At 38.6% G+C, this 57,671-nt stretch carries 40 protein-coding genes (1 of these 40 running past the window's edge); 16 read left to right on the plus strand and 24 right to left on the minus strand.

The features are described 5' to 3' along the window. Nucleotides 1-736: 736 nt before the first annotated feature. From C7H19_RS18075 to C7H19_RS18090, 4 genes are all read left to right on the plus strand, one after another. A complete protein-coding gene (locus tag C7H19_RS18075; protein WP_106458327.1) occupies nt 737-964 on the plus strand; it encodes a type II toxin-antitoxin system Phd/YefM family antitoxin in 228 nt (75 codons plus the stop codon). Then, the gene (locus C7H19_RS18080; RefSeq protein WP_106458328.1) at nt 964-1,362 is read left to right on the plus strand and encodes a type II toxin-antitoxin system VapC family toxin; all 399 of its coding nucleotides are present in this window, start codon (nt 964-966) and stop codon (nt 1,360-1,362) included. Before C7H19_RS18075 ends, C7H19_RS18080 begins: the two co-directional genes overlap by 1 nt. A gap of 179 nt (nt 1,363-1,541) precedes the next feature. Beyond that, nucleotides 1,542-4,280: a protelomerase family protein gene (locus C7H19_RS18085; RefSeq protein ID WP_106458329.1), complete on the plus strand. Its 2,739-nt coding sequence runs from the start codon at nt 1,542-1,544 to the stop codon at nt 4,278-4,280. Nucleotides 4,281-4,653: 373 nt separating this feature from the next. Continuing rightward, nucleotides 4,654-4,875, plus strand: coding sequence for a hypothetical protein (locus C7H19_RS18090; protein ID WP_106458330.1), 222 nt, complete (start codon nt 4,654-4,656; stop codon nt 4,873-4,875). Nucleotides 4,876-4,986: 111 nt separating this feature from the next. Here the strand turns inward: C7H19_RS18090 and C7H19_RS26540 are convergent, their stop codons facing one another. From C7H19_RS26540 to C7H19_RS18125, 7 genes are all read right to left on the minus strand, one after another. Continuing rightward, nucleotides 4,987-6,177, minus strand: coding sequence for a hypothetical protein (locus tag C7H19_RS26540; RefSeq protein ID WP_219907683.1), 1,191 nt, complete (start codon nt 6,175-6,177; stop codon nt 4,987-4,989). A gap of 75 nt (nt 6,178-6,252) precedes the next feature. Further along, nucleotides 6,253-9,237 (minus strand): DUF3854 domain-containing protein, encoded by a 2,985-nt coding sequence (locus tag C7H19_RS18100; protein WP_106458331.1) that lies wholly within the window; start codon nt 9,235-9,237, stop codon nt 6,253-6,255. A gap of 168 nt (nt 9,238-9,405) precedes the next feature. Beyond that, entirely contained in the window at nt 9,406-9,687 is a 282-nt protein-coding gene (locus C7H19_RS18105) for a helix-turn-helix domain-containing protein (RefSeq protein WP_106458332.1), read from the minus strand. A gap of 204 nt (nt 9,688-9,891) precedes the next feature. After that, complete coding sequence (locus C7H19_RS18110) at nt 9,892-13,872, minus strand: tetratricopeptide repeat protein (protein ID WP_106458333.1); 3,981 nt, start codon at nt 13,870-13,872, stop codon at nt 9,892-9,894. Nucleotides 13,873-14,093: 221 nt separating this feature from the next. Beyond that, complete coding sequence (locus C7H19_RS18115) at nt 14,094-15,950, minus strand: GTPase family protein (protein ID WP_106458334.1); 1,857 nt, start codon at nt 15,948-15,950, stop codon at nt 14,094-14,096. 17 nt (nt 15,951-15,967) lie between these two features. Next, complete coding sequence (locus tag C7H19_RS18120; RefSeq protein ID WP_106458335.1) at nt 15,968-18,454, minus strand: hypothetical protein; 2,487 nt, start codon at nt 18,452-18,454, stop codon at nt 15,968-15,970. 77 nt (nt 18,455-18,531) lie between these two features. Further along, nucleotides 18,532-19,179 carry a hypothetical protein gene (locus C7H19_RS18125; RefSeq protein WP_106458336.1) on the minus strand — a complete coding sequence of 216 codons (648 nt, stop codon included), beginning with the start codon at nt 19,177-19,179 and terminating at the stop codon, nt 18,532-18,534. 880 nt (nt 19,180-20,059) lie between these two features. On the opposite strand from C7H19_RS18125, the gene C7H19_RS18130 reads away from it, so the two are divergent. Then, nucleotides 20,060-29,242, plus strand: a complete 9,183-nt coding sequence (locus C7H19_RS18130; protein WP_106458337.1) for a pre-peptidase C-terminal domain-containing protein — start codon at nt 20,060-20,062, stop codon at nt 29,240-29,242. Nucleotides 29,243-29,328: 86 nt separating this feature from the next. Here C7H19_RS18130 and C7H19_RS18135 read toward each other — a convergent pair whose 3' ends face one another. The 4 genes from C7H19_RS18135 to C7H19_RS18150 all read right to left on the minus strand — a co-directional run bounded on the left by C7H19_RS18135 (nt 29,329) and on the right by C7H19_RS18150 (nt 34,145). Further along, nucleotides 29,329-30,171 (minus strand): Rpn family recombination-promoting nuclease/putative transposase, encoded by an 843-nt coding sequence (locus C7H19_RS18135; RefSeq protein WP_106458338.1) that lies wholly within the window; start codon nt 30,169-30,171, stop codon nt 29,329-29,331. 159 nt (nt 30,172-30,330) lie between these two features. Beyond that, complete coding sequence (locus tag C7H19_RS18140) at nt 30,331-32,925, minus strand: AAA family ATPase (protein WP_245927618.1); 2,595 nt, start codon at nt 32,923-32,925, stop codon at nt 30,331-30,333. A gap of 139 nt (nt 32,926-33,064) precedes the next feature. After that, the gene (locus tag C7H19_RS26855) at nt 33,065-33,835 is read right to left on the minus strand and encodes a Rha family transcriptional regulator (protein WP_106458339.1); all 771 of its coding nucleotides are present in this window, start codon (nt 33,833-33,835) and stop codon (nt 33,065-33,067) included. A gap of 79 nt (nt 33,836-33,914) precedes the next feature. Next, entirely contained in the window at nt 33,915-34,145 is a 231-nt protein-coding gene (locus C7H19_RS18150; protein ID WP_106458340.1) for a helix-turn-helix domain-containing protein, read from the minus strand. Nucleotides 34,146-34,484: 339 nt separating this feature from the next. Between C7H19_RS18150 and C7H19_RS18155 the strand changes: the two genes are divergently transcribed. The 7 genes from C7H19_RS18155 to C7H19_RS18185 all read left to right on the plus strand — a co-directional run bounded on the left by C7H19_RS18155 (nt 34,485) and on the right by C7H19_RS18185 (nt 37,985). Beyond that, a complete protein-coding gene (locus C7H19_RS18155; RefSeq protein ID WP_106458341.1) occupies nt 34,485-34,892 on the plus strand; it encodes a hypothetical protein in 408 nt (135 codons plus the stop codon). 64 nt (nt 34,893-34,956) lie between these two features. After that, the gene (locus C7H19_RS18160) at nt 34,957-35,676 is read left to right on the plus strand and encodes a hypothetical protein (RefSeq protein WP_106458342.1); all 720 of its coding nucleotides are present in this window, start codon (nt 34,957-34,959) and stop codon (nt 35,674-35,676) included. A gap of 59 nt (nt 35,677-35,735) precedes the next feature. Continuing rightward, entirely contained in the window at nt 35,736-36,008 is a 273-nt protein-coding gene (locus C7H19_RS18165; protein ID WP_106458343.1) for a BrnT family toxin, read from the plus strand. Nucleotide 36,009: 1 nt separating this feature from the next. Then, on the plus strand, nt 36,010-36,285 hold the full coding sequence (locus tag C7H19_RS18170; protein ID WP_106458344.1) for a hypothetical protein: 276 nt from the start codon (nt 36,010-36,012) through the stop codon (nt 36,283-36,285). 142 nt (nt 36,286-36,427) lie between these two features. Continuing rightward, on the plus strand, nt 36,428-36,619 hold the full coding sequence (locus tag C7H19_RS18175; RefSeq protein ID WP_106458345.1) for a hypothetical protein: 192 nt from the start codon (nt 36,428-36,430) through the stop codon (nt 36,617-36,619). 52 nt (nt 36,620-36,671) lie between these two features. Further along, on the plus strand, nt 36,672-36,875 hold the full coding sequence (locus tag C7H19_RS18180) for a hypothetical protein (protein ID WP_106458346.1): 204 nt from the start codon (nt 36,672-36,674) through the stop codon (nt 36,873-36,875). Between the two features lie 150 nt (nt 36,876-37,025). Further along, nucleotides 37,026-37,985, plus strand: a complete 960-nt coding sequence (locus C7H19_RS18185; protein WP_219907684.1) for a DUF5895 domain-containing protein — start codon at nt 37,026-37,028, stop codon at nt 37,983-37,985. A 203-nt stretch (nt 37,986-38,188) separates the two neighbouring features. On the opposite strand, the gene C7H19_RS18190 is transcribed toward C7H19_RS18185, so the two are convergent. From C7H19_RS18190 to C7H19_RS18235, 10 genes are all read right to left on the minus strand, one after another. Then, a complete protein-coding gene (locus C7H19_RS18190) occupies nt 38,189-41,224 on the minus strand; it encodes a tetratricopeptide repeat protein (RefSeq protein WP_106458347.1) in 3,036 nt (1,011 codons plus the stop codon). A 41-nt stretch (nt 41,225-41,265) separates the two neighbouring features. Beyond that, nucleotides 41,266-41,682 (minus strand): hypothetical protein, encoded by a 417-nt coding sequence (locus C7H19_RS18195; RefSeq protein ID WP_106458348.1) that lies wholly within the window; start codon nt 41,680-41,682, stop codon nt 41,266-41,268. 134 nt (nt 41,683-41,816) lie between these two features. After that, on the minus strand, nt 41,817-45,704 hold the full coding sequence (locus C7H19_RS18200; RefSeq protein WP_106458349.1) for an NACHT domain-containing protein: 3,888 nt from the start codon (nt 45,702-45,704) through the stop codon (nt 41,817-41,819). Nucleotides 45,705-45,961: 257 nt separating this feature from the next. Beyond that, complete coding sequence (locus C7H19_RS18205) at nt 45,962-48,790, minus strand: SUMF1/EgtB/PvdO family nonheme iron enzyme (protein WP_106458350.1); 2,829 nt, start codon at nt 48,788-48,790, stop codon at nt 45,962-45,964. A 7-nt stretch (nt 48,791-48,797) separates the two neighbouring features. After that, the gene (locus C7H19_RS18210; protein ID WP_106458351.1) at nt 48,798-49,106 is read right to left on the minus strand and encodes a CU044_2847 family protein; all 309 of its coding nucleotides are present in this window, start codon (nt 49,104-49,106) and stop codon (nt 48,798-48,800) included. A gap of 288 nt (nt 49,107-49,394) precedes the next feature. Then, entirely contained in the window at nt 49,395-49,559 is a 165-nt protein-coding gene (locus tag C7H19_RS18215; RefSeq protein ID WP_106458352.1) for a CopG family transcriptional regulator, read from the minus strand. Nucleotides 49,560-49,820: 261 nt separating this feature from the next. Further along, complete coding sequence (locus C7H19_RS25820; RefSeq protein ID WP_181280661.1) at nt 49,821-49,985, minus strand: hypothetical protein; 165 nt, start codon at nt 49,983-49,985, stop codon at nt 49,821-49,823. A 41-nt stretch (nt 49,986-50,026) separates the two neighbouring features. Beyond that, complete coding sequence (gene arfB, locus C7H19_RS18225) at nt 50,027-50,443, minus strand: alternative ribosome rescue aminoacyl-tRNA hydrolase ArfB (protein ID WP_106458354.1); 417 nt, start codon at nt 50,441-50,443, stop codon at nt 50,027-50,029. Nucleotides 50,444-50,579: 136 nt separating this feature from the next. Further along, nucleotides 50,580-51,722 (minus strand): IS4 family transposase, encoded by a 1,143-nt coding sequence (locus C7H19_RS18230; protein WP_106458355.1) that lies wholly within the window; start codon nt 51,720-51,722, stop codon nt 50,580-50,582. A 165-nt stretch (nt 51,723-51,887) separates the two neighbouring features. Further along, on the minus strand, nt 51,888-52,097 hold the full coding sequence (locus tag C7H19_RS18235) for a hypothetical protein (protein ID WP_106458356.1): 210 nt from the start codon (nt 52,095-52,097) through the stop codon (nt 51,888-51,890). Nucleotides 52,098-52,199: 102 nt separating this feature from the next. Here C7H19_RS18235 and C7H19_RS18240 point away from each other — a divergent pair, with 102 nt between their 5' ends. Beyond that, nucleotides 52,200-52,361 (plus strand): hypothetical protein, encoded by a 162-nt coding sequence (locus C7H19_RS18240; RefSeq protein WP_219907685.1) that lies wholly within the window; start codon nt 52,200-52,202, stop codon nt 52,359-52,361. Nucleotides 52,362-52,432: 71 nt separating this feature from the next. Further along, nucleotides 52,433-52,627, plus strand: a complete 195-nt coding sequence (locus tag C7H19_RS18245) for a hypothetical protein (RefSeq protein WP_106458358.1) — start codon at nt 52,433-52,435, stop codon at nt 52,625-52,627. Here C7H19_RS18245 and C7H19_RS18250 read toward each other — a convergent pair. After that, nucleotides 52,620-52,826: a hypothetical protein gene (locus C7H19_RS18250; protein ID WP_106458359.1), complete on the minus strand. Its 207-nt coding sequence runs from the start codon at nt 52,824-52,826 to the stop codon at nt 52,620-52,622. The genes C7H19_RS18245 and C7H19_RS18250 overlap by 8 nt on opposite strands. A 93-nt stretch (nt 52,827-52,919) precedes the next feature. Here C7H19_RS18250 and C7H19_RS18255 point away from each other — a divergent pair, with 93 nt between their 5' ends. Then, nucleotides 52,920-53,615: a nuclease-related domain-containing protein gene (locus C7H19_RS18255; protein ID WP_106458360.1), complete on the plus strand. Its 696-nt coding sequence runs from the start codon at nt 52,920-52,922 to the stop codon at nt 53,613-53,615. Nucleotides 53,616-53,644: 29 nt separating this feature from the next. On the opposite strand, the gene C7H19_RS27120 is transcribed toward C7H19_RS18255, so the two are convergent. Then, complete coding sequence (locus C7H19_RS27120) at nt 53,645-53,836, minus strand: excalibur calcium-binding domain-containing protein (protein ID WP_146136547.1); 192 nt, start codon at nt 53,834-53,836, stop codon at nt 53,645-53,647. A 363-nt stretch (nt 53,837-54,199) separates the two neighbouring features. Here C7H19_RS27120 and C7H19_RS18265 point away from each other — a divergent pair, with 363 nt between their 5' ends. Beyond that, nucleotides 54,200-54,715: a hypothetical protein gene (locus C7H19_RS18265; RefSeq protein WP_106458361.1), complete on the plus strand. Its 516-nt coding sequence runs from the start codon at nt 54,200-54,202 to the stop codon at nt 54,713-54,715. A gap of 233 nt (nt 54,716-54,948) precedes the next feature. Here C7H19_RS18265 and C7H19_RS18270 read toward each other — a convergent pair whose 3' ends face one another. Further along, nucleotides 54,949-57,671: the 3' portion of a helicase-related protein gene (locus tag C7H19_RS18270; protein WP_181280663.1), read on the minus strand. It continues 571 nt past the right edge of the window; 2,723 of the gene's 3,294 nt are visible here — the last part of the coding sequence; the start codon falls outside the window, past its right edge; its stop codon occupies nt 54,949-54,951.

The following is a 57,671-nucleotide window of genomic DNA, read 5'->3' on the forward strand; positions in this document are numbered from 1 at the left end:
ACAAAGAAAACATCCGAAGTTCCTAATCTGCTTGTATAACTAAATTTTATACATTCAATTTTTTATACACTTGCATGAAATCGATGATCCCGCTTATATATACATTTTATATTGTCTGTACATACATTTGTATTGAATTTTGAAAAGCTTACAGGACAAGCATTTGAGGTAATTACATTTGCTAGACTCGGTACGGCATCTTCTCTAATCCATTCGCTTGTATAAGAAAACTTCAAGTTTTGTTGTACATTTATTAAATACTTGTATATAACACTTTCAGGATAACGGACAGATAAGGATTTCTGATTGGTTATCTCAATTGCCTTTTTGACTCGGAGCATAGCCTGTCCATCCATCGTACTTGCTCTCTCCTAACCGATTTTCATTTGCTTTCATCCGTTGGCTGCTGCCTTACCGCCTATTATAGCTCTAAATAGAAAAGCCAAGAAAGTTTTTTGAAGAGATTCTTTAAATATTGACATCGCTAACAAGATCGCTCGGCTTAATCTCCGTTATCGCTCTCCATTGCTTTTACTTGACCCTTTTCGATTATACTTGTATAATAGTTGGATAAAGATAATTCTATTTCTTCATGATCGTTCTCAGTAAAGAGATCCCAATGCTTGATGACACTTTTGCACGATCGCTCGTTGACCTTCGTATGGCAAATGAGGCAAGCAAGCTTGATCGCTTATCTGTATCACCACGCCCGAATTTGTAGTAACGGAGAGAACTAATGGAAACGATCGATATCAATCAAGCTTTACCTCAAATCCGTCAATTACTCGAACTGGCTTCTCAAGGGACAGAAATTGTAATTACCGAGCATGAACAACCGATAGTTAAGCTTGTTTCTCTTAAAACTTCCTCTCAACGCCCACCCCTGTTCGGTAGCGATCAAAATATAATCTCCATTTCCGACGACTTTGATGAACCTTTAGAAGATTTTAAGGATTATACTTGATGCGTTTTCTTCTTGATACACACAGCTTACTTTGGTTCTTTTCGGGAAATCAGCAACTTAGTTCTCCTGTCCGAAAAATTATGGAAGATACTACTCATCAAAAGCTCATCAGTTTAGCTACTATCTGGGAAATGGCGATTAAAATGAGTAAAAATAAATTAACCTTAGCAATTCCTTTAGCTGATTATATAGAACAGAAAATTCAATTAAATGATTTTGATTTATTAGACATACAATTAAAGCATCTTAATACTATCTCTACTCTACCTTTTTATCATAATGACCCCTTTGATCGCTTAATTATTGCACAGAGTATCACTGATAATTTGCCAATCCTCAGTAGGGATTCAGCTTTTGACGCTTATGCCGTCGTACGGATTTGGGATAGCGACCCATAGCTTCTAGCTTGACCCTTTCAGGGCCAAAAATGTCTGATTAACAATAACGAACGTGCCAGACTATTCTACTTGGTCAGGTATTTTTGGTTTTTCTAGATTGTACAAAATGCTGATTGACAATAAATGTACAAGCTTATTTAATTAATGTATAATACAAGTAGCTTTTTCGCTCTACGTGTATGCCAACAACTCCTTTAAGTTATTCCTATGACTTGACCAGAGATGAAATCGTCGCCCGTTACCGTGAGCGCATCTCACTCGACAAACGTAGCAAATTGGGCAAATCCGACTTAGAGCAGTTGATCTTACATTTAATTGACCGCCTGAAGATAATAGACGATCATTCCTCAATTAAAGCTTTATGTGAGGCTGAGATCGCCTTACTTGAAGAAGGTTACAAAACGAATACCATTGCTTTTGATTATCTTCCCAAATATCGCAAAGCTGTTGAGGAAGCGATCGCACAAGGAATCATCCCAACAACTCAGCAAAACAGTCATCGTTACATTCATACGCAACGAGCCACAGGAGTAGAAGAAGAACGATTTGAACACTACGCTTTGACTTATCTCAAATATGATACGGTCACCTATGAAAACTTGGACACCCGTAACAAAGAAACTAACCGAACTAAACAGCTTAATCTTAAGGGAGTTAATCCTGATCTATACTTGTATAAGTTAATCGAACTTCTGCACAGTCATGACAAATTTGCCTCTCGTCATCAAGCTATTGCGATCGCTGGTCTAACAGGCAGACGATTGAATGAGGTATTGGCCAGAGGTCAGTTTAGTCTCACCGAGCATCCCTATCTATTACGCTTTGAGGGTCATTCTAAGGTGGAACGCTCTGCTTACGATATTGTGACCCTCACCTGTGCGGCGACTCTGCTGCCCGTCATCAAACAGTTTCGTTCGTGTGATGAAATTCAACCTCTGCTAACTTTGACGAGTTCTGAATTAGCCGAAGCCATCAATAAATTTGATGTGCAAGTTAACCGTGAGTGTAACAAGCATTTAGGTGAGATTGTTCCACCTCTAGAGGGCAGAGAAAACGTTAGTATTCATAATCTCAGAAGTTTATGGGGTGCGATCGCCGCTTATTTCTTTTGCCCCCCTACTTCCCATGAGTACCCTTTCTTACAGCATTATCTGGGCCATGCCATTGACAGTGCAGCGACGGGTCATTATTTCCGTTACCGCTTGGTTGATAATCATGACAATTATTTGGAAAACAGAGGGATTAAAATTGCACAGTTTGGTGAGTTACCTTTAAATGATGCTCAATCAATTACAAAGGAAGAGTCGTCAAACGCGGTGACAAATCTTTCTCCTGATGATGAATCCGTCATCAGTGAGTCTTTAATTGAGCCTTCTTTAAATGAATCTGTAACCGACAGTGAATGCTTAACGGAAACTGAGGCTGATTATTTTTTCTTAGCTGAACCATTAACTGTATTAGTTAATCAAACAGTTAGTGAGCCAGAAATTTTAATGGGAGAACTACAGTCATCAAAGGAGCAGATGTCGAATACGCCATTGCTCTCTTTACATCCTCTTCTAATTAACAACCCAAAAGCACAGGCTTTACAAGCTCCTTTGACTCAGTTGTTAACCAGCAATAACATGGGTGAAATCTTGACGGGCTTAATTTCCGTTACAGGTTTGACGGCGGGTGAATTGCTCAAAAGCAAGAAGTTTTACCCATGTCCTGATGATCCTTTTGCCCTTCTGTTTTCTTCAACCCTTGCCACGACAAAAGATAAGCTCGTTACTCTTGTTGAAGCTGCTCAAGTGATCGACGCGATCGCACGTCTCAAAGCTTATCCTGATGTGCAGCCGCTTCTCTATCTTTCACCAACAGAAATCGACAAGCGTTGTCTGTCTGATATAAGTAAGCAACTTCTCTCCCATCTGCCCTTTAAAAACCTTGATGAAATGGTTGATACTTATTCGACTTTAGTTAGTACAAATGATTCTCACATTAAAACTGAAAAACTAAAACGTCCGACCACTACGATTTATAATCTTTATGCTGATGATCGCACCAGACTTGAGACGATTGCACATTCTTTAGGTTTTGACGGCACTCAAGCAAATGTGTTTCATTCTCTGCTTAATTGGGTTGAACAACAAATCAACAAAGAGGCAGCCCCTCCACAATCTTATGAATCTTTACAAGCGATCGCTGATCAAGCGAAAACTCTTTCTTGGTTAACGGGTGAAATTACTTCCCTCAGAGAACAGGTTACTATTTTAGAAACAGAACGTGATGATCTTACTTTTCAATTAGAGCGAGCCAGAAAACCTAATCCACAAGTAGAAATGTTGAAGACTGAAAACGATCGCCTCTCCTCTGAACTGGACAAGGCTAACTCGACTTTATCGGTTTTTCGTCAACTGCTCAATGGTGATAATTCTTCTATTACAGAACCACCGATTGTCGAAAAACCACCTCAAGAGTCTCAAGTGAAAAATGAGAAAAAAGAGACTCTTGTTCCTGAATCAATTAAACGATCGCCAGTCAACCCTCCTCAACCAACTGCTAATAAAGAGACTCTTGTTCCTGAATCAATTAAACGATCGCCAGTTAACCCTACTCAACCGATGACTAATAATGAACTGACACCAAAAATTCGTCGCACTAGAAGTGATGGTGGGGCAATGGCTAGGGCGATCGCTATCTTCAATGCCCTTCAGCAATGGAACCATCAGCATCCCGACAACACTTTTGCCCTAACTCCTGCACTCCTTGAGGTGACTTTTCATATTCACAGGGCGGCGGCTCATCAGTTTATTGATGAGTACAAAGAACATATTGCTCAACATCATCATGCGATTGGTGTTGGCACTGTCCGTACTCACAACAGGGGTAAAGATATCGAACCGTTCAAATCTTTTGTTGAGCAACATTGTTAGGGAGACTTCACAGGAGGCTTGTAGTTCATGACTCAGGAAAGCTTTTAACCCTTACTCTGAAAGACTTAGGGAGAGCAGGGAGGCTTAGGAAACTTTAGGCTTTTTTTGTTCTAATACTGTATTTTTGGTTTTCAGATAATTCGCTTGTCAAAATACTTTATCACTGTTTTTATAGAATTAATTTTTTTGTTAGTAAAAGCCTCCCTGCCCTCCCTATTGCCTACTAGATGAAGGTTTTAGGTCTCCCTGACCCTCTCCCTAAAGTGTTTCCAATGGGCCTCCTTAACTTTTAGATCATCAATGATTATTAAAAAGCAAAACTGTCTTACGGCAAAATGTCCTACAATTTATACAGCACAAAAAAACTGTACAAATGAATTGGTATTTACTCAGCACTCAACCTTACAAGCGTGACCTTTTTCTCAAATATTTGGAACAATCAATCTCTGAAAAACAATTACAGAAATTGATTCCGACAACAATTGCTCCAGTTGATGCCGTTTATCAGGACATGATTTTAGTTCAACTTAAGGATTTTAAAGAAGTCCGTTCTTACCTACAACAAGTTGAGTATTTTCAACGCAAGCAAGCCTAAACCGATTTCTCTTGAACAAGTTCGTCGAATGTCAGGTGATAACAGTTTAGTCTAAAAAACCTTTCGTTAATCTTTCTAATAAACCGAACGTTCGGTACAGGCAAGAATCATCTATTCTGCTGTTTGTTCCACTTCTTTAGTTTTCTTCTCAAACACATTAATTCCTGCACCCTCTAACTCAACCACTCCATCAGAAGTGATCGTCACCATCTTCCCTGACAATACCGCTACCCAATTCTCAAAGCTATCCATTTTCTCAACCTGCTTGGCTAGGGTCTTACGAGCGATCGCAGCCTTGACCACAATGCCGTTTTCACCTGTAATTTGAAGATTAACCGTTTTCCCTTCACTGGGTAATTCGGGATTTTGGCTGAATTTAATCGTTAATTCGGGTGTTTTACCGTTTAACATAATATTGATCTCTTCTGTTTCTGGAAAACATGATAATTTCTGACTTTCTACTAGCTGTTGAGGTTCTGGTAAGGCTTTTTTAATGGGACTTAGCTGTTTTGAGTCTTCGGTTGCGACTTTTTCGGTCTTAAGAGCGGACTTCTCCACCAGAATCTTACAAGGCTTACGGTAATGGGGAATTTGAGTTGTCGGGGCGGCTAGGTCTTTTTTCCAAACCAAACAGTTTTTTATTGAGTCAAACTCGAATAATCCTTGGATAAAATATCTTTTGGCTTGTTTCGTGGCGTTCGGGTCAAACTCAAATGCTTGGCAATCCGTCCTAACCATTTCTATCGGTAGATGAGTCGCTTGATACTTCCCTGTTGGGTCATAAGCTTGCTCATTCCGATAAATCGTCATCACTGGGGTTTCGGACTGAGTAATATATTGCCACACTCCCTTGAGAACAAATTCGTTCTCCTTTTCATTTGACGGAACAGTCTTTAAGCAAGCCAAGATGTGCCATCCTTGTATGACTAGCTTTTCCTTCGATTCGCTTACAGTCTTCGGATACACCCTCAGATAGGCTGTCCCCTCATGCTTTTCTAAGAACTGGCATAGTTCTTTATACTGTCTCGGTTCTACCCATCCGAAATATTCTTTTTCAGCGATCATTATTAAGATTTTTTTCTCCACTATTTGCACGGCATCGACTTTGAGCAGACCGAGTGCTTGGAAGAAAACATCTTCTACTTCAACCTGTGTTTCATTAGGTAATTCAATCAAAGACTCAGTTTCGACAATTGGTTCAACCATCGGTTCGACTTGAATGGCGATTTCATTCAAAGCTTCGTTTTTGACTTTGGCTTCAACAAGTTTTTGTTTTTTGACGCTGACAATTTTTAAGCTCATTTAGCGATTTAGTCATCAAATAAAGTCACTTTTTCCTTAGTTACTCCGATTTTAACGAATTTTGACACGAGGCGATCAGCTTAAGTTTTTTAAAGTCTGCCAAAACTCAATAATCTCTTCATTATCTAACAATTGACGCGATCGCTTGTTGTATTTGGCAATTAGATATTCTTTAGCTTGAGCCGTTGTCCATCCTAATCGGGATAACTCAGCATCAATCGCAGCGATCGCTTTCTGCCAGTTATAGTCAACTTGCTCGAACAAACTTAGCTGACTTAAATTAGCGGCTTCTCTTACTTGATCCTGTTCGGCTGGTGTGAGAAGACGATGATACACCCATTGAATCTCAGTCTCACTAAAACCACCATCACTCTTAAATTGAGCCAATCGTTCAGAGGTATGGCAAGATAGCATTTTCTCTTTACATTGATGAGCCTTATTCTGTTTGGCTCTGATGTCAGAAGATGTTCGATGGGGATAGGTTGAATAATCAATTTCTGATAGGGAGGCTTCGAGGGAGGGGCTGGCTATTGGAGTAAAGGAGACTTGTATCTCTTGTTGTGTCTGTCTTAGGGAGGCTAGGGAGGGGTTGACTACATCGTTATTTTCCTGTTCTAATACTGTTTTTTCGGATTCTAATAATCGCAGTTTCTCTAACAAGATTTGCTTCTCTTTTTCTAATTGATTAATCTGCTCAAATAAGTCTCCCTGGCCTCCCTGAGCCATATCAGATAAGGTTTTTATGTCTCCCTGTGGGTTTCCCTGATGTATCCCTACTAGGCCTCCCTGTAATAATTGTTCTTCAACAGTTAAGCGATCGCTATCCGAGGAAGTTCTTAATCTTACTCCTGAAATTACCATCATCCCATTACTCTTTTTCTTCTCCACTTGCCACCCCAAAGTAGCTGTTAGCAGTTCAAGTAAGTTAGCTGAGAAATTTTCTTTCGTTAAAGGCGATCGCAACGTATTCTTACATGACCAACAATATGACCCGAACAAAGTCGATGAAACAGGATTATATTGATCATCGTTCCATTCCCGCGCATTAGCACCAATTTGTGTTTTGGCCAATGGGTCAAAGATCAGATGTTCGTTTATCCACTCGGCTAATCCATCGGATCTGACTTGTGATTCCCACAGGGTCGGTGAAAGTTTCTGTCCTCCTGCTATTCCCCGTAAAACCGTTTCTATCTCCTGTTCTGGAATCGATAGCAGATGATGAGTAAATGCCGATAACTCAGATTCAAATTCTTTCTCTAAATCCCTTACTTTATGGTCTGAGATGATCTGTTTAAACGGAACCATCAAGGCCCGTCTAGTTAACCATCGACCCGAACCTGCATGAAAGATTGGCTGATTCGAGGTAATCGCCACCATGCCATCGAAGCGAAAATGGAAAGCATCTTTATACAGCTTCCGTCCTCTTAACAAATCTTGACCTGTGATTTTTTTGAAATTTGATACTTGCTTACCGCAGGAGTCTTGATCTGGAAAAACTAACAAAACTTTACCGAATAAGTCAGCGATCGCATCTTTTTCGTTAAGAGCATCCAAGTCTAATGAAGCTGTATTCTGTTGACCCACGATCGCAATCAACAAATTCATCAATGTGCTTTTACCTGAACCTCCCAATCCAATGACGTGAAGGAATTTCTGTAAGTCTGATCGTCGTCTTAAAACAGCAGCCGCAAAACAGAGCAATAACCGCTTATGGTGCATATCACCACCAACCGCTTCATCTAACCAGCGATCTATACTTCCCCAACTGTTATCGAGTAAGGTGTAGTTGCGAGGTAAAACCCATGTGAGGTGATTCCCTGGGCAATGCTTACTAAATTGGCCCGTCTCAGAATCGTAGACTCCATCAAGGAAAGGCAATAAAGATTTTTTCTCGTTCCACTCATGGCAATAAAGCTCATGACGCAACATTTCCACCAAGTTCCGCAGATAGGAGATGCCATATCCACTCATTCCTCTGGCTTGAAGAATCAGGTTCAACTGGACTGAGATGTACAGGTCAGCGACGGGCACCCAGACTCCAACTTGTTTCTTCTCGTATTCGAGCCACGTTTTATGCTCGTCATCCCAGAGCCATTTATCTTGATATTTTTCCTTCAACGATCTCGCTAAGACATCGGGACTCGGTGGTTTCTGACTCTTAGAAGCCAGAGGAGGCATTTGGATTGAGAGCGATTTTAGCCATTCTTTGTAGGCTACTGGATTGCCGATAATTTCTGAGTAGATTTTTTCTCCTTGGTTCACAATTAAGTCATCTATCCCTTTTCCTAAGTTTAAATCCCATTTTACGATCCATACTTGAGCTTTATGGTGATGGCATAACGAGCCAAATTGAATCAACGCCGCTTCCACCTGTGGTTTAACCACCACATCGGCATCGAAGGCTAACTTGACTACTCGCCCTGGTGTGATAAATGGCAGCAAAGACGGGTGAAGTTTCCCTTTCTGTTGTCCATTCCAGACTCCTGAAACATTAATTCCGACCTCACCATTTGATAGCAGACAAGCTGCTTTTTTCGCTCCTTCGGTGATCGATATTGGAAGTTCGGGATGCTTCAAAACCCATAGCCAAAATCCTAAATCAACGCGGGTTTCATCAATATCTTCGGGAACAATGGGGATACCGTTTAAAGTAGCGATCGCCTTCCAGAGTTCCAACGTCATTGGGGCAAAAATCGGCTCCGTTCCCTTGCCTTTGGGAAATGAAAAATATTTCTGCGGTTTGTCGTCAAGGATTAAAGGTGATGATGGCTTGAACTGACCATGATTCGTAAACTGCCCTGTGGTTGGGTCAACTGAACGGACGTACCAGCCTTCAGTGTGATTGTATGATTTCCAGTTTAGGAGAGTGGCGATTTGTTTGGGATCTTCGATCTCAGTGAGCCATTTTTCGGTGAGACTGGAGGCGATCGCACTTCCTACAGTCCATTCGGAAACAGGAGATGGCAATGAAAATGTTTGAGTATCAGAAAAAGCGAATGATGATTTTTTGACACTGATTGCTAATCCATCATCAGTTTGTGTACAATGAGATTTAAGCATAAAAATTTTCGCTCAAAAGCTAGTGTCTCAGCAGGAACTTCAACCTGTTGAGTGAATATAAAGCTAAAGAAGTCCCTAAAGATTGCAGTCAAAAAGGGGCTTTTTAGTATATGTTATTAGTATATAGCTTGTGCATTCATATAAATGAGTGCAAAGAGTTAAGAATTGTTAATTTTTCTTTTTAACTTGTTTTATTTCCCATAAATACTGAAGTGCCTCTTGCTCAGGTATTAGCAAAGATTTTCCTGCATTGTAAGCTTTAAGCCGAACGCGAATTCTTCTTTTAAGATCACCTTTGATTAAATAATGAACGTAACGGGTTGATACCCCTAACTCCTCGGCTAACTCCTCTACCGTCCAATAATAAGGTACAGCCGCTTCTTTGCGCTTTAGTGGCGGATCGAAGTCTTCTGGCTTAATTGTCATCTCGTCGGACAGGGCTAGGGTCATCTCTAAAGTTTTTTTAGGTTTGCTCTTATACTGTTATAACTAATCTATCACGCTTTCAAAAGTGTGAAAAAGGCTAATCCCGAAATGACTTATGCTCAGCAATTCTTAATCACTTCCGTCTTTCAGTCAACGCCGCTGAATTTTGGCTGCTTGTGTTACCCAAAATCTCTCGTTTTTGAACAACGCCTTTTATTATTTATCCATCTACAGATTTGCTACATGACCGAAAAGTATTCCACAAATTGAATATCCAGACAATGATCCGTCTGTGCTATCTTTATCTTCACAAAAACAAAAATAACCGACTTTAAAACATCCTCCTATAGGAAATTGTCCAAGTGATGCGTTTGTAACGTTGGATATAAGTTCTGAATAACTTTTAAAGCCACTTTCTCCTGGGCTTTTCCAACCAATACGCTCGCTCCAAGATTGGAAAAAGATATCTTGATCTACCTCTCCTGGAACACCACCACAATCAATCCAGATTCGTTTCTGAACGGAAAAACCAAAGCGACCATTGCTATATTTTACCCACAAATCATCAATAATCTTTAACTCCTCATAAGGAAATTTTCTGCAATCGTCTTCTGTTAGCGAAAGTTCCCCATCTCGCCTGCATAATCTTAACATTAATTTGCTTGTTTCTTGATCTGCCTCCTTCCATTTTTTTTGCAGTAAAAACTGGTCTAATTGTTCATAATTAGCATTGACAGTAATTAATTCTATCTGAGAGTAAGATTCTTTTCTTTGAGACCAATATTCTGCTCTACTATAGGAAATTCCTGCTTCTTCATGTTTAGCTAATTGCTCTAATACAAATCCTCTATCATTCCAAGCATTAGCATCATCAGGCTTAATTTCAATGGCTTTGTCAAAATACGTAAGAGCCTCTTCATATCTACCTAATGATTTTAATAAAGATCCTTTATTGTAATAGCCATAACTTTTATCAGATTTGAGTTCAATGATTTTGTCAAAAGAGGCGAGTCCTTCTTCTGGTTTATTAAGTAAAGTTATTGATAAATACGCCCGCTTCAACCAAGTATCAGCATCATCAGGTTGAATTTGAAGACATTTATCAAAGGAAGCAAGGGCTTCTTCATATCTATTTAATGATGACAGTATAAGTGCTCTATTGCACCACGCATCAGCATTATTTGAATTGAGTTGAAGAGCTTTATTAAAACAAGCAAGAGCTTCTTCATTCTGGTCAAAAACTTTGTATAAAATCTCTCCTCGCTGAAGCAAAGCACCATCATGATTTGGATTAAATTCAAGGACTTTATTAAAGGAAATAATCGCTTCTTCATAGTTACATAACCTTTTAAGTGTAAACGCCCGATGCCACCAAATAATCACTTTCCAATTTGGATCATCGATTGTCCAAATAGGTTCGTATTGAAGAGATTTATTAAAAGAATCAAGAGCTTCTTCATATCTATCAAGGAAATATAGCGCATATCCACGCCAAGACCATGCTAAAGCATCATTTGGATTAATTTGAAGAGCTTTGTTAAAGGAAAAAAGAGCTTCTCCATATCTTTCAAGTAATTTTAGTAAATTTCCACGATTCATGTAAGCATCATAAAAACCTGATTCAAACTCTTTACATTCAAGGACTTTGGTATAAGAATAAATAGCATCTTTATATTTATTGAGTGAGGACAAATCTCCTGCGCGGTTGAACCAAGCTCCACCATTATTAGGTTCAATTTGAAGTAACTTGTCATAGCAAGCGATCGCTTCTTCATTTTTGCCTGAGTTTGATAACTGCAATGCCTGATTAAATAAAATCAAGATACTATTACTATCTTCCTTTTCCACCTGTGGTAAATTGGAAAGATCGTCCCAACGTTTTAAAAATGGCAAATCCAATAAAAGACTATTTATGTCAAATTCGTTGTCAAACAGTAAATCTACCTTAGAAATTAATAGATCTAAAATTTTACTTTCTTCTGGATTATCAGGAAAAATTCCTAAGCGGGTTACTTTAGAAAATAAATCGTCATAAAGTTCTTTATATCCTTTTTTAGTACCAACTAAGGTTCTCATTGTAATCGCTAAACATAGTGTAATACCATGTTGACAAAAATAATGATATTGACTTCCTCTATATTCAAATTCTCCTGCTTCGTCAAAATAATGTTCAGTAGTTTTCTGCAAAACTTGTGTCGCTACTTTATTAAAACTCAACCTGAAGATAGACTTTTTAAGCTCTTGATGAAAAGTAAAAATTTGATTCTCAAAAATAGCCAATTCATCTGAACAACAATTAACAAATTTCTGTAATTCATTAATTCCATCTTCTAATGATGAAAATTCGTTGAAATAATTCTCTGAAAAATGACGACTTGCAATTTCCTGAAGATAAATATTTATTTCATTAATTCTGGCATTTATTTTTTCATTAAGAGAACTTAACTCTTCATCAAAGACCGTAATTGAATGATAGAACATTTTAAATTCATCATCATAATTTTTCTTAAAAATATAATATTTTTGATGTTTTCTATTGAAAGATTCTATTTTTTGGTTAAGGTTTTTCTTTTCGCGTTCTATTTCGGGGATTCTTAGATCAATTGCTTCACTTTCTTTATCAATATATTCTTTTTCTTCTTCTAAATCTTTACTCATAGAATCAATATAGCCACTTTCAGATTCTATGGCGGTTCTTTCTTCATCTAAATAATCACTTTCTTGCTCGATTGACTGTTGAGCTTCATAAGTTAATCTTGCCGAACTACGTTGAATTTTATCAATGTTGGCATTATATCTATCTACACGTTGTTTCCATCGCTCAAGACGAGAGTTGAATTTCTGATACTGATACATATAATCTTCATATTGCTCGTTGTATTCCTCCAAAGAGGAATTATATTGATCAATCCAATCACGAAGATTTTCTTCTTTGCTTTGGAGCGATTGAATTAATGAATTGATTTCTGCCTCTTCTGAAATAAGAATCTCCTCTTTCTGATTTAATTGTTTATGATAAAATTTATTCTGTTTTTTCCAATCATCCAATTCTTGATCGCGGATTTCATCAACTTGTCTTTGAACATCACGAATATAGTGTTCGATTAACTCATCAAAATAGTAAATACTTTGATTCAAAATATAATCACTTGACCTGAGAACATGGATAAGTTTATCCTCTGAGGATTCAATTTCAGTTATTTCAATCTGCTTAGAAATAATCTGATTAACAATAGTATTTACTCGTTGAGTAATCAAGTTATCTGATTGTTTAGATTGAATAGGTAAATTGGCTAAAAAATCAAAGAGAGTGTGGCATATTCTATGTAAAGGTTGATCACAACTGTCACTCCCAGTTGCTTTTTCACAAGCGGCATGAGCATATAATCGAATTAATTCTTGTTTAACTTGATTAACATATTCATCAGGAGTTTTTTGCTGTTGATATTCAATTAACTCTTGAAAAACTTTACCTTTTTCACCTAATAAAATTTGTTCAGATTGATGTAATAGTTCTGCGATTCCTTCGCCTGTCCAACAATTAACACCTACAATTTTGGGTTGAGAATTTTCGCCTAAAATATTTCTATGAATTTTAAGTATTTGGGTGGCAACATCTTGAATATTAGCTTCGGTTGCTGCATAACAAATTCCTGTTTGCTTGTTTACAAACATATTAAAGACATAGATAATATTTTGATGCCTTTTTAATAAGTCTGTTAAATATTTGCGATCGCCTCTAGCAAATTGTTTATCAGGTGCTATTAAATAATAGATTAAATCTGGTTTAAAATTGAGTTTTTCATAGTGACTAATACTTAAATTTTGTTCGGATGGAGACTGATTTTCTTTGTATCTTGCTAAAGTCAACTCATCTACAAAAGGAAATTCTTCAAATTGAGACATATTAAGAGCAACTCTGTTATAATTTTCTAATCGATCATCACTGCATACCCCCGGAAGATCGAAATACTTTAGCCCGTTGGGAAATTCAATTAGATTGATTTCTTTTGTACAATCTTGACGACCTGTAGATAAAAAATAATCAACTCCTAGCAAACGATTTCCGAGTGTAGTTTTGCCACTATGAGTTCTTCCAGTCGCAAAAATATTGATTAAACTGCTATTTTGAGGAGAGTTGCTAAGTTTTTCAATGATAAACTTAGCACGAATTCTAGAAATAGATGGCGGAGTGATTTGGAAGTACATAAAATTAATTTCCGGTTGTTTTTAATTAAGTTATAACGGCAAAATTTTAAATCCAGCTTGATGAAAATGATTATTTAAGGTTAAAGCTGTAGCAATTAATAAGCCTTGTTCGGTTGCTGTTAATTTCATTTTTAATTACCTATACTAATTTTGTAAGTAAATGAAATGAATTTGGTGTGTAGTGTAGTAGGTAGGTAATATGTACCACACTACGGAAAACACTATTTGAGCAAAGCACCTTGCAAAATTTTAGTAATTTGGGCTTCTGCTACATCAGGATCGTTACTTTCTGCTAATTGATTGATTTTCTCTTCATAACGACTCAAAGTAGTTTTTACTTGTTGTTGTCCTAATGTAACTACTTGCTCCAAATTCTGAGATACATCTGTAGTTGAATTAGCACTTTCAATTCCTAAACCAATAGCCAATAAGTTTTCAACAACGGGATAACCACCTTGAATGAATTTTTCACCAACTTTTTGCATTTTTTCAACAACGTAGGGGATATCTTTAGTTACCTTTTTTTTTCGAGCTTTCATACCAGTGAATCGTTTATCCATTTTTGTAACTTTTTTGATAACAGGTTCTATGAAATCCTCGTTAATAGTAACTTGTTTGGTTTGTTTTTTCGCTCCCATTGCGCCACCTGTCAGAGCACCACCAATCACAGCGGCTGCAACAGGTGCGGCTAATCCACCTGTTGCTAACGTAACACCCGCGGCTAAACCTAAACCTGCTAATGCACCGAGAACAGTACCCCCAGCAATACTACTAGGGGAGCGTCCGGCATCTACAGTTTCAACTCTTGATCGTGTTTTTTCCTGATAATCTATTTCAACATCTGGAATTTCTACGTTTTCATATTCGTTATCCCAACCTACTATTTCTTCTTCTTCTACTTCTTCGTACTCAACAGCTTGAACCATTCTTTCAATGACTTTTGTACGAGATGTTTTAGTTTGTGCTGCAACTTCATCGACTAACTCATAAAGTGCTTTTTCCATTTCTAAGCGAGCATCTTCTTCTATAAAGATGCTAATACCGTAATTACAAACTGCCGCATAAGCCTCATTCAAAATCCCTTTACCCAAAGGTGTATCTACGGGATAAGTAGCTAAACGACTGGCAATATAAATTAAAGCTTGTCGATAACGATAACTACGTTCTTTTATAGCGACAGCTTTTAACTCATCTTTAAGTACCTGCTGCATATTACTGATTTTTTCTGATGGCAAAATTTTACAAATGAATTCTGTAATTTGATTAATTCCCGTTCCTTTTAGGGAGTCAATTTCAACAATAGGAGGAATTGTATTTGGGTAGAATTTCTGGTAAATTTCTGTAATTGTTTTTTTGGTATCTTCAATGTTTTGTGGGGTTGGCTTTAAGTTACCATGCTTATCTCGGTGCATATTTAGAGCAAAAATAATCTTCTCATTTTGATTGCGTTGTGTTTGGGATTTTAATAATGCTCTCAAATAGCGTTTATCATCACGAATGAACATCATGTGAGGAGCAACTACATAGAGGATAATGTCTGCGGCACAAAATTTTTGATTATCTTGAGATTGCCATGCTTCAACGGTAATCACTTCTTCTTGAACTCCTCTAGTTTCATATTCAGAGAAATTCATAATTTTAAACTGCTTTACAGGATCGGTTTCTTCATCTTCATCTGTAATTTGCTCAATGAATAAAGCTGCTCGATTAATGTTTTCAAATTCTTCATTACTCCCCGCACCAGGTAAGTCTAAATATCGTAAATTACTAGCTAGAGTAAAATACTGCACACTCCTTGTACAATCTTGATGACCATGAGATTCCATTGGTGGTATTCCCGTTCCTACATCTAATAAAGTATTTCCCAGTGATGTTTTGCCTGCTCCTGTACGACCTGTTGCATAAAAATTAACAGGTTCAGGATATAATTTTCTTTTCTTTTGTTCTCGAATATAAGCTTCTGATTCTAAACCTGTTAAATCAAGCTCTCTTATATCCAACATTTTGAGAACTTCAGGACGATTTTGAAAAATAATTTTTAGGTTGGTTAATGGATCGGAAGAATGTTGATTTGTCATGGAAGTTTTCCTCTTTGTTATTTGATTATATTACTGATTTTTTCTGATGGCAAAATTTTGCAGATTAATTCTGTAATTTGATTAATTCCCGTCCCTCTTCGGAAGTCAATTTCAACAATAGGAGGAGTTGTGTTTGGGTAGAATTCATGATAAATTTTTGTAATTGTTTTCTTGGTATCTTCAATGTTTTGTGGGGTTGGCTTTAATTGACCATCCTCAGTTCGGTGAATATTTAGAGCAAAAATAATCTTCTCATTTTGATTGCGTTGTGTTTGGGATTTTAATAATGCTCTCAAGTAGCGTTTATCATTATGAATGAACATCATGTGAGGAGCAACTACATAGAGGATAATGTCTGCGGCACAAAATTTTTGATTATCTTGAGATTGCCATGCTTCAACGGTAATCACTTCTTCTTGAACTCCTCTAGTTTCATATTCAGAGAAATTCATAATTTTAAACTGCTTTACAGGATCGGTTTCTTCATCTTCATCTGTAATTTGCTCAATGAATAAAGCTGCTCGATTAATGTTTTCAAATTCTTCATTACTCCCCGCACCAGGTAAGTCTAAATATCGTAAATTACTAGCTAGAGTAAAATACTGCACACTACTTGCACTTGCACAGTCTTGATGACCATGAGATTCCATTGGCAGTTTTCCCGTTCCTGCACCTAATAGAGTATTTCCCAATGATGTTTTGCCTGCTCCTGTACGACCTGTTGCATAAAAATTAACAGGTTTTTGACTATTTTCTCTTTTTTTTTGCTGATTATTTTCTACTTGTATTAACTGCGTAATACTCCCCCATCGGTTTAAAAATTTATAACCCACCAAAAGACCGTTAATTCTTGTAATTTGATTTGCATCAATAGTCCCTCTATTCTCTACCTTATCCAAAAACTGTCGTAAAGATTCAAGGAAAGATCGATCTTCCTGATAAATAATGCGTTTTAAGAGCTGGCAATCCTCATCATTATTGACATCAAAAACCTGATCAGACGGCACATTATTTGACTGTAACCAATCAGAAACCGCCTTATTAGCCTGTTCTAAAGCTAAATACTGATATTCATTAGGTAACTCAGCTAAAGACAAAGCAAAACGCATTCTGATTTCAGGCATCACACGAGAACAATTTGAGGACAAACTGTCATATATCTCACCATAGGCTTTCACTAAGTCTGAAATGGTTTTTTGCCAAAATTCAGGAGGAAGCAGAGGATGATTCTTATACTTATTTAACAGATAGGGGAAAAGCGTAGGTAGTAGAGGCGTATTTTCCCATGAACGGCTGAAAAATAGAATATCCGCCAAAAAGCCAATAGTCAGACAATGCCACACGGCTAAAAATTGATAAAAGTTTTTATAGTCTTGTTTATCAATGCGAAAAGACTTTCCTAAAGAGAATTTAGACGTATCAATACCTTGTTTTTCCAAGTCCTCTTTTTCGGCTAACTCTCTTTCATAAATTCGTAAATTCTCGTCATTAATTTCTCCCATTTTTTGGATAAATTCTTCACTTTTGCCCAAAGCTTCTAATTTTTGACGAATTTCCTGCCAAGCTAAAGCATTTCGTTTTGCTGATTCACAAAGCAATTCATGAAAAGAATGACCCGATAAAATTGTTGATTCTGTCCGAGGCACATTCCCGCCTGGCCAAAACCCTAAGCGAAAATTAAGCTCATCAACTCCTATTATTTCCGACTCCAAAACTAGAATCGGTATCGCTTTTAATTGGGAATACAGAGACTCTAACGCTGAACCCCCTCCTTGTCTTTTCGTTGACCATCCTTTATCTACAAGTTGAACAGGGCATCGCTCATTGTTTAGATAACCTTGATGGAGAAATTGACGAATTTCTTCTGCCAGAAAACTCTCCCAACCTGTATTATTCGGCACAGAAGTATTGGGGTCAAAATCTAAGACTGGGGGAGCAGGTAGGACTTTTAAAGGCATTGCTCCATAAGTAAAGGAATTTTCTAGTAAATCGGCAGCTAAATTGATTATGGGGGAACGATCCGAGCGAATCCGTTCTCTAATTTGCTCTAGGGCGTTTTGATGCTGGGTTTGCAGATATTCTCGTTGAAAGGCTTGTTGTAGCTGTAAGATTTCGTATTGCAGTTGCTTTTCTTGTTCAAATCGCCATTTTTGAAAATCGATGTTTTGTTGATTTAAGGCTATTGTCACCGATTGACGAAATGCCTCTAGTTTCATGGCATTTTTGGCATTAAACTTGGCAATTTCTTTGGCATTATTAGCGTTATATTCCGCTAATTCTCGTTGCAAATCGTGAGTTTTGTCTAGTTGCAACATCGACAGTTGCATCTGTGCGACTTGTATCTTCTCGGCGTGTTCTCGATTGAGGCGACTGAGCTTTTCTGAATGCTCTCGATTGAGGGCATTTTGAATTTCCGCCGATTCTCGGTTTCTTTGGGCTGAATAAGCGTTGATTCCAGCCGTGCCTAGCATACTGAGGGGATAGAGTGTAATTGGATCTGGCATATCTTGGCAGCGAGGGTAGGTTTAGTTCTTGAGTTTTGATGGACAGATCGGAAATCTATCCTTTAATGTTCATCTATTTAAAGCTTATTAGCCTGTTGTCTTAATCGTTCTGCTTCGGCTTGATGTTTTTCTGACTCAGCCATTTTTTCTCTGGCTGTACTGTCGTAGCCATCTGCTCCAGAAACTTTGTCCTTACGATGGCTATCGGCGATTTGACTATACCATTGGGAGTCTTTTTTACTTGCATCGGCTAATCTCTGTTCTTCTTGAGCTTTTTTCATTAACTCCGAAGCTTTTTCTGTACCTGAGCGTAAGGAATCAGAATCGCCTAAGTGATGCGGTTGATGCGCTTCGGCTAAATTGTGAGATTGATGAAACTGAGATATTGTAGAATGGCTATCGGCTAAGTGATGCGGTTGATGTGCTTCGGCTAAACTGTGAGATTGATGATGAAAATCGTTGGCATTCAAATGCTGACTTTCAAACGTCGTGTGCATTTGAGATGAGTGAGAAATCTCTAGGTGCTGGTATCCCAACTGTTGATGATCTAATGGATGATTTAAGGATGACTGTTGATGAATGTCTGTGTAGGATGCCTCAGTTGGATGATGCCCAATTTCTATCGCTTGCGAATCTATTTGATGATGAGAATGTGGTAAATCCTGTGAGATCTGATAATCAGAATTAACTTGATGCAGATCTGGGTCGAAATTGTGTGGTTCCATAAGTTAAGACCTCGAAAAAGTGATGTAAGTGATAAATTCAAGATTAATCCATAACAACTTAATGCTGCTTTGAGTAAAGATTTAGCCCATTTTAAAAAGTTTGGCTTACTTCACTTAATAATATCTCTATGGGTGAGCCAAATACTCAAACATTTATAATGTTTTAGTGTTTGGTTCCATCAGTTTATCTTTCAAAGAAGATGGCAGGTTATGCAATTTCTGATTTGAGCGTATGCGACTATTCTTTTTACATTCAACATCTTTTGATGGCAGATCTCTTGTCAATTACAAGTTTTACACGGTTGCTCTCCATTTAATTTCTTCTGGCGATCGCATCCAATTGCGGTTGTGACAAAAGTATCGAACATCACACTTAAAGATTAAAAACAGTTTTAATTAGCCATCTCAATATAAACGTACTAAATATTTTTTTTATTGCTTATTCTAGAAAGCTTGAAATGTCAACCGTATTTTCTTAAAGCCTGAATAATTAATTATCCAAAAATCATACATTAATGGATAAATTTAAAAATTTTAACAATAATGATACTAAATATAAAAATAATATAAAATAAGTTGACTCTTATTTTAAAAAATGATATATTTAACAAGTCTTAGTCTATATTTTTATTAACATAGCAATGAGTTATTAGTTATAAATTAAAATGTGAAAATAGCTTAAAAACAAGTTAAATCAAGGTTTTGAGGTTGTTTAAGTAATTTTTTCTAAAAGCCCAAAGTTAATTATAAACACCAAAATAAAGTTAAAGCTAAGAAATAATCTATTGTTTTAAGTCGTTTATTTCATAAAAATAAATAGCTTTTTTGTTCATTAGAGTAGTTTTTGTCTCATCTTCACTCAATCTAAAATTTTGTTTCCATGCCTAATTTATCTCTTTCTCTAGCCCTCGAAATCGTTCAAGAATCTTTAATCTCTTTTGTCAGTAACGACCGTTTTCTGGCTCATTTAGCGTTAGCTTTTGGCGATAATTTCGATCTCACAGTGGCGCGGACTTTAGCGCAAGCTTGGCGGGAACGCGATTTTAGCATGATTCCTGAGATTAAAATATTAAGTGCATCGGTAATCAATGGTGCTAGGGGGGCTTTTGCTGCCGAGAATAATACCATTTACCTCGCTGAAGAATTTATTGCAGAAAATGCTAATAATGTTCCAGAAATCGCCTCAGTATTGCTCGAAGAAATTGGTCATTTTGTAGATTCTCAGCTAAATACGACGGATACACTAGGAGATGAAGGGGAACTGTTTTCAGATTTGGTTCGGGGTGTTGAAATTAGTGAGACAGAATTGCAAAGATTACGTTTAGAAGACGATCATGCTGCTGTTACTATTGATGGACAAACACTACAAGTTGAACAGTCAAACTATAGTCTTGGGGTGGTTCAGGGAAGCTTATCTTGGAATGATTCAGTTAGTTACTCCGACTCTTATGATAATTGGACATTTCAAATTGCGGCAACAGGAACAAGTAGTAACTATATCAGTGTTACATCTAACTCAACTCTTGTAGATTTTGTCTTAGCTTTGTATGACCAGTATGGAAATTTCCTTACAAGTTCAAATCAATATAACTACAGTTACAACTATGAGTCTTTATCTCTGAGCGGTCTTTCGGCAGGAACTTATATTGCTCAAGTTTATGACTCTTATTCAGGGCAGTATGTTTATCCTTCATCGGCTTCCTATACTCTGAGTATTAATGCGCCTCAACCTCTAGCCGACCTAACGCTCTATCAGCCCTCTGGTTGGAGTGATGGAATCGTTATTTCGACAACATCTGGAACCACTACTGATGCGGCTCAAATTACGACGACTGACTCTATCTATATTGATTGGGCTTCAATTAATCAAGGACTAGGTACAACGGGTCAAGGTTTTTCTGCTCGGTTACTTCTTGATGGGACAGTTCTAGAAAGCTGGAATGCTCCTGTACTTGATGCAGGTCTTTATATTTATCTCAATGATTTTGAAATTGCTCCTCTGTCTGCTGGAAATCATACTCTTAAGCTAGAGATTGACTATCTTAATTTAATCGCTGAAACAAACGAAAGTAATAATATTTTTACAAAAACTTTCACCGTTACTGGGTCTAGTATTCCCCAGGATGCCTACGAAGCTAATAATAGTTTTTCGACTGCTACTATTTTACAACCCTTTGATGGACTAAAATCTATCCCTAATTTATCTATTCATAATTCGACAGATGTAGACATCTTTAGATTTACCTTAACAGGTCAAACCACTGATGAAAACTACATTAGTACTCTCTTTAGTCCCAGTGAAGGTACTGTTGATTTAGAGTTGCGGGATTCAACAGGAACAACTGTTTTGTATTCTGCATACGGAAGTTCAGGTTGGAATTATATTCCTCTCTTAGGATTATCAGCAGGGACTTATAATATAGTAACCGGAAGTGTCAACCAAAGTACCAGTCCTAATTATACGTTATGGTTGAATCTACCTAATGTCTCTAGTAATGATCGCTTTGAATCTAATAATACTTTCTCCACACCTAAAGATTTAGGCCCTGTCAGTGGATTCAGACAGGAAAATAATTTATCTATTACCAGCAGTGATCAAGATTGGTTTAAATTTACAATTTCTGAGCAAACAACTGCTCAAAATTATATTAGCATCGATTTTGATGACTCTGGTGATTTAGACATTGCCCTTTATAATTCTCAAAATCAACTCATTGATTCTTCCAGTGGTGTTGATAACAGTGAAATCATCTCTTTAGGGAGTTTGATACAAGGGACTTATTACTTAAAAGTTTATGGTTATTTTGGTAGTACTAATGACTATAATTTAACCATTAATGCCCCCGGTACAACTTCCAGCATTGCTACAGATCAGTTTGAAGCCAATGGTGGTAATAACACCCGACAAACAGCCACTAATCTTAAGAATTTTGATTGGGGACAGCAAGTTGGGTTTAAAGCTTGGGAAAATATTTCTATTGGTACAAACGATCAAGACTGGTTTAAGTTCGAGTTACAAGCAACTGGTACGTTAAGTGATTATGTTGCTATTGGATTTGATACCTATCAAGGAGATTTAGATCTAGAACTTTATAATGCTTCAGGCACACTCATTAAATCCGCTAAAGGCTTTCGAGATACTGAATCTATTAGTTTAGAGAATCTGGCGATTGGCACTTATTATGCTAAAGTTTCAGGTTATACGGGTAAAACCAATCCTAATTATACTTTATTTATTAATACCCCTGGAAGCGATCGCTTTGAAGAAAACGACAGCAGAGCGCAAGCCACATCTCTAACTCGCACTACACCTCTGCAAACTTGGGATAGTCTTTCTCTTGACGACGAAGATTGGTTTAAAATTACTTTACCCAATGGGGTGACTAGCAATGATTATGTCAGTATTAGTTTCGATCACTCTCAAGGCGATATTGACTTAGAACTTTATGACAGCAGTGGTACTAAAATCAGTTCTTCGACGGGGGTAGGTAATAGCGAATCAATCTCTTTACCAACTTTAATTTATCTAGGAAATCCACCATCAGCCGATTACTATGTTAGAGTTTTTGGCTATGGTAATGCGACTAATCCCAACTACAGTTTAACGGTTAACGCACCTATTTCTAATACAGGAGATTGGTTAGAGGCTAATAATACTCAAGCAACAGCTAAAGACTTAAATACCCAATTCAGTCAACAATTACAAGCTGGAGAAACATTTATTCAATTAGGGGTAGATGCGGAAAAACCTCTCTCGATTCATAATAATACCGATAAAGATTGGTTTAAATTTACCATTGCTTCTGCGGGTCAACTGGGGGATTATGCCTCTATCTCTTTTGATCACACCGCAGGAGATTTAGATTTATATTTGTATAATTCCCCGACAGCCACTACATCCATTCGTAAATCAGAAGGCATTGCTAATACTCAAACTATCGATCTAAAAGGATTAGCCGCAGGAACTTATTATCTACAAGTAGCTGGTTATGGAGGTGCGACAAACTCTGCTTATTCTTTAGCCATTCAAGCACCTTTTGTCCCAAAAACGGGAGATTGGTCTGAGTCTAATAATACGATCGCAACAGCAAAAGATTTAGGCACAATTATCGATACCTACAACAAAGGTAATTTGTCTATTCACAATACTACTGATGTAGACTGGTTTAAGTTTACCCTTGGAGCAAAAGGTGGTTTAGATGATCGTATTGGTATTAATTTCAACCACGGACAAGGGGATTTAGATATTCAACTTTATCAAGCAGACGGCACAACTCTGTTAGGTAGTTCATCAGGGGTAACGGGTACGGAAGAAATTTCTTTAAATACCCTTGTGGCAGGAAATTATTACCTAAAAGTGTTTGGCTATAGCGGTGCGACAAATCCTGATTACAGTCTCTTTATTGAAGCCCCTGAAGATATCAATGGTGATTGGGCAGAACAAAATAATACGATTGCTACTGCCCGTGATTTACGCAATGTGGAAGGTTTTCAAACTTGGGATACTCTATCGATTCACAATACAACCGATGTAGATTGGTTTAAATTTACTACTATTGGCACAGGGGATGCAAATGATGTTGTTCGTATTGCTTTCGATCAAAGTTTGGGGGATTTAGAACTTTATGTTTTGAGTGCAGCAGGGAATAAGCTCTACGATGCAACGGGTAAAGAGCGCAAGTCTGAAACTATAAACAATGTTGAAGAAGTTAGCCTGAAAGGATTAGCCGCAGGAACTTATTTAATTCAGGTTAAAGGTTACAATGGTGCAATTAATCCAAGTTATCAATTGGCTATTAATGCCCCTGATAGTAGCACTATATCCAGTGATTGGGCAGATAAAAATGGCTCAAATAATACTCGTGCCACAGCAGAAGATTTGTTGAAACTTGAGGGTACAAAAGTATTTTCTGGGTTATCGATTCATCAAGGCGGTGATGAGGATTGGTTTAAATTTGAAACAGTAGCAACGGGTATAGCTAATAACGCCGTCAGTATCAATTTTGACCGAGATAATGGGAATGGAGATTTAAAGCTAGAACTTTATAATAGTGCGGGTACTTTAATTACAACTTCTAACGAGAATAGCAACCGAGAATTAATCTCTCTAGCAGGAAGGAATGCAGGAGTTTATTTTGTCAGGGTGTTAGGTAATAGCACTTCTGTTACTAATCCTAGTTATTCCCTAGTGTTCGATGTACCTGAAATCGCTGAAGCGGATTGGATTGATAAGGGAAATAAGCCGAATAACAGTCTTGCTAATGCCTACGATTTACGCAGTATTAATGACAGTTTAACTTTAAGCGATCTGTCTATTGATACAGCAACTGATCAAGATTGGTTTAAGGTGGTAGTTAAACAGAAGACAAATTCTAATCAGTTTGCACGGATTGATTTTAATAATGATGAAGGTAATCTGAAGTTAGAGTTATTTGATGCTTCTGGAACAGTTTTAGCAACTTCTGAAACTACGGAAAATTTTGAGCAGATTTCTTTAGCAGGACGGGATGCGGGAACTTATTATGTCAAGGTTTCGGGGGCGGCTAATCCTAATTATACTTTAACGGTGCAGGGCGTTCCTGATACGGTGGCTGATGGGATAGAAGGGACAACGAATAGTCCTAGTAATCCTTATAATTTGCGGGATTTAGCGATTGGTGGAGGGCGTGGTTTTGAAGAACTTCTTCAGATTCTTAAGTTCGTAACAGAATATAAACAATTAATAACACAACAGACGATAACACAAACAGCCTTTAGAGACCCCCATAGGGGTTATAATAATTTGGAAAGTCTTGGGCTCGATTCAAATTTATTTAGAGCGGGAGTTTATGGAAGCAATTCATACAATTCATACAATTCATATCGACCATCACAACCAGCAGATCGTAAAGTATATTATGATCAAAACGGTAATTTGTACAATCAAAATGGAAAATACATAGCAACTTCTATACTTGGTCGTTATAGTTATGCTTATGGAGCAACTCTCCAAGATTTGAAAGATTTGAGCGATGCTCGCAATGGAACGATAGAGTTTGTACAATTACCATCTTATGAGCAACAAATATCTTCACTACCCCTTGCATCTGGAAATACAGCATCCTACTCAGATGAGCTACCGATAATTAGTGGCTCATCTGAGCAACAATCATCAACAAGTTTTAACTTTTCTGGCTCTCAGTCAACCTCATCAATAGACGATTCATATGCAGAACTAGAATCGATATTTATCCGCGATCGATCTTCTGGCTCTGAAAACGTTTCTGTTATTCCCAACCTCTCCATCCACACTAGCACCGATCAAGACTGGTTTAAATTCACCCTCCCCACAGAAGGAGAAGACGGGCAGTATGTCGGTTTAAACTTCGATAACGACCTCGGTAACTTACAACTCGAACTCTTTGAAGCTTTTAACACCACAACCAACACCACCGAAGCTCAATACTTAACCTACCTCGTAGATCGCGCCAATGGCAATGGTGACAGCGAACAAATTAACCTAGCAGGACTAGCAAAAGGCGATTACCTCGTTCGAGTCAGAGGTGTTAACGGTGCAACCAACCCTAACTATAACCTGATCTTTAACGCACCTCCCGCCCTGGAAACCACAGGGGATTGGGCGGAAAAAGGAACTATTACCAATGATACCAGCAGTACAGCCTACGACCTGAAAACAGTAGAAGGGGGAACTAGCCTTAATGGGCTGACTATCCACACTAATACCGATAAAGATTGGTTTCAATTTAAAACTGCCTCAGTGGGCAAAGAGGGGCATAACGTTCGTATAGACTTTGCTCATAACTTAGGAGATTTGGATCTGATCCTATACGATCAAAATGGTACAGTTATTAAAGGACGCTCTGAAACAACAGAAAACTATGAAGAAATTGATTTAAAGACATTACCCGCAGGAACTTATAAAGTGCAAGTCTTGGGTTACAAAGGTGCGACCAATCCTAACTATACTCTCTCAATTTCTGCTCCCAATAGTACAAATAATCTCATCGATCCCGATAATCTCGAACCTAATAATAGCTTTACAACAGCCACCAATCTAGATCAAGTCAACAAACTAAGTGGGATTTCCGGACTCACCATTCATAGTAGCGATAACGATTATTTTAAATTCACCACCACCAAACTAGGAACAGCTTCTAATTCCCTGAGTATTGCATTTGAACACGCCCAAGGTGACTTACAGCTAGAACTCTACAAAGAAGGCAGCCCTAACCCCACTCTCTCAAAATTCTCACGAGGCACAACCAATAATGAAACCATTCCCCTCGACGGATTAGCTGCAGGAACATACTACGCCAGAGTCTTCGGCAATACTACAACTGTTGCTAACGGCTATCAATTATATATCGATGCCCCTACAGAAGCCGTCCAAACTAAAGATGAATGGACAATCTTTGTTTACATGACAGGAAGCGACTTAGCAGAATCCGCCTTCGATGACATTAATGAAATGGAATATGCGGCATCCCTTTTGCCTAGTAACGTTAACATCACTGTTTTATGGGATCAAAGTTCACAGTTACCAACTTATACAACAGGAACAAATCCTGCTTGGGGCGATACGGGTTGGGCAGTGATTCGCCCTGATACCGATGACAAGAAAATTGCTACCACTTTTACTTTATTAGGTGAGAAAGACACGGGTAATCCTAATACCCTTGTAGAATTTCTGAATATTGCTAAAACTGCCGCCCCTGCTAATAAATACGGACTGATTATGTGGGATCATGGTGGAGGTGAAATAGGCGGTTTTAACATCGATAATGAGGGCATTCGTACCCAGACTAACGCTAGTCGCCTTTACACTGATGAATTAGCTTCTGCTCTGAGTCAGGTTAAAACAGGGGGCTTAAACCTCGATCTCCTCGCCTTTGATGCTTGTTTAATGGGGATGAGTGAAGTTGCTTATGCTCTCAGTGCCTATACTAAAGTTTTCGTCGCTTCCCAAGAATCAGAAGGCGATACGGGTTATGACTATACCACTGCTTTCTCCTCCCTACTCGGTAATCCTAGCCAAGTGACAGCCAATGATCTCGCCAATAGCCTGATCTCTAGCTATCAACAACAATATCAAGGAGATCGCCGCAATTGGGATACCCTTGCTGCTACAGATACCTCACAAATAAGCACTTTTGTCAATGCTCTAAAAAGCTTTACCACCGCCGCCGTAGGAATCACCACTGCTAGTACTTGGGATGCTATCCATGATGCCCGTGATGCAGCAACTAGCTTCTTCCAAAACCCCAATTATCGAGATTTAGGGCAATTCCTTCAAGCGATCGCCACTAGCCCCAATACGGCACTCAGTTCTCTAAAAACCACCGCCCAAAACGCCTACAATGCTTTACAAACTCTAGTCGTTAACCAAACCTTAGACAAACGCAATACCGAAGGTTTATCGGTTTATCTACCCAATAGCGGTAGTATCGATGCAGGCTACATCAGTCGTAACAGTGCTTTTTTCACCGCCACCAATTGGAAAACTTTCCTTGATGCTTTTCTCACTCGTGGCACGAATAACGGCACTACTCTAGCACTCGACTGGGCAGAATCGAACGAAGTTGCTGCTCGTGCTTACAACTTCAATACTTTAATCGGTGATGGTTACACTTTTAATGATCTGAGTATTCACAAACCATCAGATGTAGACTGGTATCGATTCAGCATTCAAGGAACAGGAACAACCACTGATCGAGCGATCATTACTTATAGTAATGCGAATAGTCAACGATTGACGGCAAATCTCTACAAAACTGAAAATGGAAACCGTGTCAAACATGGGCAAACTTCTGATACAGGTTCGGGTACAGAAACCCTTGGTCTATCAGGATTAGCAAGTGGAGAATACTGGATTGAAGTTAAAGGCAATAATATTATTCCCCAATACTCCCTTAAGTTCGATACCCCAGGAACTGTATCCAACGGGAACGACTGGATTGTTGGTAACGATATTCCTAGCAAAGCCTATGATTTAGGGATTATTGCCGCGCGATCGCTTTTCACGGGTTTACAGATTGCTCCATCCACTCTAGATTACTTTGAATTTGAGACACCCAAGAATCAGCTTGTCGAACCTGGACGAGTCACAGTTACTGTTGTGGGTACTCAAACTGTTACCGCCGAACTTCTGTCCAATAATACCAGTGTTGTTACTAAAACGGGTACAGGCAATTTACAACTAGATTACCCTGGTGAACCTGGTAAAACTTATCAACTAAAAATTAGTGGTACATCTGCTGTCGGTTATTTCCTCGACTTCCAGCCCCTACTTGTTACACAAGGGGGTGGCCCAACTTCAGGAAATGATACGATTAATGGTACAGCTAATAATGATAATCTTACTGGATTAGCAGGAAATGACACGATTAATGGATTAGCGGGTAACGATACTCTCGATGGTGGTGTCGGCAATGATAGTTTAATCGGTGGAATAGGCAATGATACATATATTGTAGATAGTGCAAGCGATTTCGTCACCGAAAACTCCAACGAAGGTACTGATACCGTTCAATCCTCCGTGACTTATACTCTTGGCAATAACCTAGAAAATCTTATTTTAACAGGCACGGCTGCCATTAATGGTACAGGGAACACTCTTAATAACACTATTACAGGGAATACGGTTAACAATAATCTAAACGGAGGAACTGGAAATGATACTCTCATCGGCGGAACTGGAAATGATACTCTCATCGGCGGAACTGGAAATGATAGTTTAACAGGTGGAACTGGACTTGATCGCTTCAAATTCAATTCTCGTACTGAAGGACTTGACCAAATTACTGATTTTAGTCTTGCCGACGATACCATCGAAGTCTCTGCGGCAGGTTTCGGCTCAGGTTTAACTGCCAATCGATCCCTAACCACTAATCAGTTTGTTATTGGTACTGCCGCAACCACATCGGCTCAACGGTTTATCTACAACTCTAGTACAGGTGCATTACTATTTGATGCCGATGGCAGTGCTTCGGGTGCTAGTATTCAAATTACTACTCTAAATACTGGTTTAGCGATGACTAATCTCGATATTTTTGTCACAGCTTAGTGTGGGGAAAATGGCGCACCGCAATCATGCGGATAGAAAGCGCGATCGCTTAAGTCATTGAAAGCGATCGCCTACATAAAAGTTACTCATCTGTTACTTTGTCCTAATAACCAAGTTCTTAAATCGCTTTCTCCAGTAAAATCGAGCAAGGCTTCTCCTAATCCCTCTAATTGTTCAACTGATAAACTTTGAATCTGTTGGCTTACTTCGGGTCTGATTTGCCCAAAACGACGATTAAGTAAGCGTAGAATCATCCTAGCTTCTCCTTCTTGGATGCCTTCGGCTTTCCCTTTGACCTCTCCTTTAGCGAGGATATCTTGATAGATTACAGATTCTTTCATGATGTCTTCTCTCAATAAACTTTGAATCACTGCTTTCTTTAATACTAAACCAGCTAAAATCCCTGTCGCTGCTGCTACGTTACTTTTCTCCCGACGATTCTTGATTGTTTCTAATCGTTCGGCCACTTTCTCTAATGTCTTAGTTCGATTAGCCGTTTTCCCTAATGTCGCTAGAGGTAACAATCCAGAATAGTTCATCAAATCTTCAGATGGAACTTCCCATAGACGAATTACCTCAAATTCATGGCGAGTATTCGGAATCACAAAGGCAGTTTGTTCAACTAACTCTGAACCCGTCTTCTTCAAATAGATTACCACCTGACGCATCGCCTTGTCTGGGTAACGACGATAAACTCTGGTTCGGTAATCCAACATCCGAAATGGCATTTCAGGATCAGGTTCGGTTTGAAACTCAATGTGTAGAACGATTTCCTCGGACTCTAATAAAATTAAGGCATTTGCTCTAATCGGTTCGACAAAGAGTTCGGTTGGACTGAGTTGTGTTAGTGTGATTGCTTCTCCTAACAACCAACGGGCAAAATCACTACTGTAGGTTTGTGCCAAAAACTTGCAGGTATTGTCATACATACAGTAATTTTAGCGGATTGAGTGCTATCTATCTGCTTTTTGAGTTTTTTTAAGCGATTACTTTGTATTAGTTTCCCTAAGTTGCTCAAGCTATCTCCAAAATAGTTAGTAAATATAAACTTATTAGAAAGACGATCGCTAGTCGCTAAATGCTTTTTTCTACATTTTCGGATGAAGTTTAAACAGCAACTCTGAAGGTCTAGAACACCGTCCGAACTCACGACAATCGAACACGACTCGACCATCCTTAAATCCAACAACAACGCCTTTAACCTCTGTTATCACATCAATTACGCGATCTCCTATCTCTAAAACTTCTTCCTCATCTTGTAGTACGTTTTGTGAGACTGGTTGTTCAACCCCCTCACTCTCCCCCTCAATATTAGTGGAGTGTTGAATTAAGTTTTCATCCTCTGTAACTATTGCCTCATCAACATTAGACTCAATTTCATTTTCTTCCACAACTTTAGAGTGTTGAACAGTTGTTGAATTGGTGTTGAATAACTGTTGAATCTCCTCAACATCATGACTAGCAATACTTTTATCTACTAATTCAACCTTACTAGAGAACTGTGTAGGAGGGGGAGAGTCCACATACACAGAGTTCTCATTTTCCGTAGTACACTCACCATTTGTAGTATAGTCGGGCAAGCAATAAACCCACCGACGAGCATTAGTTTGAGATCGCCGTTTCGAGATCATCTGTCTATCCTCCAGTCGGTCAAGCACTGTATACAACGACTTGCCGATTCCCAAACAGTTATCAATCTCTTGATATTCCAATCCCTTCGGTGAAAACTGCTTTAACAACTCAATGACTCGTTCTCCCTGAGAGCGTTTCATTCCTGATTCATCGCCGAACTCACCGATAAAGTTAAAAATCCCATTACTAGCCCATGTGTCTTTCGGGTTAATCTCCAAAGCTAAAGTCACCGCTTCCCCTTCTCTGGGTTTTAGTTTTAGCCAACGAGTCAAATCTTGCTCATTGTTCGGGTCTGATGCGAGAAGTTGCCAGATGCCCCAAGTCGCAGCGACAATTCTCGCACTTCCACTAACTTTGTCAATGCCTTTCGCTTCCTTGTCTTTGTTTTGATGATGGATCAAAATCCCTGCTGCACCATAACGACCTAACAAATCTTTCAACTTGTAAATCGGTCTAGCAAATTCAGCATCTTTCTCATTTAGTCCAGATTCACGAGTAATCGAGGTTAAACTGTCAATAATCACCAGATGAGGTCGGAAATCTTCTAACTCCTGTTCTAGTGGTGAGAGATCTGATATATCGAGATGGGTCATGATTCTCATGTTTTCCACTTCAGGCAGTAAATCAAAACCTCTGGCTTTTAACCGTCGTCTGGTGCTATTACCTGATTCATCAGAACTGATCAGTAACACACGTCCCTGCACACCACATTGTTCACCAATGACCTGAGTCCCTGACAAAACAGCATAGGCGATATCAGTCGCCAGCAGAGTTTTTCCACATTTGGCTTGTGCAGCCAATAGCACCGTTTCACCTTTGGGCAAGATCCCAGGAATCACCCATTCAATGGCATCCGTCCCCTGTTCCATGAAATCGGCTAAACCAAATGAGTTAGCTTTGGGTGTAGAATTCTTTTTCTCTAAAGCCTGACATAATAGTTCAAAATCACGGTTACTAATACGATAGGATGAGCAAATCTGTCCTTTAAGCCGTACTTTATCAAATATATCGGCTGATTGTAGGTAGGCTTGGATTTCTAGTTTCAATCTATCTGTTGCGGTGGGTTCCGTTTTAGGCTGTAGTTGTTCAGATTGACTGGCACATTGTTCAAGGTGAGCGATAAAATCGGTGGCTTTCATCCCTTGCTGAGTTCCCCACGTTACCCAATCGACAAGATCTCCTTTATCGGGTATGTCAGCCCAAATATCGTTAGGATTAAGCATGATAATCGCTAAATCAGCTTTTTGACCTGCTAATGTAAGTTTTTTAGCTTTCTCTTTGCCTTCAGCATCATTATCCCGAAACTTAACAATTCCAAGAATGCCTTTTTCTTTTAGTTGTTGCAGGTGAGCAGCAATTGTACTTTCTCCCCATGATGAACCCTGCCAAGTGATCGCAGCTAATAAGAGCGATCGCGCAACTTCGACACATTCTTCTCCCTCTACCGCTAACAGCCATTTTCCCTTAGCATTCTTCACCGCTTCATCAAAACGATAAGGCTGCCATTCACCATCACCTTTTGACCATTTGGGTTGACCATTTGGTTTATTATGGCCTTGTCGAATGGTTTTATTGTGACCCTTCGGATGTGAGGTGTCTTTCCATTCAAAACGACTCACCCATTGAGATTTTGAATAATAGTATCTTGTTTCTGTAGCATGAATAGGTACGCCTTGAGTGATTAGCCATTGTGGAATTTGATTGGGTTTTGGTAATGGGCGATTTTTTGGAATGCTTGGTAATGTTGCTAGTGTAATCTTTTTGGGCAGATGGGAAAGAAGTGTTTGGCTTTTGGCTGCTTTTCCTTTTATTGCTCCATTTAACGGCTGCTCTTTCTCCACTACAAATATAGCCCGTCCATCGCTGGCATCTTTGAGGTACTTCCACCCAAGAGGCGCATTGTTAGCATCGGTTCTTCCACAGACGATGCCGTAGGCACGCGAAGCTCCCGCGCTTCCACTATCCGAACGATAGCACCAGTCAGGATGAGCGCATAGTGGACACGGATTATTCTTGTTAACTTCTTTCCATTGATTCGATTCTGATAACATCACGATTCTCCAGTAATTGACGTAGAGTTTGAAGTTCTTGGTGAGCGATAAAGCATTGGCATGACAAAACTAGCCGCTATGTATGCAGCACGATCGCTCACTGGGGGTAGCCAGCTTTTTTCTTGAGTGAATTACTTGGTTACTCGCCTAGTAGTCCTTGCCTGGTGCCAGTTCGAGAGGAGTACTGACGATCTAGCCAAGGCAAAATCTCGCGGGGTAACTTCTGAGCTTTAACAAGACTTGGTTCGGTTAACCATTGACTGTCGCTAACACCGATCGTTTCTAACCAGTGACGGCAAGCCTTTGTGTTGGAACCGAAACCATATCTTTTTGCTAGATAGGTTATTCCGATTCCATCGTACTTAGCGACTGCTCTACCTCGCTCATCGACGGTGACGAGAGTTTCGACTTTTTCAGTGCGGGTGACGATCGCATCAGGTTTACCCAAGATCAACGCAACCATCTCACGACCGTGCATAGTAGCGATCGCACTGGTCGATAACAATAATCTTTCTTGAGTTTGGGCTAGTTGTAACTCAAGTTTTAGGCGATCGATTTCTTGTGCCTGAGAGGGAATTACTTGATTGATGATTGTTTTAGCTTCAGCGAATGCTTTGACCAAGTTTCGTTTGCAACGTCTTACTTGATCCGTGTTCTTACTATAGGTCATTAAAACAGTAGCTTGTTCCTCACTCAACCAGACAAAACGTTCAGGACGACCACCTGTTGAACCTTTGAGGGGTTTTCCGTTTTCAAAACGGAATACTCCAAAATCTTTTTCTATTTCTTCTTGATACTTCAGGAGAATATTGCTAAACCAATCACTATGCTTGATTCCTAATTCAGAAGCAATCAGACGTGAATCGATGACAAGAAGATCATCATGCTTCTGTACTGTTAAATTGGACATATAAACTCCGGTTCTCGATGTGCTGGATGTTTCGATGGCGGTCGCGGGATCTCTTGGCGGAGGAGCGCGATCGCTTCAATTATTGATTTGATTGGTCAAGATTACGAAGAACAAGTAAATCACCAACCTCTTTGCCGAGATAGTCACACAAAATTTCTAAAGTGTGAACATCAACTCGTTCAAATTTATTGGTAAACAGCTTGTTAATCGTCGTCGGACTTAGCCCAGTTTCCTGAGCTAACTGGCGTTGAGATAACTGAGGATCTTTTTCAGCCATTAGAACAGCAAGACGACAAAACATTTTCCTCATGAACTCGTATAACTCTAAGTTAGCACATCTTTACTGGAAGCTGTAATAAATTTACAGGTAGTTGTTGACATCTGTAACAGCTTCCAGTAAAATTAAAACATGAAGTTAGAAACAACTCTCTTTTCTCTAGACCAATTCCAGATTTGTTTCTGATTAATACCTGAAAAATTGAACAACATTTTTTCGGTTTAAGCTTGCGCGAAAGTTCAATACATAAAATCTATCCATCTTTAAATTTTGATGGATCTGGTTGAGCTATGTAATTTGAACTGAAAAACACAAAAAGAGCGACAACGATCTTTGATCTCTCGCTCTCTATTACAAATAACTACTCTTACTATGACATATTCAACTGTATTCCAACAAGCCCAAACCCAAACTCCGACAGCTACCTGTGCGGTTTGTCCCTTCTTTAAAGATTACGAAGAACCACGAGGTCGCGGTTGGTGCAATGTTTTCGATCACCATGTATTCCGTCACCACCCCTGCACCAATACTTGTCGATCGGCTATTCAATCCCTGCTTGACTTAGAACCTGTCACTGTCAGAGTTGAGTTAGCCAGCAAAGAACTAGATCCCGATGAAGATACCCCTGTTCATCTTCATAGCTTCGTTACAAAAGTGACGGTGAGCAAACCAACAAAGCAGGATGTTGAAAACGCGATCGCTCTCTTAGGTCACTCCTCTGAATACGATATCGCTTATTACTGGATTCCCCAAGAATTTCAAGAATCAGACGCAATTTAAGTTTTCTCCCGTTCTGGGTGAGGGATTATCTCACCCTTTCCTTACTTTATTTGCTGAGGCTATTATGATCACTCTCATCTATTCCATTCCCATCAACTTTGTTAAACTAATTCGCACGATCGCAACCGCCTATCATCTGGATTTTGACGGCGATTACTTATCTTTAAGGCTAGATCACGATCATTCTGATGATATATTACTGATTGAAAAATTGGATCAATATCGTGGTGTCGTCTCCTCCTTTAAAACGGAGCAAGGATTAGAAAAGCCAATAATCTCACTTGAATTTCTCATTGAACAGTACGACAACTACTCAACTGAGGAGGAAGATTTCTATCCCGAATCTTGGATACCTTTAAGTCTAACAAGCGATCGCCAAGATTCAAGGCTGATTGCTTCTGTAGATCAAGATGGTAAGCTGACCGCTTATGACGATGTGGCAATGAAGGAAGCATCAGACTTGTGTATCGATTGGTGGCGTGAACTCGAAAAACAGGGATGGCATGACAATGGGAAACCAGCCGCCGATGTTACCGCGACAGTACGTTATGCCAAGTATCAGACGATCGCTCAGAAACTTTCCGATGCTCCAGTCATTGAGTTCGATTCCGAGTACCGCATCAAAGCGAATCGTTTAGGATTGTACGTTTTGGTTAATTCAATTACCAGTGTTTTAACCGAAAAATCAGGCAATGGTCACGAAAATAACGCTAAACTGACTGTCTTCGACTTACAAGCCGAAGTTCACCAACTGCAAGTAGAAATACTTAATCAGTTCGGCTGATTGGTCTAAATCTCACAATCTAAACATTCTTGCTATCCTTAAAAAAGATCTTCAATAACATGAAACCTTTTCACTGGAATCCGACCAAAAATCAACAACTCATTACTCAAAGAGGTCTTTCTTTTGATGAGGTCGTTCAAGCCATTGCTCAGGGTCAGTTACTTGATCTGATCGAACACCCTAATCCTGAGCAATACTCCCATCAAAAGATCTTCATCGTCAAGATTAAAGATTATGTTTATTTGGTTCCTTTTGTGGAAAATGAGTCTGAGATTTTCTTAAAGACCATTATTCCGAGTCGGAAGATGAAAAAGAAATATTTAGGAGGATAAAATGATGACTTTCAATGAACAAGACGAAACAGATTTACTCGCCAGTGTTGAGAATGAAGAATGGATTAGCGTTAAAAATTTTAGTGAGGAAAAAGAACGCTATCAAGCTCATGCCCAACATCAAATCGTTTATCAAGGAATCGAGAGCTTATTATCGCCAGAAGACCGTCAAAAAATTGAGGAATTAGCCAACCAGCTTAATCAATCAATTCCCAACGTGACAAGAGATATTTTACATAAATATCTACAGGGAGAATTGGTCGAAAAAATAGGTTGAAGCTTGATTGAGCTTCTACCGTAAAACAAAGTGAGGACAAATTGATCTCCATTTTCTGAAGTTAATGGTCAGCTTCTGACTGTTACTTATACCTGTCGAGACGAAACAATTAGATTAATTACTGCTCTTAAAGCTACAAAAGATGAAAAAAGAATCTATCACGAGAATTTCACTTTCTATTGCCAAAAAGCTTAAAGATCTTAGCGATTGGGAAAAGGTAGAAGCAATGAGTGATGATGAAGCACTTGCCAATGCTCTCGATGACCCTGACAATCAACCGCTTACCTATCCTATGTCCAAAGATGTCAAGCCTTTCAAGCGGATTAAGCGATAAATAATCTTCTGAAGAACCGAAAAATTAAGCCAATTAAACAGAGAAACACTAGATGTCTCCAGATGAACTAAGCCATAAAGGATTTAAAGCTTTAGTTGATTCGTTAGGATATGTCGATGCAGTCAGATTTATCCGTCAATATAATTCTGGAAGTGGAAATTATACCCAAGAACGTCATCAATGGCTAGATCAATTAACAACTGATGAAATTCTTGCCGATCTTGCCCAAAGACAAAATCAAGAAATTCCAGAATAGCCAATCTTATTAGATAGCATGACTGGAGCGACAAGTAGGCTTTCCCATCCCTCTCTTTAATCAATACAATTGTATTGATAAAGTGTGTGATTTTTAATCACGAACAAAGACACTGAACCAAACAAGGACTGACAACAAGGAACATTAACAATGAACACTCAAACCAATTTTCTACAAGAATTTGATGAAGACGTAAAAGCGTCCTCGACTATTCCTTATCTACAAGTACAGAATCCTCCAAACCTGACACTTGCTCAGATTCAGCAGTATAAGCCTCCTTACGGTTGGTTTATTCCTGATGAACAAGCCAAGTTGGTTGAGTTTTCACCTAATGACTGGTTTACCCCGACTCGTCTGACCTTTGGTGAGGATACTTCACAACCCAAGCAAGTTGATGGTTGGCTAACCCAACACGTCAGAGTGTTCATCCTTCATAAAAGTTCAGGCATCGAAGTCCAAGAGAAAACTGAAAGAGGATGGCATTACGTTGGGCCAGCCTACCACAAAGGTCAATTAACCAAATGTGGTCAAAGTGCCAATGAGGACAAAGAAAATTATCGGCTCAGAACAAGATATTTACTGGTCTTTTTGGATGAAAGTAATCAACCGCTACATCGTATCCCCTTACAACTCAGCATGGGACGTGGCACAGGTGGAACATTCGGTGAAGAAGTTCGACAGTTTAGAGGTGAAATTGAACGAGTCTTCTTCAAAATGCGCGGTGAACCAACTAAGACTTTAAGCGATCGCGCCCATACTTTAACAGTATTGGACATGGAGTTAGGTCTTCACAAAGGCGAAGGAAAAGCCCCGTTTATCGTTCCTGTTAAAAGATTGTCTCCTTCTGTTGATGGGATTGGAACAGAAACAATAGTTGATCGCAGAGATCGTAAGATAAAGTTGCTAGGGGAATCACTTTCATCATTGCTCATCCCAAAAAGCAGTGAGACGGGACAATTTCTCGTTAATTTATGGAACGAGTACAGTGATTTTCCGACTAGGTATAGTTCGGGGCAGGTAGAGCAGGAAGAAACGCCAGTTATGGCTCACGCTGTGGAGGCTTTGAGAGAATCACCCTTCGATCCTAACTGGGGAGAAGACGATTTTTAAGGACGGGGGGAAGGCGATCACTTTTGTCTAACTCGCAGCAAAGCGGTCGCTTATTATATCTTGTCTTTTACAGATTAGGCGATTATTTCTCTTTTCTACATTATCGACATAAATCTTTTTTAAGATTCTAAATAGATGGATGACAAACAACAATAACAAATTTCATAATAATTGATGTATTTTCTTCAAATTTTTTCAGCATTTCAGTCATTCTTATGTTTTTTTTCAGGCAAAAGTTTCAAGGTTTCTTTTTCTGACAATTCTAAAAGCATCGTATTGTAGTTGTTTTGAATCATTGTTGTATGAGGATGCTTTTCTCCTAGCCGATGTACCGCTATTTCTAAAGCTTTTTGATAATAGGTGATCGCTTGAGAATAACTTCCAGAGCTTTGAAATATGACTGCTAAATTATAAAAATTGATAGCCATATCTGGATGCTTTTCTCCTAAATTAATTTTAATTAACGATAAAGCTTTATTAATTATCAACTCAGCTTGAAAATTTTTCATTTTGTAATATAAACATCCTAAATTTAATAAAAATTTAAGCGTTGTTGAATGAGTTTTTCCTAATTTATTTTCAGCCATTAACAACGCTCTTTTTTGAAAATATAAGCTTGCTTTATAATTTTCTTCTTCAGCATAAACTAAACTTAAATTATTATCAAGTTTCATTAATGTAATGTAACCAAATTCAGGGCTTTGCTGCAAAAATTTTTTAGCTTTTAAAAATAAATTTTTAGCTTTTTTAATCTTTTTTTCTTGATAATTCAGACTACCTAAATTATGATAAATAGTTCCTAACAAATTATTATTTAATTCTTCTTGTTTTTGAAGTATAGTTAAAGCTTTATTAAAATATAAATCCGCTTGCTCATAATCTCCTTTAAAACTAAAATATTCTGCTATATTATTATAAGCTTTAGCAATATCGAGATAATTATTTTCTAAATTTAGTTCTATTAATTCTAATATTCTTTCTCGATAAAAATCTGATTTATTGTATTCTCCTACTTCACAATAGAATGTTACTAAATTAGTGTAAGTATTAATTAAAAAACAATGCTTTTCTCCCCAAACATCTTTTTGAAGCGTTAATGCTTTTTGATACAGAAATTCAGCATCATTATATTGCCCTATATCCATGTATAAAAGAGCTAAGTTATTAAAAGCTGCTATCGATGAGTAATGTTTTTCTCCAAATTGCCTTACCAAAATTTTAATAGCATCTTCATAAATACTTTGAGCTTTTTTAAATTCACCAATTGTTCGATAATATTCTGCTAGATTAATTTGAAATTGAGTAAGCAAATTATAATCTTTTACAGGTTGTTTTTCCAAAAGTTCTAGAGCTTTTTCATGATTTATTCTAGCTTCATTAAAATTTTCTGTTGTTTTATCAAGTAAAGCTAGGTTATTATACACTGTAGCTAAGTTCAGAATATTTTTTTGCTCTTCTAAACTCCAGATATTTAAGGCTTGTTGATAAAGCAACTGAGCTTCCTGATAATTGTTAATTTTTACATAAAGATTTCCTAGATTATTATAAATATTAGCTAGATCAGGATGTTTATCTTCTAATTGCTCTAATTTTATATTTAAAGCTTTTTTATAAAATTCATCAGCTTTTTTATATTGTCCAGTTAAACTATATAAATCAGCTAAATCATTCTGAACTATAGCTGTTAATAAATGATTTACATCAAATTGTTTAAAAATAATATTTCTATTTTTTTGATACCAGTTCTCTGCTTCTGAATAAATAGATTGAGATAAATAGAATTTTCCTAATACCTGACATGGCAGAATTAGACTTTCGTTCTCAATCCAAGTCAATAAATTGTTCGCTACTTCGACTAAATGAGGAACAACAAAAGTCAATGAGGATACTAATTTTAAATCGATGATTTCTGGCACTTGCTTGGCGATCAATACCATTACTCGACACAGATCTCGCTTGCACTCATCAATGTTTTCGATCTCACTGTGCTTGGCTTTAAAAAATTCTCTAATTAAAGGGTGTAATCGATATTCATGATGTTCGCTAATTTGCAGTAAGTTTTGCTCAATTAATTCCTGATTCCGTAATTCACATAATTCTTCTTGCTCATCTTCCCATGCTTCGGTATTTCCTGTTTTGATAACACATTGCTCTACTAATGACCATTGTATTGGGGCAGGAGCAAAAAGACTTAAACGACATCCTAACTCTTTGGCTTGCTCTGATAATTGTTCCCACGATAACTCAAAAGCGGCCGCCACTCCTAACTGTGCTGTAGTATCTCCTTGATTTTTAAGAATTAAAGCTTTTGCCGCTAAACTCTTACTTTCTAAACGCTTTTGTACTTTTTCTATCGTTAACTCTTGATCACCTGCTAGATAACGTCCAACTAATTCTAATGCTAAGGGTAATCTTCCTAGCCATTCACACAATCCCTCAGCTTGCTCTAATTCGGCATTAATACGCTCATTCCCTACTAGCGATCGCAGTAACTTCAGTGCAGCTTCGACATCCAACACATCTAGGTTAATTCGTTGGTAATTGGCTCCTGGTTTTTGTCTACTGGTCATCAGGACTTTGAACTGAGTCTTATTTCTGGGTGGCAGGTAAGGAGCGAGTGCAGCGTAATCAATCACATCATCATAGATGACCAATACTGTCCCTTCAGGCCAATGATTCCAACAATGATTGATTTGCTCCTGTAAATCTTTCAATTCATGAGGAATCGGCTTAGTAATAATTGATAGGGCAAAATTGACAATTTTAGTTCCTAGTAGGTTTGTTTCACGACACGGCAACCAGCACAGTCCCCCTGGATATTCATCTTGATGCCGTATGGCGTACTGCACCGCTAACTCGGTCTTGCCAATACCTCCCATTCCTGACACCGCACAGATGGCTAATTGGTTGTTTTGCTGTAACTGCTTATGGAGTTCTGCTAGTGTGTCATTGCGTCCGACAAAGTGAGCTTCGGGTACTCCTGAGTAGGGGAGATTACTTGGTGTACCTTTCGGGGGGGTCGGTGGGGCTTGCTGATAATTATTTTGTGTTCCGATGAATGTACTATCTATTATTGTTGAGGCACTAATTAAATTATTTCCTTTAGCCCTAGGTGCCAAATTTCCAATATTTGCTCCTTCTAATCGAGAATTATTACAGTTCGAGTGGTCTGCCTGAGCATCTTGTTCCTCTGGCTTAAAAATATCGTCTTGTTTGTGGGGTTCTCGATTCTCATTCATGCTTATTCTTAGGATAATTTCTTAAGTGCGATCGCTTTTTTTTATCCTTTCTTTGTTTCTTTCCAATCTTCCAACGCACTGATGACGAAGCTGGCGGCAGGGTGGTTGAGCATCTGTTCAAGTGCTGCTACTCCTCCTGCTTTTATTGCACTGAGGATTCTTTCGGCTAAACTGGAATCGCTCTCTATCTGTTCGATGCCATGGGTGGCGATCGCTAATTTTCTCGTCGTTGTCGTTGGGGAGTAAGTTCGAGATAGTTGGTCTAACAGAGCTTGGATCTGAGCCGCCGCTTCCGCTAAGTTCTGCTTCTGTTCTGGGGCATAGTTGTGTTGGGTGCCGATCAATGTGTTGTCTTTGGCCTCGTTACCAGCGATGAAGTTACTCCCTTGGGCTTCGGGGATGAAATTATAGATTTTTGCCCCTGATAAGTTGTATTTTTCCTTGTTTTGCTCTGTCATTGTTCTAGCCTCCTAATTCTTTAATCTTTTGTTGACATACTTCGATTTGCTTTGTAGTTCAAATTTTTGTGCCGCATTAGCCGCGATCCCCTCCCGCTGCTGCAAGTATCCTAGCTTTTCCTGCCAGATGGCGATCATACCTTGCCACGAGGCGTACGTTGTCTACGCAGTCTCTTTCTAGAGGAGATATAAAATCGAGTTGGCTTACGATCAAGGGTTTCTAAAGCTACTTTAGTTTCCATTAAATTTAGAGTAAGTAGCTTTTCAAACATCTGTAAACCTATTTCTTTATAATCAGCTTGGCGATGGAGTTGGATGGCAAATGTAGTAAAGCTATCAGCTACATGAGCTAAATTGTAATTTTTGGGTTCTAATTGAGCCTGCTTGAGTAAACTCTGGCAAATTTGAATTATTAATTTAGGCTCTGTATCGATAATATTTTCTAACTCAATAATTTCGATAAGATCGTAGGCAGCTTTTACAAGAATGGTTGGGCGATCGCAAAAAGCTTCAATTAATTCTCGCATTTCTCGATTTAACTGAAAATGGTCTCTATTTAATCTGAAAAAATGAGTGAGAGTATTTTCAATAAATGGAGATGAATAAGTTGCTAGAGAACAGAGAATTCTTGTTGCGATTTTTCGGCATATTCTGTCAGACCATAAATGACAAGAAGCATGAGCAAAGCCACAAAGAATTGCTTCATTATCTAGTCTGTCAAGATGTTCTTTAATTCTGTCCTCTGACCATTCATCCTGATAGTGGAAATTGTAAATAAACAATAATTCTCCATAAGCTTGATAGTGAAAACTAGAATTTTCTTGTAAGAACATTTCTAACCAAGCATGAACAGTTTCTTTTGGTTCAAACCATCCAATAGTACGAGAAATAAAGCAAAGTGACCATTCAGAAGATAAAACTTCAGGACAGTTGCGGATGACAAGATCGAAAAGTCTGGTAGCTTTAACACGATCGCCATTTAGTAATAATGGCATATTCGTAACTATATCAATCCAGACTGACGGATGTTTTTCTATTCCTATTTGAGACTGGATGAAACTAGCCCAATTTACTAAGTCTGGTGGATTTTGCTGTAGGTATCCAGAAGTGATAGCTCTTACAATTGCTGCCCGACCATTAGTTAAATAATGACTGTTACTGAATCTGAAAATGATTGAATTATTATGTGAATGATCTTGGTTTTTACTCTGATAATTCTCTAATTTAGGTTTGGTATGTGTAGATAGCCAATTAATTAGTAAAGATAGCACAGATTGAGGTAGACCTTTATTACTTTTAGCGATATCTTCCAAAGCTGAAGCTGCATCATCCTGGAATTGCTCTGAATTAAACCCTTGCCGATCTAAATTTTTTATAATTCCTATCAAACTCTGAGCAGAAAAATTAGTTTGGGCTAGTTCGCGTATCGCAGCCCCTGCGTAATGTTCGTGACGCTGAGGTTTAAAGTGAGGAAGCATTCTAAGAAAACGCTCGTGATCGTCTTTAACCAACTTTCCATATACGCTTGTCTGCTCTCTAACTCCTCCAGAACGAGCGAGATCAATAGATTTTTTTTGATGTATGTTCGCTTCATCTGTTGTATCTGACAATTCATTAAAAAGATTTAGTAGCTCTTTATCAGAAGCATATTTCATTTCGTCTACAGTCATACGCGGGCCTATAATTGTCGGTCTTGTTAGGTTATACCCTTCCTTAGTTCTTTCAACAACCCAAGGAAAAGCCCTTAATTCTTCCTCTTTTATTTTCTTTCCTTGATGACTTAAATACTCATCAGGAAATGCTAAAAGAAGTTCAAGACGATGTTCTCGGTTAGATCGAATAAAGTGGGGTCGATCTTCTGCTGATAATTCAGGACTTAGATTGTAGTAATTAAACTGATAAATTATTTGTTCAATCTGCTGTCTATCTTGTGGTGATAAATAGGGACAGACGGCTGCTATCAGTTGTTTGGATTCTCTATGGTAGCTTTTTAAACCATCACCTAAACTCAACCTTCTAGAATCACCTATTAAATAGACTAGAACATTTTGAGGTGCTTGAGAAGCTATTTTTTCTAAACCTTGCGCGAGTAATCGATGAACAAGCAATAAGTCTGATTTTTCAATACTAACATTTTGATTAAAAAAATTGAGAAATTCTGTTAAATCCTGATTAGCCAATTCTGCGATCGCTACTTGCAGAGCTTTAATAATATCTCCTCGATAAAAAGATAAATGGCTATCTCGATATCTAGTTTCTAAAGAATCGTTTTCATTCGCAATTTGTTCTGATAGGTTGGTAAACCAAGGCCAGATAGTTTTTAGAAAATACTCGGGAAGTGTTTCGGCAAACGTTTCTAGTTCATAGAAATCATGATCATTTTCAAGTAAATTCCTTATAGGTTCAAGTCGGATAGACTTGTAAGCACGAAAAGAAGATGTAGCTTCATCTGGCTCGGCTGATAACTCTGCAATGGCTTGGTTATGTTTTTCTGTTGCTTGTTCTAATCGCCAATTTAGATGAGCAAGTAGAATTCTTGGAGCAAGTTCGGGAAGTGTTTCTGCAACTCTTTCAGCGATAAATTTGACCTCATACCAATCGAGATTAGAACGTTGAATTGCTTTTTGAGTTAGACATACTCTTTCAGGTGTCCATTCATAAATCTCTCTAATTATCCATAAGCTCAAAGCATCATATTCTGGATTATCTAACCAGTATTCTTCTAATAGATACCAAACTTCTTCAGAGGCAAATTGGGTTGCAATAAACAACAATGAACGGCAGTAAATAGCCTTCTCTGGAAGTTTTTCTAACCATTGCGTGAATTCTTGACGATGGCGAAGATGAGCAAACCATCCATGACTACCATTCATCGCATCGAGAACCTTTATTCCATCAGTCTCCGAATTGAGAAGGGGAATCAGTAATTGCTTTTCGACTGAATTAGGCTGTGATTGTGACCCCATAAACTCGATTAACAGAGACCGAATATGAGTTCGTATTGATGAGGCAAACAGTTTTTTCAATTCTCGCTCATACTGGTTAGGAGCCATACCCCGCAGATAGTTAAGACTTCTTAGAAGAGCAGGTCTAACAAATAGACCATCTTGACGCTCTAATACAAAATCAGTAAGAGATTGAGTCTCGCAAACAAAGGCACGAGCAAGAGTATGATCGTAGTAAGTTTGATGGCAAAATCCTAGAGTAAAATTGTCTGGATTAGTTATTAAAATACCTTCTTGTTCCAAAGCTCGATAGATTTCAAGATAGTCATCAGCAACAGAAGGCGGTAGCCATAAGACTTCCTCCTTTTGCATCTGTTTAGCAAGTTTTTCCAAAAATTCTCTAGCTTTTTCTGCTTTTGGTAGTTGACTAATACGAACATCCCATAACTTATTTAGCAACTTCTGGGAAGAATCAAAAACCTCTCCAGGTTTTGCAACTTCCAAAAATAGTTTTAGATGTAAGGGGTTTCGCAACAGTTCCTGTAAAGATTCTCCTATACTGTTTGGTGCATGACCTGCTTGTTCTAAGATAGCAGCGATCGTCTCCCATGTTGGTAAGCTGAGGTATAGTTGCTCGAATCCCTCCAATCGAGTAAATTGAGAGCCATGATGAAATTCAAATTCTCGGCAAGATGCGATGATGTGAACATTCGGTGTCTTGGTTAAAGATTGGATTAATGTCAACAACACTTTAAGACGTTCAGGATTACGGTCGAGCAACTCCGAAATGGCATCTAATTGATCGATTAGCAGAATCACTCGTTCTTTATTTGCAACTGCTTTAACAGCCTCTATAGGATTCATGCTTAAGCGTAACTGATCGTCCTTCTGTAAATCATCAAGAGTTTTAACCTGATTGCTCAGATAGTCCGCTTTAATTGCTAATAATGTATAGTCCTGCTCTACTAAACTATGCCCTAAAACCCCTAAAAGTGATGATTTTCCAAAACCCGGGCCTCCCAGAACAATAGTTGTAGAAAAATCTTCTGTGTTTATACGATCTAACAGTTTTTCCAATTCTGGACGAACAATCTGTTGATTTTTCTTTAGTGTTTTTGGCCAATTGAGTAATCCTATTGAAGCACAGCGAAATTCCTGCTTGAGATGGATAAACTCAAGTTCTGAAAGAGAAGATTGCTGTAACTTTTTAGGGAGTTGCTTTAGTGTCTCATCTTGTCCAAAAAAATGATCCTCAGCAACTCCTAAGTATGATAGGTTATTGGGTAAGTTACGTTTTGTTTGCCCCCCCGATTCTTCGCTTCTCGGAGAGGCTACTAAGGGTTTCCGAGAAAATCATTTACAACCTCTTTCACTCTCGTTAAACCGATGCCTCCTGGTGCTGATGCCCATGTGAGTAAAGCTGTTGCTCTTTCTATTTGAGGAGTATTTTGATGAGGTAGATATTCATTAGGGACATTTAGCCGAAAGGACAGTTCGTTAAACTGTGCAGGGATTAACCGCCTTAAAGTGTCTAAAAGTTCATTCGGCTTCACTTGATTAGATGAGCTAGATTGTTGAGTTTTTTCTGAATTAGGCATTTCATTTTTGGGTAGGATTTGCGCCTCAAGTAATTTCCACATTAGAGTAATAGCATTATTCATTGCATAACGACGAATACCACCTTTTCTAATCTGATCTAGCTCCTGCTTCCGTTCATCAGCAAAATCTGAGATCCCTCTTAAAATTAGCGTTTTCTTTGGGTCGGCATGACTGTAGACCGCACTTAACATCCCTGCCCCTTCCATTTCAATCGCAAGATAATTTCTGTTGTTCTTCTTCAACCAGTCAATAAACGGTTGGGTTGCACCAACTACTGACCCAGATGCGATCGCACCATGAACAAATTCTGGTTTGTCCCTAAGCCATTCTTTTTGTGGTAGTTCCGATGGGAGTTGAGCTTCCTTTCTTTTTCTTGCTTCTTCTTGCCACTCTCGATACAGTTGAGAATGGGCAAACTCCATGTCTTGAACGGCTCTGGCTAAATCGTCACTGCATCGATAGGTGTCACCTCCCATTTCAAAAGTAAATGTCTCTTCGCCTCCAGTCACCGCTTTTCCTCTGTCTAAATAATTATTGGCAGTCGTTACCACTACCACATCTCCTAACTTGACATCTCTACTCATCCCTCCAGCAATCCCTAGCATGACTACTGTTTTCGGTTGACGGCGTTTGATGAACCGCTCCGTGGCCAGTGCAGCTTTTTCTAAGCCCATGTCTCCGACGAAGGTAGCTGCACAATGATAAATAACTGTTTTTTCCCACTTGAACAGGTAATCAGTTACTCCAGTTTCCTCATCTTTAATTGCTTGGGGAGAGGGCAGTTGTGAGAAAAGCTCTCTGAATTCTTCCCTTAGTGCAACAATAATGCCGATATCAAATTCAGATATTGCTTCTAACATAACTTTGGCTTTTGTTTCTGACTTTTGTTCAGATAGCTGGTTGTAATTGTTCTGCGTTCCAATGAAGGTGTTTCCAGAAATGTTCTGACTACTGATGATATTGCTCCCTTGAGCGTTCGGTGCATAGTTACCGATGTTTGTCCCCTTCACTTCGTCTGGGGAGGGTAACTCGGTATCCTCATCTAACCGTTTGGTGATCGCCCCTAGCACTTCACTAAAACCCGAATCTTTGAACATTTGTGGGGTTAATGTATTCATATTCTGTTTTTCTTCAAAGAGTTCACATACCACCCGAAAACCCATGTCAGAGCCGCGGTCGATGATATGATCTTTTGCGTCTTTGTAACAGTCTAGGTTGCGAGTCGCAGAACGGCTTAACCATAGCTCATGATTCCAAGCACCGCCACGCATGACATGATAAGGATAATTTTCTTCACCCTCTCTATCCCAGACTCTTCCATCCGTTGGTGCGCCTTGATAATCTCCATGCCAAGGATCTTGACACCATTCCCAGACATTTCCGTGCAGGTCATATAATCCGAATCCGTTTTTATTAGAGGAAATGACCTTATCAAAATAATCGACATCTGTTGTTCCATTGTAGTTACCATTGTAATTCGCTTCTTTTGTTGAAATTGTCTCTCCAAAATGAAACGGTGTTTCTGTTCCCGCACGACACGCATATTCCCATTCCGCTTCCGATGGCAGACGGAACTTCTTTCCAGTTAGCTTTGATAATCTTTTACAGAATTCAATTGCATCTTTCCAACTTACGTTCTCGACTGGTCGCTTATGCCCTTTGAATTTTGATGGGTCTTCTTTTAGTGGTCGAGTAAAATGTTTTAAACGGGCGATCGCTCTCCACTGCTCCTGTGTAACGGGGTATTTCCCCATATAGAATGATGAAACACTCACTTGACGTTGTGGGCCTTCGTTTCTAAAATGATCTCTCTTATATACCTGACATAGTCTTTCTATTTCTTCTTTTGGCGTTCCCATCATGAATGTTCCATAAGGAATTGGAACCATTTCTAGAAAGACACCTTCTCCTAAATCAGCATTATACGATGTTAATGAATTTGACAAATTTTTCAGATAATTGCTCCAAGTCTGATCGTTTTCGTGAAAATTTTTCTGCCATCCTTCCAGTTCTCTAAACTCCGCATAGATGCTCGTCATTGGAACACCACCGCCACCAAGATTCGTTCCCCGATCTAGTGTAAACTTCGCCATTCCACACACTTTTCCCGTCCGCATATTGAGCAGTGGAGAACCGCTTAATCCTGGCCTAGCTTGACCTAACTTGAACTTCATCAATGGGGGGCTATCTCCCGTTAATCCTTCATAGCTAAAGGTGACGGGCGCGCCGTTGGGAAATTCGTCGGGATAACCGAAAGTGTACAGATCATCGTTTGGATTAACTTCTTTGTCCAAATAAACACACGGTAAATTCTTAAGCGGTGAATTTAGTCTGAGTAGGGCCAGATCGCTGGATTCGATAAATCTCTCGATTGTAGCTGTGGGGAAGTCTTCCTTATTTTGCCAACTGACCTTAATCGCTTCAAATCCTGCGGTTTTGACTACATGAGCGCAAGTTAGTATCCTATCTGGTGCTATTAAAAAACCCGTACCCCAACCCGCCTTGTTTGGGATACTCAATTTGAGTGTACAACTTTTAAGGAGTTCGGCTAAATCTTCTTTCATATTTGGATTAGCTTCCCCATTCTAAAGTAATTTCTAGGTTAGCCTTGCTTGTCCCTTTGACTAAAACTGCCGTTAGCTGCCCTGATTCAATTGCTATCTCCATTCCGAATTTTACTGTTGCCTTGCGGGGGTTGACCTTGCCGATTGGAACAGCGATCGCATTGACAATCCCCTCCAACGCATCAGTAACTTGCTTGAAAGGTTTGGGATCGAGGGCTATATCTTCTCGCCCTGTCTTGCTCACCTCTATTCTCACAATTGAGCCATCCTCTAATTGGACAGGAATCGTTGCAGTCCTAATTTCATTAAATTCCATAAAACTTTCCCTTAAATTCTCCTATCGACATCCATCTAAATTTTTTTGACTTTTCATTTAACCTACTCCTGTCTTGATTTCTAGTTTTTCTAGCCGTCTTTCCAAAGGACAATTTGGTCGGTTAAGGAAACTCAGGTTCGACTTCGAGGTATTTGGCTAACGCACTGAGGAGAATTTCAGTTTTCGTTGCGCCGTGTCTTTCCGTATAAGCCTCCTATTGAGAATTTAGCTTGAGTAGAATACGGATACTGATATGCGTATTAGCCATGATCGTAGAAGATGAATACTTCACTCATCAATCACCTTCTTATCTAGCTTACGAATGAGGGTACGAATTGCTTGCCGTTTTGTCTCTTGTCGTTGCAAGCAGTATCTCTCTAACGCTTCATATTCCTTAAGAGGCAGTTCTACGGTCAATCGTTTAATGTTGTTGAGGGGGACTTTTCTTGGCATAAGGATTATCAGATTTCATGCTTCCAATCTAACCCAGATGCTGGAATCGTCAAGGGGGTTTCAGGTTATCTGCGCTCATCACGGCTGCTGTGGAAAGTCGGAGGCGATCGCAGTATGGCTCAAAAAACCGAAGAAGTTGAAAACAAAGGAAGTGGATCGCTTAAGTATTTTTGTTCTAGTTGCCATGCTCTAACAATGGCTAGTCTTAGCCGACTTGTGTTCCAAAAAAAAACTTTTTTGGACTACGCCCTTTTTGCTAGTCTAATCTTTAGTTTCAATCCGAGTAGTAAAGATCAATAAGGCAGCAATCAGCGAGATCGCAATCAGTAGTTCTGTCAAAGATTCAGTCCTGACAAGTTTGAGCAGTAAAACAGCTTCTATGCTAGACAGAGTAATGAAGATAGCCCACCACTTTTTTGAGGTCATTTTGAAGCCTCTCATTTTTTGACTAAGGGAATAGTTTAACATTACTCCGTGAGAAGATTGCCTCTGAGGGCTTTAATTTGACTGCGTTTTGTTTTGCTATCCATGCGTCTTTTTTTGGCACTACGTGAGGGTTTAGTGGGTTTCCGTTTCGGGGGGGTAATCGTAACACTTTTGATTAAACTTTGTAGGCGTTGTAATGCGTCTTCTTTATTTTGTTCTTGGGTACGGTGTTGTTGCGCTTTAATGACGATTATTCCATCTTTGGTAATGCGTTGATCGTCTAAATTCAGTAGACGTTCTTTGTAGAGAGGTGATAAGGAAGAGGCGTTAATATCAAAGCGTAAATGGATTGCGGTGGCGACTTTATTGACGTTTTGACCTCCTGCGCCTTGAGAACGGATAGCAGTAAGGTTTATTTCGTTTAGAGGGAGGATAATTCTGTTAGTTATCTGTAGCATAGATGGAGTTGATTTTGAGCTTTTTGATTGATGTTTATCTATTAGGCGCGGCTCAAAAAGCATAACCATTAAAACAAAAATATTAATTCCATGATAACAGAGGTTGACCAGAGTCGCTGACGGGGTGACAACCGAGCTAAAAAGCTTGTTGTATATAATACATAGCCCTCAACCCTCTATAATAAAATGGCAGTTTATTAGGGTTAAGTCTGATTAATTGCTCCACCCAATCCTTAATAAAGGTTTGAGAAATTATCCAAACATCTCCATATAATCCCAACCAAAAATGACTATTTTTCGTTTTAACATTTTTAAATTTTCTCACTCGACCGATATATTCTTGTTGCCCCCGCCATCTGATTGATTGTCCTTTTAAAGAGGAAAATGTATAAGCTATAGCAATTAATAAGACGAGACGAGTTAAGCGTTCCATCGAGGCTTTTGACCCCTCTAAATTATAGCCACCACTTTTACAATCTTTAAACATTGCCTCAATTCCAACACGTTTTTGGTAGGCTTTTATCGCTTCTGATAAATTGGAAAAATTAGTAAGCAAATACCAGGGTTGTTCTTCAAGCTTTCCTCGATATTTTCTTTTCCAATAAATGCCAATTGACCCTTGACTAAATCCTTTTTCTTTTCTCACCTTGAGTCCTGTCAAAAATTTTTTAACTCCTGGAACAATTTCCAAGCTATCTAGCTTTTGATAATCTTTACCTTTTTCTTGAATGTAGGTATCTTTCTTTTGACGTAACACAAAGTATGCTTTCCTTGATAGCAGCCACTTCGCCAGTTCCACGCTATGAAATTCACGATCTCCCAACACGACCAGTTCATAGCTTTTTAATAGCCTCAAAACGGGACGGATTAGAGCTTGCTGTTCAGCCAGTTTACTTGCTCCTTTCTTGTCTAAAAATTGCCAATAAATTGGCACAGCCCTTTTTTCTGTAATTACTGCTATCATAAATAAGTTTTTATCTAACCACTGTGTTCTATCTATAGCTAAATATAATCTTTCTCCTTTTTTGAATTTTAACTTTATTATCTCTTCGATCAATGGTAACCATATTAAGGTTACTGACATGGCTGGTAAAATTAAAAATCTTTGAATGTGACGACGACGGCTCTCATATTTAATCGGCAAGGGAAAATAAGCAGCTAATCTCTCAATTTTTACTTGCTTGTGAACTTGTAAGAGCCAAACAATAATTTCTAGAGTTAATAATTGGGCTTGATTTAATTGACTTGATAGATGAATGCGATACAATTCTGGTAACATTAATTTTCTTCGGTCTTGTTCAGTTATCTAGACCGATTCTTTTTTACCACATATTCCGTTAATTCCTTACTCCTGCCAGCTTTCAACCGCTTCGTCACCCCGTCAACCAGAGTCGTTTGATCAGTAGGGCGCATCGCGTTTGCGGCTTTCTCCCAAAGATCGCTTTTAGCGAGTGCCGTTAGCACCGCTTACTCCTAACCATCTTCGCCCTTCAGTTAAGGCAGCGTCAGGTGTATAGTAAATTTCTTGATTTCCTATAACTTGACCTGTCGCTGTCACTACACGAAATTGATAGCAATTACGGGGAGTGTAATAGACTAGCAGCAATTTTCTTCCCTCAATTCCTAATAAATAGTCAATTTTCATTTCACTCATTAAATCTCCTTTTTCGGTCAATCACCTTGATTATAGGTTGAGGAAGTTAGAATAAATTGAATTACTTGAGATCGCGTTTCTCCATGCCAAGCAAAAAGATTCATGTCCGTGAGTACACTGTCCGAGCGCACGATCGCACCATCCACACCCGAACATTTAAGTTCATCTGTTCTCACTGTAATGATTCTTGTGAACGAGAAACCTACGCCACCGCTTGTCCAAAATACGGAAACCAGTGTAACGGAGTTAGCCGCAAATGTTTAAGACTTGAGCATGAATTGAAAAATTAGAGTTAAGCTAAAAATTAATACAATAATACCAATCAAAAACTGATTATGGATAAATACAGACAAATTCCAGAAGGATTGTACCAGAGATTGCTGGAATATCTACAGCTTCACGCCGTTACAGATAGCTGGTCAGAAGAGTTGTTGAAGGAACTCGAAGAAGATGCAGAGGTAACAATTAGACAAACTTCTAATAGTTATATTATTGATTCATCCATCAAAGCAGATTACAAAATTAATTAATTGGTGGCACGTTCTGATGATGCAGTTCCAAACATAGTTCTTTGCCAAAGTAAATCTTCTGGCTGCCATCGGGCAAAATATAGCCACACCAGTTTTTTTGGAAAATGAAAAATATCGTGTAACAAATGATAAAAATTCCCTGTATACCTAAAATTCCAGTAATTAATAAAATTTGTTTCCACCTAATTGATTGAGCCATTGCGTTCAAACCTGCTTAATTACTTTGCTTGGTTATTTTTTGTTTGTTTTTGGGTACTTTAAAATTATTATTCCCATTTCTTGAAAAATAACCATGAGAGTTTTACGACAATCGGAGCCGATTCAAACTATCCGAAAACAGATGATAGCAGCTAAAACTCGTTCTAGTAGAGGGAAGCAAAATTCACTTCTTTACGATCTTAGCCAGTGGAGAAACAATACGATCGGCTCTCTTGGAGAGAATGCGATCGCAGGACTACTTCATTCTTTACCTGATTCATGGCTCATGATGAATAATGCCATCATCCCCACAAAAACAGGAAATCTGACAGAAATTGATTGTATCCTAATCAATAGTACGGGAGTATATCTCATCGAAGTCAAAACATGGAAAGGCTCATTTGCCGCCTATAAAGATAAGTGGAAAAGAAGAGATAGAGATAAGTGGGTTTTTCTAGAAAACAGTCCAACCGAACAAAGCAAGTATCATCAGCGCATTTTTACCGAATGGCTGACCTCTCATGTTTCCAACTTGCCGAAGGATTGCATCATCGCACCCGTGATTTTCCCGATCGCCAAGTGGATTGGTGTAACTGAGTGTTCGGTTCCTGTCTTTAGCAAGTTTAACGATTTCTTAAAATTAATAGAAAGCCGTTCACAAATTTTTGAGCAAGATACTATTGAGCAGATTGCTCAGTTGCTAGTTAATGTTAAAGTAAGGGATTTTGACCCCGCATTGCTAGTTAAATATCAAAACGCTCAACTTAAAGAACTTTTTAGAATTATCTAAATGTTTTGATTGAGTTACTGCCTGAACCTTTATTTCTCACAACCAATACCATCGCCATCTCGGTCAAATCGATGAGGATCGCTTGGCAGGACTTTAAATCTTCTGTAGGAGACATCCCGACAAACAAGATCTGGAGGAGGCGATGGAATGCAGGTATCAGGGTATGCAGCATTGCAATTACAAGAACGTAGTGGCTTGGGAGTTTGAATAGAAGGAGGCAGATAGCAAAATTATTGACGGGACAAACAAACGATTGATAGTCGTTTCATGGGTCTATGAGCTTGTATGCTGAAATTGTTATCTTTAGAGTTCCCAGATCTGATGACTAAATTTAGACAAACATGAAAACTGTCTTATTCTAGTCTGACATTTTTTTCAAAAGCATTTTGAAGAAGCCTATAGTCGCTCTAGATGCAAATCCTAAAACCGACATCAATTGTACTAGCCCTTTAATTTTTTCGATAAGGCAACGACTGGGTAATCTCTTAAACTTCTGAATTTTAAAATCTTATTCATACCTTAATTAAATCTTTTTATCAAAAATTATCTAGTATAATAGAAAGAAATATTTTAGGAATTTGAGTATGTTGTGGTTAGGAAAAAAAGAGATTGAGGGCTTACAGAATATTTTAAATATTTTAAATGGTGATGAATTTAGTTTAGTTCATATTCAAGAATACGATGAAACCCGCCCCGTTCCAAATCGCTCTTTTAAAAAGCATAATAGACTAGCATCATTTAAAATAATCGATTCGCAAGGACTTGAACAAACAAGTATTTTAGAAACAGAAAATGTTATTGGGAAACCTGATTGTGATTATCTTGTCAAGTTAAGTCAATTAAAATTTGAAATTAATAAATTCACAACATTTCCAGAGCAACCAGAGAAAATTTTGATTGATAGCTTAATACTAGGCATTGTCAACGATAAATATTTAAAGATAAGTTGTTTAGAAATAGATAGTAATAATAACGTTATAATTACTCATACACTCAGTGTAGATTTAATAAATAATAATATCCTGCCTAAATATATAGAAGAAATTAAAAATCATTTTATCAAAGGTTTCCACCTCGAAGAAGATGAAGATGTTAAATAGGATGAAGATCCAGAAGAATATAACTATTATTAAAATTGATGTGCTTCAGACCTGCCAATTGAAGAAAAAGCTGCCCTTTAAATTGTACCAGAGTAACTCGCTATAAGTTGACTTTTAATCTGTAAATGCTGCTTGCCCATCAAAACAATTCTAGTTAATCCTAAAAATTGTTGATCGCTTGCTTTTTTTAGCCAATTCTGACGCTGTTGCTGAACTTTAGTCTAAAAAAGCGATCACTCTTTTGAAGACTTGGGTTTAAACCACTCATAACAAACCAGTTGAATATCCTCTCTCTGAATAATTTTGAGAGGATTTGTATCTTGTTCATCTTCTAATCCATCATACTGATTAGTTTCAATGAATAGCTCATCTAAATCAGCAACCAATCCGTTAACATCCTTACTGGTAAAGTACACATTCCAAATTCGCTTAATTTCTCGGTCAAAACTTTTAAGATTTACAGTGGTAATTATTTTTAAAATACACTCTATGGCTTCTTTATTGACAGGTTCATCTTGTAGTAGATCTAATTGAGTTAGAACATGGAAGATCTTTTGTAACACGTTACTCAGTTGAGGTTTTAGCTTGCTACTGGCTCGTTGCTTTTTAAAGTATTCTAATAAATGCTCGATAACCGTTTCCAAGATGAAGAAGATAGACGTGTCAAACGGAACAGGAGGTAATTCATCCTGCGTTGGATAATCGGATTCGGAGCATTTAAGCCAGTTAAAAATCTTACGCTTGTCTGTCACCATACGAGTCGGATCTGGCAAAATATGACCGTTTACACGGGGATAGAACTGCCAGAAGTGTTTATCAATGGCTTTGAAAGCTAAAAATAATCCCCCCTCTGACAAGTGTGGATCAGGGATATTGAAATAACGGGTACTGTGAATTCCCATCGGAATATCTTCAATTGCTTCAGCCGCTTGGTTTTGAATGAACTCCAGTAAAGGTAATCGCATCTCATCGAGGGACACTAAATCGGATAGCTGTTCTAATTCTTCTAAAATGGCTTGTTTTTCCGCTTCGGTATCCGCTTGTTTAAGACGGCAGAGTTCTTCAAGCGATCGCTCTGAGATCGTTTCTCCTAGTACACTGGCATCTAATCCTATCTCAAGGTCAATAGTGGCGATACGCTGCTGTAATCGTCTGACCAATCCCAGTAAGTTTTCTAGACCTTCTTCGGGAAAACAGTTGTAGATAGTCAGCGTTGGGTGGTCTGTCCCTAATCGGTCAATCCGACCCGCACGTTGGATCATCCGTACTGGATTCCAATGAAGGTCGTAATTAATGAGAACCCCTGCATCTTGGAGATTTTGACCTTCTGATAGAACATCGGTACAGATCAGGATATTGATCGCATCTTGTTTTAAAGATTCTCGTTCTTCTTCACTTTGAGTATTCGCTTTTGGGGCAAACCGTTTAACGATGATCTCTCGTTGTTTAGTAAGGGTTGCGCCAGTAATAATCTCTATTTTGGGTTCCCCCATTTGTTTAAGCCAGTCTGCATCTTTGAGTAGCTCAGAGTAGAGATAGTCAGCCGTGTCTTTAAAATAGCTGAAGATTAAAATTTTCTGACTTAAGAGCGAATCTAAAAGTAATTGCTTAAATGAGGCAAGTTTACGGTCATAGTCTTTGTGCTGTTCTACTGAAGCCTGAATCATTGCCAGAGTTTCCAGTATGCTGTTAAGGATGTTCAGATCAGCTTCAATATGCGATCGCAGGTTGTCAATCTGGTAATCTTTGGGATCAATCTCATTGAGTTCTGAGAGGATATTGCTTAAAACCCCTTCACCATCATCGGATGTTTCGGCGGCTAGGAGCAGTTTACGAAAGTGCTTACTGTCTAGTAGTTTTCCTTGTGTAGTTAAGATTTCATAAAATCGGGTTTGAAAATCCCGTTGATTGCGGACGCTATTACCAAAAGCAATTAGTGAACTTTCCAAACGTTTTAAATAGAGGGCTTTCTGTAGGGCAACCAAAGCCTGATTGCGCTTAACTTCATCAAGATCTTCTTTTTGCTGCCTTTGTTTAAAAGCTTTGATGTTATAAGGAGCAAGGGTTAGCTGGTCAATCTGATTAGCGATACTTGCATAAAGTCCAGCAAAACTCTCCTCGAAATTGTAGGTAAACTTCTCTAACTCTCTCTTAGGAAATTTAATCGGCATTCCATTGATTAAAATCTCCTCACCTGAAAGTTGTCGTTTGATCACATCCTGTCTAGAACGCCTCACCATCGTCTGGAGTAACAGTTCAGTAATTTCAACTCCACCTTTGGCTAAGGCTTTAAAGTAAGTTTTCAGATTAGAAATGCCCCATTCACGGTAATAGGTGTCACTGCCTCTAGTCAGCAGTAGGATCTGGTGATAAATATCAAAAACACTGTTATTAATTGGGGTGGCCGTCAGCAGTAAAACTCGTTTACTCCGTTTCCCACTACTGAGCAGTTTAAGTAAATTTTGAAAACGGTTGGTGGCACTGTTGCGAAAGTTGTGAGCTTCATCAACCACTACGAGGTCATAAGTATTATACCGCCTCACATCGAAGTCTTTACGGCTGATCTCCTCCTGTGAGATGACATCGGCTTTAATCCCAAATTCATCTAATTTCTTAAGCCAAACCAAATCTTTTAACTGAGCAGGACATACCACTAAAGCGCGAGGAACGTAGCGAGGTTTGCGTTCTCTAATCAGATAATAATCTAATACCCTTAACCCAATGTAGGTTTTTCCTAAACCGACCGCATCAGCAACGATACAGCCTCGATGTCGTTCAATTAGTCGGATGGCTCTAGTGAATCCCTCTTGTTGAAAGCTTGCTAGTTCTAATGCAGTACGATCGCCTTCTCCAATCATGCTGTCGTCTTTGAACAGTTCATAGAGAGCTTTGAGGAATATCTGATATGGTGTATAAGGTTTACTACCAAATTTAGAAGCATTAAGGGCATCGATCA

Source organism: Aphanothece hegewaldii CCALA 016 (assembly GCF_003007785.1).
Lineage (GTDB): Bacteria > Cyanobacteriota > Cyanobacteriia > Cyanobacteriales > Microcystaceae > Chroococcus > Chroococcus hegewaldii.

Excerpts from the sequence above, each read along its gene's own strand:
- C7H19_RS18130 (WP_106458337.1), top strand. The coding sequence starts at position 20,060 with ATGCCTAATTTATCTCTTTCTCTAGCCCTCGAAATCGTTCAAGAATCT.
- C7H19_RS18210 (WP_106458351.1), bottom strand. The coding sequence starts at position 49,106 with ATGGAATTTAATGAAATTAGGACTGCAACGATTCCTGTCCAATTAGAG.
- C7H19_RS18110 (WP_106458333.1), bottom strand. The coding sequence starts at position 13,872 with ATGTACTTCCAAATCACTCCGCCATCTATTTCTAGAATTCGTGCTAAG.
- C7H19_RS18105 (WP_106458332.1), bottom strand. The coding sequence starts at position 9,687 with ATGACCCTAGCCCTGTCCGACGAGATGACAATTAAGCCAGAAGACTTC.
- C7H19_RS18165 (WP_106458343.1), top strand. The coding sequence starts at position 35,736 with ATGAAACCTTTTCACTGGAATCCGACCAAAAATCAACAACTCATTACT.
- C7H19_RS18175 (WP_106458345.1), top strand. The coding sequence starts at position 36,428 with ATGAAAAAAGAATCTATCACGAGAATTTCACTTTCTATTGCCAAAAAG.
- arfB (WP_106458354.1), bottom strand. The coding sequence starts at position 50,443 with ATGCTACAGATAACTAACAGAATTATCCTCCCTCTAAACGAAATAAAC.
- C7H19_RS18245 (WP_106458358.1), top strand. The coding sequence starts at position 52,433 with ATGGATAAATACAGACAAATTCCAGAAGGATTGTACCAGAGATTGCTG.
- C7H19_RS18265 (WP_106458361.1), top strand. The coding sequence starts at position 54,200 with ATGTTGTGGTTAGGAAAAAAAGAGATTGAGGGCTTACAGAATATTTTA.
- C7H19_RS18195 (WP_106458348.1), bottom strand. The coding sequence starts at position 41,682 with ATGACAGAGCAAAACAAGGAAAAATACAACTTATCAGGGGCAAAAATC.
- C7H19_RS18125 (WP_106458336.1), bottom strand. The coding sequence starts at position 19,179 with ATGGAACCACACAATTTCGACCCAGATCTGCATCAAGTTAATTCTGAT.
- C7H19_RS18255 (WP_106458360.1), top strand. The coding sequence starts at position 52,920 with ATGAGAGTTTTACGACAATCGGAGCCGATTCAAACTATCCGAAAACAG.
- C7H19_RS18160 (WP_106458342.1), top strand. The coding sequence starts at position 34,957 with ATGATCACTCTCATCTATTCCATTCCCATCAACTTTGTTAAACTAATT.
- C7H19_RS18240 (WP_219907685.1), top strand. The coding sequence starts at position 52,200 with ATGTCCGTGAGTACACTGTCCGAGCGCACGATCGCACCATCCACACCC.
- C7H19_RS18185 (WP_219907684.1), top strand. The coding sequence starts at position 37,026 with ATGAACACTCAAACCAATTTTCTACAAGAATTTGATGAAGACGTAAAA.
- C7H19_RS18090 (WP_106458330.1), top strand. The coding sequence starts at position 4,654 with ATGAATTGGTATTTACTCAGCACTCAACCTTACAAGCGTGACCTTTTT.
- C7H19_RS18085 (WP_106458329.1), top strand. The coding sequence starts at position 1,542 with ATGCCAACAACTCCTTTAAGTTATTCCTATGACTTGACCAGAGATGAA.
- C7H19_RS18075 (WP_106458327.1), top strand. The coding sequence starts at position 737 with ATGGAAACGATCGATATCAATCAAGCTTTACCTCAAATCCGTCAATTA.
- C7H19_RS18180 (WP_106458346.1), top strand. The coding sequence starts at position 36,672 with ATGTCTCCAGATGAACTAAGCCATAAAGGATTTAAAGCTTTAGTTGAT.
- C7H19_RS18250 (WP_106458359.1), bottom strand. The coding sequence starts at position 52,826 with ATGGCTCAATCAATTAGGTGGAAACAAATTTTATTAATTACTGGAATT.
- C7H19_RS18230 (WP_106458355.1), bottom strand. The coding sequence starts at position 51,722 with ATGTTACCAGAATTGTATCGCATTCATCTATCAAGTCAATTAAATCAA.
- C7H19_RS18150 (WP_106458340.1), bottom strand. The coding sequence starts at position 34,145 with ATGAGGAAAATGTTTTGTCGTCTTGCTGTTCTAATGGCTGAAAAAGAT.
- C7H19_RS18215 (WP_106458352.1), bottom strand. The coding sequence starts at position 49,559 with ATGCCAAGAAAAGTCCCCCTCAACAACATTAAACGATTGACCGTAGAA.
- C7H19_RS18135 (WP_106458338.1), bottom strand. The coding sequence starts at position 30,171 with ATGTATGACAATACCTGCAAGTTTTTGGCACAAACCTACAGTAGTGAT.
- C7H19_RS18205 (WP_106458350.1), bottom strand. The coding sequence starts at position 48,790 with ATGAAAGAAGATTTAGCCGAACTCCTTAAAAGTTGTACACTCAAATTG.
- C7H19_RS26540 (WP_219907683.1), bottom strand. The coding sequence starts at position 6,177 with ATGAGCTTAAAAATTGTCAGCGTCAAAAAACAAAAACTTGTTGAAGCC.
- C7H19_RS18120 (WP_106458335.1), bottom strand. The coding sequence starts at position 18,454 with ATGCCAGATCCAATTACACTCTATCCCCTCAGTATGCTAGGCACGGCT.
- C7H19_RS18155 (WP_106458341.1), top strand. The coding sequence starts at position 34,485 with ATGACATATTCAACTGTATTCCAACAAGCCCAAACCCAAACTCCGACA.
- C7H19_RS25820 (WP_181280661.1), bottom strand. The coding sequence starts at position 49,985 with ATGACCTCAAAAAAGTGGTGGGCTATCTTCATTACTCTGTCTAGCATA.
- C7H19_RS18190 (WP_106458347.1), bottom strand. The coding sequence starts at position 41,224 with ATGAATGAGAATCGAGAACCCCACAAACAAGACGATATTTTTAAGCCA.
- C7H19_RS18100 (WP_106458331.1), bottom strand. The coding sequence starts at position 9,237 with ATGCTTAAATCTCATTGTACACAAACTGATGATGGATTAGCAATCAGT.
- C7H19_RS18140 (WP_245927618.1), bottom strand. The coding sequence starts at position 32,925 with ATGTTATCAGAATCGAATCAATGGAAAGAAGTTAACAAGAATAATCCG.
- C7H19_RS18115 (WP_106458334.1), bottom strand. The coding sequence starts at position 15,950 with ATGACAAATCAACATTCTTCCGATCCATTAACCAACCTAAAAATTATT.
- C7H19_RS26855 (WP_106458339.1), bottom strand. The coding sequence starts at position 33,835 with ATGTCCAATTTAACAGTACAGAAGCATGATGATCTTCTTGTCATCGAT.
- C7H19_RS18170 (WP_106458344.1), top strand. The coding sequence starts at position 36,010 with ATGATGACTTTCAATGAACAAGACGAAACAGATTTACTCGCCAGTGTT.
- C7H19_RS18080 (WP_106458328.1), top strand. The coding sequence starts at position 964 with ATGCGTTTTCTTCTTGATACACACAGCTTACTTTGGTTCTTTTCGGGA.
- C7H19_RS18235 (WP_106458356.1), bottom strand. The coding sequence starts at position 52,097 with ATGAGTGAAATGAAAATTGACTATTTATTAGGAATTGAGGGAAGAAAA.